Raw genomic sequence first — 57,671 nt, forward strand, 5'->3', positions numbered from 1 at the left:
CTCAAAAGGTACGGGCATATAAAGTAAGCTCAAAATTTGTAAAAAGTGTAGGTGCGGAGGTGCGGAGTTTGGGTTTTCCGGCAAGCGAAATAGAGAAAGAGAATTTAAAGCTACAAGCTATTTCAGAAGCTATACAAGCTACAAGCTATACTGAAAAAACTTATGGTATTGTTTTTTCATTGAAAGAAGACATTAAACAAAATTACAACTTTCATCATGGCAAAAATACACTGCCGGAGCTCATGCTAAAGAACAGAAAAACGAATAGTATGGGGAGTGCAGCAAATAATCCTAACATATCGTCCCGCCTTTTGCGAGATACAAGCGTAAGCAGTTTCAGAACGATGCATTGTTTTGAAATGTGTAGAAGATATGTTTTATTGCCCGTGGCAGGCAACCGCAACAACAGCAATGGTTCGCTCAACAATGTGGGTTCTAACGGCAACTATTGGTCAAGTACGGTTAGTGGTACAAACGCCAGAAACCTGAACTTCAACAGCAGCAATGCCAACATGAACAGCAACAACCGGGCGAACGGCTTTAGTGTACGTTGCCTTAAGGATTGTAATACTATGCATGGTTCAACCACAGCCCTTGTTTCTTTTAATGCCAATTTTAAAATTAATGTATTATGAAAAAACTCAAAGCCATAATTGTTTTATTATTCATTTGTGCTTTTACTTATGCCCAAAACAGCATTACAGGCACATTTACAGGACTTGCCAATCAACACATTAAACTTGTAGGATTTAACGGTTTTGATACTTACGCAATTGACAGTACACAAGCTGATGAAAAAGGCAGATTTAATTTAAAATTCAGTAAAAATGATTATGGCATGGGCTATCTTTTGTTGCAGGACAATAAAAGTTTTGTTATTATACTTTCGGAAAATGAAAACCTGCAATTAGTAGCCGAAAAATTTGCTACACATGAAACCATTGTAATTATAAGCGGTAAACAAAATAAACTTTTTGAGCAATATGCCACGGAGCATCCACGCCGTGAACAAACTTTGAGTGCATGGGACTACCTTACAAAAGTTTACAGGAAAGATTCGCTTTTTGCTGTTCATAAAATTCCCAAACAGGCAATAGAAACCGAAAAACAACGCATTATAGCCGAAGACAGTTTATTCTTGGCGAGTTTACCCAAAAATTCTTATGTAAGTTATTATTTGCCGCTTCGCAAATTGGGGAGTTCGGTCTCTACCATAGCCCAATACCGCACCGAAGAAATTCCTTCTACTATTCAAGCATTCAGAGAAATAGATTACACCGATAAACGCCTTTATAATAGCGGCTTGCTGAAAGAAGTTATTGAAAGTCATTTTTGGTTAATAGAAAACAGCGGTCGCTCTTTGGATTCTGTTTACATAGAAATGAATAAATCCATAGACATTTTGGTTGCAAACCTTTTACCGGACGAATATAAATTGAATGAGATAACAGAATACTTATTCAAATCTCTTGAAAAACGCAGTTTATTCAGAGCATCAGAATATTTGGCATTGAAATTACTCAACGAGCAGGGCTGCACCATTAACAACGATTTTGCGGTACAATTAGAAAGCTATCGTGCCATGAAAAAAGGAAATACAGCACCAGATATTAAATTTAAGAACGATATTATTGCACCCAGCTATAAAGCTACCGAAATACCCAAAATGCTTTCCGATATAAAAAGCAATTATACAGTAGTTGTATTTGGTGCAAGTTGGTGTCCACAATGCCCGCAAGAGTTGTCGCAAATGGCCAAACAATATGCTAAATGGAAAGAACAAGGCGTTGAAGTTGTATTTGTGTCATTAGACGAAGACAAGAACATATTTAAAAGTTTTGCAGAATTGTTTCCATTTATTAGCATCTGCGATTACCAAAAATGGGAAAGCCCTATTGTACAAAGTTATCATGTATTTGCCACCCCAACCATTTATTTGCTTAATAATAAACGAGAAATTTTACTGCGACCTAATTCAGTAAGTCAATTAGACTCGTGGGTAGATTGGTATTTGGTGCAAGGCAATAAGTAACTAGAAATGAAAAATAGCATGACAATAACCAACGAAACGCTAACACGCAATATAGCAAAAAGCGGTGAAGTGCTTAATTGGGGCGGTTTTCGCCCGTTTCAACTTCAACTCGGTTTGATAGTGAATTACTCGCAATCCGCTTCGTGGCAGGATTAAAACCCAAACCCTAGTTTAAAAGCTAAACGCAAACCATCATCACTATTAAATGCAGATACATTTAGCGTAACCATATCTGCTACATTGGCAAAAATGCCTCCGCCAATAGAGGTATTCCAATCATTTGAATGATCGTTTGGGTTTAATAAGAAATCGTCATCTACCCAAATACGCCCATAATCTACGCCTCCATAAAACCCAATATTTAAAGGCAGTAACCCGGTTCTTACTTTACGTAAATTTAATCGTATATCCGTACTTTGTACAAAAGCACTCTTACCTGTAAACCGTTCATTTCTATAACCTCTTAATCCGTTATTAGCACCTAAATTAGCACCTTGGTAGAACTCAAAATCATCTCCAAAATTAATATGCCCTTTTAGTTTTGTCGCTAGTACGAGTTGTCCACTGGGCACTAACTTATAATCGAAACCTAATTCTGGAATAATGTATGCAAACCCTCTTGACTCATTCGCGTTGTTTTTATATCCTGTTTGGAGCGCTACCATCATTCCTAAAGTTGGAAATGCTTTATTATCGGAATTCTCATAATGATATTTAGCATCAATACCATAAAAATCATTACTAACCTCTGTATTATCACCAATAAATTGGTCGTTAATAAACCTCCCTTCGGTTTCTTCAACTTCATAAGATTCATACGATAATCCAATTTTAAAACTAGCTCCTAAACGCCCTCGCCAAATTAATGATGGTGCAAATTTTAGTGTTTTTAACTTTACTCTATTATAATTTAAGCCTACATCTAAACCATCGGCCTCGTCTGCTTCAGGGTTAGGTGTATTATTACCAAATCCGAAGAAATTAACAGCATAATTGGGGCTTGTAAATTGGGCTTCTAAAGCTAAATTCATCATTCCAATAACTTTCGCAAATTCACCTTTATATCCTAAATCAAATCCTTGTGTTGCAAAATAATAGGCTCCGGAAACGATGTGTTTAGATGTAAAAGGGTTACGCTGAAAGCCATAATTAGTAAACGTATTAGAAAACCCTATTTTGAATCCATCGTCCGGATTAGACCCAATGGTAGGTATAAATTGATTCCCACTATTTTTTAGTTTTTTATGATCGTATACATTTGTTTCGTAATTATCCGTAAGTCTTTTTTGTCCATTATTAGTAACAAATGTGTTCTTTTTAGATTTGTGATCATAAATTTTAACTCTCTTACCATTTTTAATTGTATAGGTATCATTATTTTGCCCTCCTATTAATCGTATTTTTATAAGTTGATCGCCTGTTCCAGAAACTTCAAACTTATCATCATCATCTAAACCATAAATCCAGATTTCCTTAGTATTTATACAGGAATAGGTTCTTTCATGAAATACATCTGCCTTTTTTCCATTTTTAATTCTATAGGCGGTTACTTTAGTTTCTCCTTTAGGCATCCGCTCAATTTGAAACCAATCATCTTTATCTGTTCCTTTAATAACTCCAAATTTACTAATGTAGTCATAATACTTATCGGAAATCGCTTGTAAATTATGACGTCTTCCTATCAGTTTACGCTTTATGTCTTTTATGGCTTCTTTATTAACTTCTGGAGGGAAATTTAAAAAGGCTTCATCTATAACAGCATCTGTTAAATTTTCTATAATATGCTTTACTTGGGTATCCCAAACACTTTTACTTGACTGATTAATTAAAGTCATATCTAAAGGATAAGGCTCTAAATTGAACCATTTTGGACTTTTTAAATCTTCTTTATAACTCTGTAATAAGCGCATCGAAGGGATTATAGTCGTTGCAAAACCAAGTAATGTTCCATCTGCCATGATAGAAAATGCCTGATCGCGATCTCTTGGTATCGGACGGTAAATCTTTTTGCCTTTTTCTTTAAATTCTGCCCAACGCCATTGGTCTTCGTGCCTATCCCAATCACCAATTACCATATCAAACAGACGTGCTCTTATGTAAGCTGCTTCATCTAAAACATGATCTTCGTCTTCTTTTAATTCTTTTAACAGATCGTCTGTACTTATTACTTTATTTGAAAAACCAAAACTAGCCTTATCTCCATGACCGGAATCTGCCCGTTCTTCAATCATATATAGTTCATTTCCGAATTCATTATTAAATTGACCCAACGCAGATTGTTTCGGGACATAATAAAGTACCGGATTTGTATGATAAACACCAACAGCATCAGATAGTGTTCCTATTGTAAAAGGGGCATAAGGGTGTGAACCTGTAAAAACATCCAGTATTAAGTTTTCTGTAAAAGAGTCATCAAATTGACCTTCTATATACTGATCTTTGAATCCCACCGCTTGAATATATTGAATAGCATTTTTACGAAGTGCTCTCATAACATATTCCTTACCTTCACGGTCTCTTAATCTTAACGATTTTGATTGGTGCCCTCCTCCTTTTCTAACAGGGGTTAATCCACCTAAAAGTGTGTCTAGCCTTACTGTAGGCGCCTTAACTTTTGTACTAAATGCATCACGGTAACGTTCGCCCCATAGCATTTTATAAAACCCGCTTTTAGTGGTCTCTTCATCAGAATAAATGGAGGCTATAACTTCTTTGTCTGTAGTTTCTTTATAATTGTTAATTGTTTCAGTGTCTTCTGCTTCTAAAACCTGTGTTTGAAATACAATCGCATTGTCTTTTACCGAATAAAACCGAACATAAGATGAACCACCTTTAAATACATCTAGCCTTGCATATCCTTCTGATCCATAAGAAAACTGACCTTTTCCTGCATTACGTGTAGCGGTTTCTTTAGAACCGGATCCACTTACTATTTGAGGTAAATTGTCCTTGACGATGTATTGTAAGTTATGATCATGTCCGGACACAAAAATGACTTTGTCATTTTCCTGAGATAAGGTAACAATGCGTTTTTTAAATTCATTATATGCCTTATTTTGTATATCTACAATCGTTACACCTCCTGTTTTACGTATTACATTTTTTAGCGTTCCTAAAACCGGAATGGGTTTCATATGGCTCCCAAAAGAAAACTGTCCCCCATGAGGTCCATTAGTAAACATGGGATGATGCATAGCAACAATGGTTGTTTTTCCTCTTGCTTTTTTTATTTCTCCTTCAAATTCGTCAAAAAACTTAGTTCGTGTCTTTATTTCGCAATCATCGTTTATCGTTGGGTGTTTATTCCAGTTAGTTAAATACCATTCTGAATCAACAACAATCATAACAATATCGTCTGATATATTTACTTTTTCAATAGGGCAACCATTTTCGGGCAGAAACGTGTTTTTTCCTAATATATCTTCAATGTACTTTTCTTGTCTTTTAAGGCCTTTAAGCCCGTTGCTATACCAATCATGATTTCCTGGAACAAAAACTGCTTTTCCTTTAAAATCTTTTACTGCTTCTGTTTGAATATTTAATTGATGCTCTGCAAAAGTTCGTCCTTCATCTCCTTTTTTGGGCAACCCTTTTGGATATATATTATCTCCTAAAAAAAGAGCTGTACTATGTTTTGAAGCTTTATTTAATGTTTCCTTAAATGATTGCAAGGCTTTTGAAGATGTTCCCAAAGATGAATTACCGGCATCACCAATTAAATAAAAAGAATGTACGATCTCTTTATCTGGAAAAGAACTGTCTGTATTTGGATTTTTATATTGTGGTTTATATGTAGCGCAAGCGCTTAATATAAGCATGACAATTAAAGCTAAAATGGTTTTATATTGAGTATACATATGAGGGTTTTGTGATGTATTAAAGGTAATAATTTAATTTTCTATAATGGTTGTATCAAAAACGACTTCGCTTGCAATCGTCTTATGTACTGGACATTTTGATGCAATTTCTTTTAAGCGTTCTTTTTGTTTTTCATCCAAATTACCAACAAATTTCAACTTTTTACTTATATGATCCAAGTAAGTTGGTGTTTCTATTTCTAAGCCCAAGTCGTCACTATGTTTTCTGGAATGCGTTACATAAACAAACACCTCTTGTAAGTCCCATTGTTTACGTTGCGCATACATTTTTAAGGTCATTGCTGTACAAGCAACTAAACCTGCATTGAGGTACTCATAAGGTGAAGGCCCAAAATCATCACCTCCAATAGAAGTAGGTTCATCTGCAATCATTGTATGATTTTTAGTTTGAATGGACGTTGTAAAATTGTCTTCAATTAAATTTAAATGTCCAACTAATTGCTCGCCTTTAGTTTCCAACATTTTATTTTCTTTAAACTCAAAATATCGCTGTACCCATGTTCCAATCATATTTCCAGCATATTTACTATCATTTGGATTTAACAATAAATGGTCGGCATTATCAAGTGTTACAAAACTTTTAGGGTGATGTGCATGATGGTATAATTGCTCTGCATTTTTAATCCCTACAACGGTGTCTGAAGGTGCATGCAAAATTAATAACGGTTTGCGTAATGTCTTTACAATGGAAGGCAAATCGGTTTTATCAAAATCCTCAACAAAGTCCTTATTAATTTTAAAAGGACGTCCTCCAATATTAACTTCTACTTCTCCTTTCTCTTTAACTTCTTCAATACTATGAGAAAACAAATGTGTTACATGACTCACTGTGGCTGGTGCTCCAATAGTTGCAACCGCTTTAACATGTTCTAATTGAGAAGCTGCCGACAATACAGCGGCACCGCCTAACGAATGGCCAACCAATAATGAAGGTGCTTGGTAATTAGAACTCATATAATTACTTACAGCAATTAAATCATCAACATTGCCAGAAAAATGACTTTCTGCAAACTCTCCTTCGCTTCTACCTAAACCTGTAAAATCGAATCTTACTACTCCAAAACCATAATTCGTTAAGGCTCGACTAATATTTTTTACCGCACTTAATGAACTTGTACATGTAAAACAGTGTGCAAAAATGGCAAAGTAATTTGGTTTTTGATTTGCTGGCAATTCTAAATATGCCTGAAGTTTTAAGCCTTTACTATTCTGAATATTTAATTTTGATCTTCTCATTTTTAAATCTTTATGCTATAGTCGTATCTATACATGACACTTTACTTTTATTAACTTGATAAGAAAATTTTTGTAACAAATACTTTAATTTAGGATCAATAAATGTTTTACAAAAGGGTTTATTTGGATTTTTTTGATAATAATTTTGAATAGCTTCTCTTGATGCTTTAAAGGATTGAAAAGGATAGACTTTAGTAATTAACTTATGGCCAAAGTCTTTCTGAAAATATTTAATAATGTATTCCGACACTCTTTTTTGTTCTTCTGAAAACACATAAACAGCAGACCTATATTTGCTTCGCATAGAATGATTACTTGTACTTTTATGTGTATGTAAATGAATTTCGATAAGTGTTTTTAATGCAATATTTTCTGTATTGAAATGTACTATGACAGCTTCTGAAAAACTACTATTTTCTTCAACTGAAGCGACGTAACCTTGCTCAACTTTTATAACACCTTTTAACGATTGAAATACAGCTTCTGTACACCAATGACAACCGCCTCCTAAAGCTATTTTAGCTCGTTTACTGTCCATATAAATTTGCAATATATTTGTCCAGTTCTTTATCAGACGGATTTCTTAATTTCTTATCTCCTATTGTTATTGTTGGGAAATTGAGTTTTCTATTTTCGTATAAACTTCTTAATTCATCAGCAAAAGCACCATTAGTTTCGACATCAAGAAACATGTAATCTAAATTGCGTGTTTCCAAAAACGCCTTATAATATTGGGTTTTGTGACATCTTTCTGCACCATAAAGTTTAATGGTTCTTTTCATTTAACCAATTGTTTTTAAAAAATTGATCGCTGCATCTGGATTCAAATGAAAATCTGAGAATACGACATTATCATGCTTATCAATAAAAAGAAACCAAGGAGTTCCTCCTGTTTGATAATTAGTCATCATATTAGATCGTGATTTGCCATCATCCCCAGCATCATGCCCAAACGGTATTTTTAAGTCATACTTTTTTTGTGTTTCCACCATCTTTTGGTACGTATTAGCCTCATAACCTTCGAAAACTGTTTGTATAGCCAAAAATGTGATATTTGAATGCGCTTTTAAAGCTTCTACCATTTTTTTAAGATCTGGCAACCCCTTACTATGGCAACCAGGACACCAGCTTTGAAAACAGTATACTATTTTAAATTTACCTTTATAATCTGAAAGTTTTATTGCTTTTGTTTTATTTCCATTAGCGTCAATCCAATCATTGACGTGAAATTCTGGCGCATTAAACACTTGTTTTTGCTCTGGATGATTTGACATTTGAATGCTCCTTTCCTTTTTTAATTATTTCAATTTATCTGCATGAAGCTTACGCAGTTTTGCCAATTTAGGCGTAATTACAAAACTGCAATAGCCTTGTTGCTCATTATTTCTATAGTAGTTTTGATGATCGTCTTCTGCTTCATAAAACACATCTAAAGGGCTAATTTCTGTAACCACAGCATTTTCATAATACACCCCAACTTCTTTTAAAACAATCTCTGCAATGTCTTTTTGTTTATCATCGTGATAATAAATCACCGATCGGTATTGCGTACCTTTATCGGCTCCTTGCCGGTTCAAAGTTGTAGGATCATGGGTAGTCATAAAAATGACTAAAATATCTTCATAAGAAATTATATCGGCATTAAAAGTAACTTGCACGACCTCAGCATGTCCTGTTAAACCAGAACAAACTTCTCTATATGTGGGTTTTCCTGGAACATTTCCACCAGAATATCCAGAAACGACTTGCTCTACTCCTTTTATTTCTTGAAAAATGGCTTCGGTACACCAAAAACAACCACCTCCAAAAGTGGCTAATTGTAAATTTTTATTTCCCATTAACTTCCTTTTTTTCTAACTGCATTGATTCTGAATTTATACAATAACGCAATCCGCTTGGCTCTGGACCATCAGGAAATACATGCCCTAAATGTGCGTCGCATGTATTGCACATCACCTCTACGCGTACCATTCCAAATGCCATATCTCTTTCATATTTAATAGCATTTTGTTTAATGGGCTGTGTAAAACTAGGCCACCCTGTACCTGAGTTAAATTTTATAGTAGAATCGAACAGTGCCGTATCGCAACATATACAGTTATATTTACCCGCGTCATGCGTACTGCAAAGGGCTCCACTATGTGGGTGTTCGGTTCCTTTTTGCCGTGTAATTCTAAATTGTTCTGGGGTTAATTGAGCCTGCCATTCGTCATCTGTTTTTTCAACACGTCTGTCTGGTACAGGGTTTCCTTTTACAGAAAAATTGATTACTTCTTTCCAAGTTAACATAGTAATATTTCCTTTCTTTTTAAATATAAGAACTTATCTTAAAACTAGTCTAAATTAAGCTTTATTCCTTACAGTTTAGCTAACTAAGCAACCTATGAAAGTAATTCTAAAATATACGACAAATGAAAGCGTTAACTTGACATTAATTAAAGTTTAGTATTTTTACTAAAAATCATTTCTTTTCTATGGAAAATCTCATTATTGAAGCAGAAAAATATGTTATTCAATACTTAAATGAAAATCTTGATAACAAATTTGTCTATCATAATTTATCGCATACTCAAGATGTGGTTAAGAAAGCCAATGAACTAGCTAAACTTATTGACTTAAATGAAACAGACAAATCACACTTAATACTAAGCGCTTGGTTTCATGATACTGGTTACACTAAAGACATAGAAAACCATGAAGCAGAAAGTGTGAAAATTGCAAGTAATTTTTTAAAGGAGCATAACGTACCTGAAAATGATATAAAAAACGTATCTGATCTAATTTTAGCTACCAAAATGGACTATGAGCCAAAAAATTATCTTGAAAAAATAATTAAAGATGCTGATTGTGCTCATATTGGAAGTAAAAATTTCGACAGTGTTACCGAACTGCTTAGAAAAGAATGGGAAATTACATGCGATAAAACGTTAAGTGAAGAAGAGTGGTTAAGTATGAATATTGATTTTTTATCTAAAAACCATAGATTTTATACGAATGAAGCTTCTGCTAAATGGGATAAAACAAAGAGTAAAAACCTCTCACAATTATTAAAAACACATAATAAATTACATAAAGAAAGCACCAAACTTAAATATAAAAAGGAAGAATTAAGCTTAAAGAAAAATAAAGTAGAATTACCAGAACGTGGTATTGAGACGATGTTTAGGGTCACTCTTAAAAACCACATCACTTTAAGCAATATTGCAGACACTAAAGCTAATATTTTATTATCGGTTAATGCTATAATAGTATCCTTAGTCCTTTCTAATTTAGTTTCAAAACTAGATAATGCATCAAATCACTATTTAATTGTTCCTACAATTATTTTTGTATTATTTACGGTGATATCTATTGTATTATCAATATTAGCGACACGCCCAAATGTTACTAGCGGTAAGTTTACAAAAGAAGATGTTGCGAATAAAAAAGTAAACCTCTTATTTTTTGGTAATTTTCATAAAATGAGCCTTAACGATTTTGAATGGGCTATGGGTGAAATGATGCAGGATAAAGAATATCTTTATTCTTCTATGAAAAAAGATTTGTATTTTCTGGGGTTGGTTTTAGACAAAAAATATAAAATACTCCGACTTACTTATAGCGTCTTTATGTTAGGTATTATAGTGAGTGTTATTGCTTTTGCTATTGCATTTCAGTTTTTTTCCGGAGTCACTACTCTTGTATAATAAAATTTTGAAAAACCATTGATTGAAAATAAAGTTTTCGAAAATCTAAACTATTCAAAAAAGCATTTATAGCTAGATGAGTAGGAGATTGCAGATTTATTGAATATTTCTCTAAATCCAGAAAATAACAAAATGAAAAACGCTAAGTTTTCTAGGGAGCATATTGCAAGACTACTTGATAATTGTAAATTTAAAATCGAAAACTAAGCTTTAATTTCTTTCATTAAATCATCGTAAGTATAAAAAGCTTTGTCTTCCTCACTTTTATGATATAGTACACTTACTCTAATCGCTTTTAAGCCTGTAACTGCCTGTAAATCCTGAAGCTCTACTATTTCAATATCGGTATCTAAATAGTGTTTAGATTGTAAAAATTTAATATATCTTAAATATTCTTTTTCGTCTTGTTTTTGAGAATATACAATACTTATTTTTCCTTTTTGGGTAACACGCTCTGTTGTTCCTTTTATATAAGCTTTATCTACACGCTTTTTAACAATCTCATATCTGGCATTATAAGTCCCATCTACATCAAATTGTTTTTCATCCATTCTAAAACTTATAGATAAGGGTTGATTAAATACTAAAATCATTGAAGCTACATTTAAAGCCACCGGAAATTTAGATTGCATTTGATAATACGCGTTTTCCATTTCGCACATCACTTGCAACTGCCAGAGTCTTAAATTATAAAGATAAATAGGATTAAAACTATTTTCTTTAGTAATAGATTCTCCAACATACATGTTATGCTCTACACCATCGGTTTTAAAGCGTTCAAAATAATGTGGATACATGGCCTGTGCTTCTTCCTGTTTTTTATCTAATAGCGACGCCATTTCTTTATTAATGGTAGCTATGGTATCATCATATGCTTTTCTATGGTTATATAATACATTGATTTTATCATCTATACTATCAAAATAAGAACTAACATCTTTTTTAAATGCATCAATTGTATTAAGGTGTTTTAAAACGGGTTCTATATCTTGTTTTAAAAAGTCAGAAATTTGTTGTTCACTATCTACTTGAAAATACTTCTCTAAACCATTTAAATAATCATCAATTTGATAAATAAACTGTTCGTAAATTGGTAAAGCCTGACTCTCTAAGGTCTTTTTAAAAATATTTTTAACAGCCTTAAGTTGCAAACTTAAATCTTGTCTTGTTGCTTTATTTCTAGCTTCAGATGAGCCTTTAATATCTATTTGTCCATAAAGCGGATAAATATTTTCAAAAGCAATCTTTTTAAAAGTTGCTTCTTCTCCATTCATCTCTGCTTTAATAAAATTTTTCGCTTCTTTTGCAAATCGCCAATGTACACTTGGGTGTATTGATGTACATTCTTTTTGAATAATAGCTTCTATTAAATTTTCTTCTTCGCTCTTAGAGCGCTCTACAGCCGATACTATATATGGCATAATATCTACCAACTTGTTGGCATTAATACTATTAAGCACTTGTGGTTTAAGCGATACTATTTCTAGAATCCCCATAAGTCCATTATCATTAGCAATAGGCGCTAAAATAGCACTCTTTATACCTTGTTTATGTAGCGCTTTAATATGTGGTGAACATCCTTTTGAAATCTCTAATGCTTTATCGACATCCGATACCGAGAAGTATTTCTTTTCTTTTAGTAGCCTATCGTAAGACCATCCACATAATGCATCTGTGCAACTTTCACTTTCAACATTTCCGATAAGAAAACTATTCATTCCAACACCATAAACACGTTCGAACGTTTGTTCTTCATCATTGTAGATTGAAAATCCTACCTTAATATCTTTTATACCCAGAAGTGATCTGAAAATTTCATAAAACCCTTCCATGAAACCTTCATCTTTTCGTTTATCATCTCCTATTAGGCTAGATTTTATATTTGATATAGATTGATCATCAGTAACATCAAAAATGTTGGATATTACGAACCCCTTAAAATCATAACTGTTAGGCGGGAATTTCTCTTTCCAAAGATCAATATTTTCAAAATTGTCTAACAATTCATCGTAATCTTCCTGAGTAATTTTTTTAGCGGTCTTAGTTGGAACTATTTCACAAAAATCGGCATTATATAATATTTTATAATAATGAAGTATGCCATTAACATCCGGTATTTCGTAATAAAATGGTCGTTTAAAATTTAAATTATAACCATAACAAAAATTTAAAATAATAGTACATGCTATAATGTACGTATCATCTTCCGGCATATTTTTCATTTGAAGCTCAAAATCGTTACCGGCATTTTTAATAATACTCTTAAATCGTTCTGAAGAATTAAAAATTAAATTATGGAAAGGAACTGATGCTGTTTTAATCTCATTTTTTGTTAAAAGCGGACTAAACGAATCTTGAAGTATTGTTCGTATTTCTTTTTTCCTTTTTTCTATTATTGAAACATCACTAAAACCGGCTCGTAATTCTGGGAAATCGGACGCCGTTTTTAATATACGGTTTGCCTTAGCTGCAATAAATTCGTCGTCACTTTTAGCTAAAGTTTCGTATTGCTGTAACAGCATATTAAAACTCACTTTTAAATTTAAAGGAGACTCTATATTATCGTTAATGTTCATTTTTTGATGATTCTTGAAAAACAAAGTTACAAATTATTGATTTAGTCGCTATTAACTAGACTACTTAACAGTAAAATTGTTACAAAAAATTTACCATAAATTTAATTATTTTTTTTAATAAAATAACTCGATAAATTGGCTTAAATCTAAAAGTTAAAGCTCATGTCATTTCTTTCTATTCAAATTCGTTAGAATGACCCTTTTTCAAACATTCATAAACAGGTACTAACAACAATTTAAACGAAAGCCTTTGAACAACGTTTAGGGGTTTTCTTAAGTTAAGATATTTTTATTTTTTTAACTAAAAAATTATTGATTTAATAATTTTATATATATTTAAATACATATTAACCAATTAAAACTAGTATTATGTTTTCAAAAACAAATTTAATTTCAACGATTATCACAGGGCTTTGGGGGTTTCTTGGTGGTTGGCTACTTTGGGGAATTATAGGTGACCCTATGCTTGCAGACCATACTGTTACTAATGGTCTTATGAAAGAATCACCAAATATGGCTATTCTGGCGATTGGCTGCTTAATTGTAGGATTTGCATTTTCAACTATGTATTCAAAATGGGCTCGAGGTACACATGGTACTTCTCACGGGATTCAATTTGGTATATGGGTTGGTATTTTAATAGGTCTTGGAGGTGGGCTTATTGATCACTCAACATCAAACATTTTAGATTTATTCGGAACTATTATAAACGCCATTATTTATATTGTTCATTTTGGGATAATAGGTATTCTTGCAAGTTTAGTTTACGGAAAGTCTACTGCAAAAGGATAATTATAGATATACTTCAAATACAAAGCTGTCTAAAAAGTATTAATAATTTACTTTTTAGACAGCTTTTTTTATATTATATAACTTATTAAGGAACTTACTGATTTCCTTTTTTATAGTCTTCTAAAAATTTAGCTAAACCAATATCTGTTAAAGGGTGCTTTAGTAATCCTTTAATTGATGATAAAGGTCCAGTCATCACATCAGACCCTAACTTAGCACAGTCTATTACATGCATTGTATGACGTACTGAAGCTGCTAAAATTTGTGTTTCGAAACCATAGTTATCGTAAATCTGTCTTATTTCTGCAATTAAGTTTAAACCATCTGTAGAAATATCGTCTAATCTACCAATAAATGGAGACACATAAGTAGCTCCTGCTTTTGCTGCTAGTAATGCTTGTCCTGCAGAAAAAACTAAAGTAACATTTGTTCTTATACCTTTATCTGAAAAGTATTTACACGCTTTAATACCATCGGCAATTAATGGTAACTTTACTACTATTTGCGAGTGTAAAGCTGCTAACTTTTCTCCTTCGGCAACCATCCCTTCAAAATCAGTTGAAATAACTTCGGCACTTACATCTCCATCAACTATTTCACAAATTTTTTGGTAATGTGCTAAAATATTGGCTTCACCTGTAATGCCTTCTTTAGCCATTAATGATGGGTTAGTTGTAACACCATCTAAAACACCTAAAGCTTGTGCTTCTGCAATATCATCAAGGTTTGCTGTATCTATAAAAAATTTCATAATATATAGTTATTATACTGTTTTTAAATATTCCAATACTTGTTTACTTACTTTTTCTCCAGTGAACCCAAATTTATCATCTAGTACATTTGCTGGTGCTGAATAACCAAAATGCTCTAATCCAAAAACATGACCGTTTTCACCAACTAACCCTTCTAGGTTTACTGGTAATCCTGCTGTTAAACCAAATAACGGTTTATTTTTAGGAATCACACTATTTTGATAATCCTTAGATTGTAACCTGAATACACCTTCTGAAATAATTGAAGCTATGTTTACTTTTAATCCTTCTTGAGATTCTAAAATTTCGGCAGCAGCAACTAGCGTAGAAACTTCTGATCCGTTAGCAATTAAAACCACATCTGGATTTGCTACTTCTTTTACTAAATAGCCTCCTTTTTCTGCACCTAAGGCTTCACTATATCTGGAATCTCCTTGTGCAGCTAAATCTTTAATACCTTGTCTGGATAAAATTAATCCGGAAGGGGTATTTTTATTTTCTAAAGCCATTTTCCAAGCGACTGCAGTTTCGGTAGAATCTGCAGGACGTAATGCTAAGAAACTTGGTTTACCGCTATGGTTTTTAAGTTTTTCTAATAAACGTATTTGAGCTTCTTGCTCAACAGGTTGATGTGTTGGTCCATCTTCTCCTACTCTAAAGGCATCATGTGTCCATACATATTTTACACCTAATTCTTGAATCCCACTTAAACGAATGGCAGGCTTCATATAATCTGAAAATACAAAGAATGTTGCCACTACTGGAATAACACCTCCATGCAAAGCAATACCATTAGCAATACAAGCCATTGTTAATTCTGCAACACCTGCTTGTAAAAACGATCCGCTAAAATCTCCTTTTTGTAATGCTGATGATTTTTTTAAGAATCCATCTGTTTTATCACTATTAGATAAATCTGCAGAAGACACAATCATATTCTCAACATTTTCGGCTAAATAACCCAATACGTTTGAAGATGCTGCTCTGGTAGCTATACCTGGTTTGTGTTCGATAGATTCAAAATTTAATTCTGGTAATTCTCCAGACAAGAAGAAATCTAATTTTTCGCCTAAAGCTTCATTTGCTTGTTTCCAAGCCGCTATTTCAGCTTTTTTCTCTGCTGCTTTTGCTGTTTTATCTGCTATTAGGTTTTTGTAAAATTCGCTAACATCTCCATAAATATCAAATGGATTTTCAAGATCTGCTCCTAAGTTTAGTAACGTTTTTGCATAATCTGCTCCTGTGTTACCTATAGGTTGTCCGTGTAATTCACAATATCCTTCAAACATACTTCCGTCTGCTGCAACACAACCTTTACCCATAATAGTTTTTCCTATTATTAAAGTTGGTTTTTCAGTTTCGTTATTGGCATCGGTTAATGCTTGTCGAATTTCGTCATGGTTATGGCCGTCAATAGTAACGACATTCCATCCCCATGCTTTATATTTCATGGCAGTATCTTCGCTCGTTACCTCATCTGTTGATGTTGATAATTGTATATCGTTAGAGTCGAAAAACATAATAAAATTACTCAAGCCTAAATGCCCAGCAATTCTACCTGCTCCTTGCGAGATTTCTTCTTGAATACCTCCGTCTGAAATAAAACCATATACTTTATGATTCATCCAATCTCCAAATCTTGCTTGCAAAAACTTTGCAGCAATTGCAGCTCCTACTCCCATAGTGTGACCTTGCCCTAATGGACCAGATGTATTTTCTATACCTCTAGCTGGATCTACTTCTGGATGCCCAGGCGTTATAGAACCCCATTGTCTAAAATTTGCTACATCCTCTTTTGCATAGTTTCCTAAAAGATAATATTGTGCATACATTAAGGTAGATAAATGACCTGCATCCATAAAAAAACGATCTCTAAAAGGCCAAGTCATATCTGACGGGTCGTAATTAAAGAATTCTGAGTATAAGATGTGCATGAAATCTGCACCACCCATTGGTCCTCCCGGATGCCCTGAATTCGCCTTTTCTACCATTGCTACTGCCAATGCTCTTATATTATCTGCAGCTTGCTGATCAATTTTTTTATTCATCTTTAAATATTTAATTACCTCTTACTAATTTTTAGTGTTTTTGCACATAAATCTTTCTGGAATAAATCAAGTCTAATAGCGAGAATTTTACCCTAAAAAAATGCTTTCCAATTAAGTTGAAAATATTTTTTGCAAATATATAATCTTTAACTTGTTAGGAGTTATTAAAATTTAAATATTTTAATAACTCCTGTTAAACATTTACGTATTCACAAATGGCTTTGCTAATTATATGTATGAAAGCAACTTAATTAAGTTAACAATTAGATAATATTCTATATTGTGATGTTTTATCCTACTAAAAATTATAGTATCCTGCCTTATCTTTTTACAATTAACTTTTGCTTTTGGGATGTAACCTTCCAGTCTACATTTTTTCTAAAACGAAATGCGATAGATACATTTATCTCAAATAAATTGTAATACAATAATCAAATCGATCAAAAACAAAACACATTTTTTTATAACTTCGGGATTTGGTTACGTATCTTTAACGGTACACTAAATATTAGGCACTTGTTAAAACCCTAAATTATATTGAATAAATAGTAATGAATAGAAATTATGATTCACATTAAAACTTTTAAATCTTGTGCCATTGTCTTGACACTTTTTTTTAGCACGGCTCTTTTCTCTCAAAACCATTTTGTTTCAATTTTTGATGGTAAAACATTAGAGGGTTGGAAAGTCTATGGCTTACCATCTGATCTGGAAAAAAACTACTGGAGCGTCGAAAATGGCTCTATTACCTGTAATACAATGGGTGACAAAGATCATGCTGCTGTATGGTTATTTTATGAAGAAGAGCTAACCGATTTTGAATTAAAAATAAAATTCCAAGCCTATCGTAATAGTCCTGGAAATAGCGGATTACAAGTAAGAAGCAGGTATTACGAAGGTGGTGATATTGACGGTCCTCAATTTGACATACACCCTCCGGCTCCTTTTAGAACAGGATTGCTTTATGATGAATCTGACGGATATAACAGGTGGATATACCCAAGTATGCCAAGTCCTGCACTCAAACCCGAACAAGCCAATAATAAATCAACATTTTATTATTCAGATGATAATCCTTCATGGAACGAACTTCATATTATTTGCAAAGGCACACACATAAAATCGATACTTAACGGCACAGTCGTTACAGATTTTGATGGAAAAGGCATATTAGATGATGACATTCATATAAAACAACATGTTGGAATGTCTGGAAAAATAGCACTCCAAGTGCATGGAAAAAATGAATTATTAATTCGATTTAAAGATATTCAACTAAAAAAACTATAATGAAAAGCTTTAAAAAAAGTTTAATCCTTTTCGGCATACTATTTACAATAGTTATGTCACTGAAAGCCCAGAATCGCTATTATGACTATAGAGACAGGAACCCAGAAGGGAAAACTCATATTTTATATGTGGCAGGTGGAAGCTGGCATGACCACTTAGGGGTTGCAGCCGTTTTACGTAGATTTTTAGAAGTTAGACATGATTACCACATAACGTATTCTGAAGACTTTAATGTATTTACAAGATCACTAGACAGCTATGATGTTATTATAATGAATGGTATGCCCGCAAGCATGACTAATGATCAATTTACTGGTTTTTCTAAAGCCGTCGAAGAAGGAAAACCTATTTTGGGTTTACATTCAGCGACTGCTGCATTAAAAAAAGACGAAAAACACAAAGTCTTATATAACGCCTTAATTGGTGCCGATTTTTCGAAACACCCTCCTATACATACATTTCCTGTTAAAATCATAAAACCCAGTCATCCAATAGTAGAAAATATCGGGGACTTTACAATTTATGACGAAATGTATTTTTATCATGGACAAGTTGAAGGTAATACGGTATTAATTGAAGCTGAGCATGAAGGTGTAAAAACGCCTATTGCCTGGACTAGAACTTATGGAAAGGGTAAAGTGTTTTATACCTCATTGGGGCATAGTGTAGGTGCAGCAACCAATAAGTACTTTCAACAATTAGTGCTTAACGCCTTAATCTGGTTGACTGAATAATACGTATTTATGTTTTTTAAATTCCTAGTTGTAATCCTAAACTAATTCTATTTAGAGATTTAAACTGTCCAAAAGGCCCACTTTTATCGCCATAAAATAAATCGGCACCCAAAAAAGCTGTTAGATTATTTAAAACCAAATAATCTAACTTGGGTCTTACAAATCCATCTCCTCTATTTAGGTTCTGAACACAAATTATGGAAGCTGTCAAGGTTTCATTTGCAAACCGTCTATCAATTAAAAATGACATGTTGGTTTCTGAACTTTCTCTCCCGACAGTATTTTGGTTATCGTATATATAATCTTCAAAAAGTTGAATGCTCAATGTAGAATTACTAATTCCTGAGTAGTCAACACCAAGAACACCAATTATCTGGTCGCTTTTAAAGATGCCTTCTGAAACATTACTATTACTTGATGAAAAATATTTACCCTTAGAATAGCCTAATTCGCCACGTAGCGTATAACTACCAAATGCATTACTAAATGTGCCACCAAATAAATGATATCGTTTAAATATGGGACTTATCGTTATGTTATTGTTTACATTATCTGTAATTGTTTTAACAACAGGAAAATTATCATATTGATATAAATAATTTATAGTAACATCCCAGCCTTTTAAAAAAGCTGATAAACGTATCCCATAATCGGCATCTTTTATTATTTTTTTAGGTTTTTTTAATCGGTTATTTATAACTGAGACTCCTTGTGGTGCATTAGAAAATAATGCTACTGGAAAAAATGTACCATTTTGAGCTGGAAAATCGTGATAGGTTAAATCTGGTATCCAAATTAATTGTGCTTTTATTTTTGATAACTTTAAATCGGCTTTTAAGGACCATAACGGAATCCGAGAATTGTCAAAATCATCTAATAAAAATTCTCTAAAATTTGTGGGGTTTACGATATCCAAAATTTTTAATCCGTCCGATTTTCCCCAAACAATTTGTTGTTTTCCAACGGTTAAATAATGTTTTCTTATTTTCCAATCGAAATAAAACTCACGTAATTCTGCTTCTAATCGGTCACCAATTATTGCTCTTTTTGAAAACTCAGATACCGCATCTTGTGCAGGTTTGTTGGGTTCAAGATTATCAAGTATCTCTGCATATAAACGACCTATTACTTTTAATCTAAAATTTTTTGTTAAAGGCATATCCAATTCTGGCCGTATAAAAAACTCTGCTTTTTGAATATCGGATGGCTTAAATTCAATAGATGTTCTGGCATCTATTAACATAGTAAATTGAGTATTCGAAATATATGACTTTTTAGGAACTACTGAATCGTTTTGAGCATTTACAATAAGGCCGAGCATTAAAAAAAACAGAACGGTAGTTAAATATGAAACCTTCATATATTTGATTAATTAACACCTCTTACTAAAGATTCTTCAGAAAACAGTTCATCGTCTATAGCTGTATTATAATCACTATTACCGAAAATCATATTTGTTTTATGGTTGTTTTTATGGTTTGTTGCTTCCAACGCTTGAAATGTCCAAATCCCTTGTACTTTTTTAATGTCCTTTACATACGTTGTTTTTAAGTCGTTTCCTGCTATGTCCCAATATTTGGTTTGTCTTACCATCCAAACCCCTCTATCTACCCATTGATGTACTTTACTATATCCAAGTTCTCTTGCAATTTTATTTGTTTTAGGTATCGCTTCAACCAAAATACAAGGATGCCCATCAATGGTTTCTTCCTTGATCGTTTTATAATTATAATCTGAAGCGCTCATTTTAGTACCAAGCTTTATATCCTCATAAGTGAAATCTGTTCCTAAGAAATAATCGCCACGATTGGCTGCAGATATTCTTCTTGTTTTTCTAAGAGCAGGCAAATACAACCATTGGTCATCATCTTTAGTTTCATCATTATAATCATAAGACATGAATGCTGTGTTTCTTACGTTTGATGGGGTTGTAAATATCAAAATGGATTTTCTTTGGTTGTCATAATCTTTACGATAACTCTTAATATCTCTTATCTGTGTTTTACCTTTTTTGTTAATCAAGGTCATTTTAAGATCCTGTATTTGATGTTCGCCTTCATTACGCTCGTTTACATTTCTCAAAATATCTTCTCCACTAGGAAGCGATTGCCCGATGGCAATACTCGCAATAAATAATGCGATAAAAAGGGTTATATATTGTACTTTTTTCATGTTTATTATTTTAAAATCTGTTATTATAGAAGGGCTCCTTCTTTTAAAAATTTAGGTCTGAATACTTTTATTAACGCTGGTATAATGGAAAGACTGGCTAAAAAACTAGTCGCAACACAGGTTGTTATTAATGCTCCAAAAGTTACAAATGGCGGTAAACTACTGGTCATGTTAATTCCGAAACCTAAACACACAGCAAACACGTTAAATAGAAGGGCTCTTCCTGTAGAAGGATACATGTCTAAAACAGCATTATCGATAGATAAATGTCTATGATTGACGGCATATTTAATATGCTGAATAATGTGAATAGCAAAATCGACAGAAACTCCTATGGCTATGGCTCCAAAGATAGAAGTAGCTGTGTTTAAAGTTATTCCTGCAAAGCCCATTACGGCATAGAATATTAAGATGGCCATAAACACTGGAGTAACTGCATATAACCCGGCAACAATAGACTTAAAGCTAATCGAGGTTAATAACCAGACGGCTATTAGTGCAATGAATAACCCCAGATAATTACTAAATGCTATGCCATCTAACCAGTAGTAAAATATATTCATCCAACCAGCTATTTTTACTTTTACATCACTCGTTTTAAATTTTGATGCAATGTGAGCTTTAAGTGGTTCTATTATTTGTTTAACGCTGCTATATTTACCATCTTTTAGTGTCACACTAATATTGGCATGTTGATAATCGTAGTCTATAAATTTTTCAAGATCTGCAGGATCGCCACTTGCGCTATACAAAAGAAACAGCTGTGGAATAATATCATTATTTTCAGGAATTTTATATGCTCCTTGTTTGTTTTCGTTAAGAGACTTATTCATTTGTTTGATAATATCGACAATAGACGTTGTACTACCTACAAAGGGTAGGCTCTCAATATACTCTTGTAAAGCTTCAATCTTTTTAAGCTTTTTAGCATCAAACAATCCTTCTGTTTCATTGGCAGAAACCATGACATCAAATGTATTGGCGCCATTCATTTTAGTATTTATCAATTTATCTGCTTTATAGATATCGGTCTTTTCACTAAAATTATCGATACTGGCTTCATCTACATAAACTTTGGTAGCTCCAAAAACACCAATTAACAATATAGCTAGAGTAGTATATAAAATTTTCTTAGGGTTAGAGGTTATAATTGTCCCCATTTTAAAGACTAACTTTCCAAAGAAATCAGTTTTAACTTCCTTGCTATCCTTACTTTTTTGATAAGCTTTACTCAATTTTGGTTTTAACAAAATCAAGATTGCGGGTACTAATAAAAGGGATAATAACATCGCCATCAATACACCTATAGATGAAAAGATACCCACCATTTTTAATGGTGGAATGGTGGTCGTTATGCTTAAAGCCATAAATCCAGCAACATTAGTTAAACTAGTAAAAGTAACCGGACGCCACATATCTTTCATGGTCATTAATACAATCTCTCGAGATGTTTTCTCGGGATGTTCTGCTAAAAATTCATAGTAAGCACCAAGTATATGAATGGCATCTGCAACACTTATGGCTATTAATATTACAGGAATAACATTTGAGGTTAGGTACATTGGTACTCCGAGTCCAGCCATAATACCCATTGTAGAAACTACAGCTCCTAGAATTACAAAAACCGTAAGATATAACCCTCTAAATGTTCTGTAAGCAATTACCAATACTATTAGAATTACTAAAAATGCTAGTGGTGTCATTTTTTTAGCATCGCCATCAATATATTCTGCCTGGTGCGATACCACCCCGCCTTCTCCTGCAACATGTACATTAGCTGTAGATACTGTGACCTCTTTGGCTAACAATGTTTCTGCTAGCTTTTTAATATCCTTATATGCTTGTTTACCATATTTGATTTTATCTAAAAGTTCGACCACTATTAACGAAGTTGTACCATCTTCACTGGCTAAATTACCTGCATAAAGTGGATACCCCAATACACCATTACGAATAGTATTTGCTTCTGCATTCGTTTTTATTATTTCTTCGATAAAAGGATCTACGACCATTCCTTCTTCTGTTCCGTAAATATTATTCTCGGTAGATAAACTTGTAATTTTATCGGGGTCTACTCCCTCAATTAATTGTACTTCATCACTAAGTTTTTTAATATAGTTTAACATTTCAGGAGTATATACCCCCTCTTTACTTTCATTTACAACAGCAATGACAATAGGATCTGATAGACCAAATAGTTCTCGAACTTCTTCTCTATTTTTTAGCGAATGATGACTAGGTGGAATAAAAGCTTCAATAGTAGTATCTATCTCCATTTTAGGCAATTGGCTACCTAAACCAACAATAATTAGTAGGGACAGTAAAATAATAAACCATGGGTATTTTAAAGCCTTGTTAAAAAAAGTTTCAGATTTACTCATTTTTTTTGTTTCCATTTTTTTGATGATTCGTTAATTTTTTATTCGCTAATGTGTTTTAGACAATTCCAGTGCGCATTTCGGACGAAAAATTGGCGTTTTTTTGTTTTAATTGTATTTCATTGCTTCATAGCTCAAGGCTTTTCTTATAAAAGCTAGCTGACCAATTACATAAGATTCTCTGTCTATTAAGAAAAGAATATAGCGTAATAGCGTCTGGTTAAACATTGGAGGCGTCTTAAAATCTGGCTCCTTAAAAAGTGCTGCATCAGATAGAGATTCTAATTTTTCTTTTAAAACAGGAGAAATGGTGTTCCAATTTTTTAGTAATTTTTCCAAGTTAGGATATGCCATGCCTTCTTGATAACTTTTATGGTTTTCATAAAATTCGGCATATGTATTCTCAACAGTAACACCTAAGTTTTTAGCTAAATCATACCGGGTTGAAGCTAAATTACCTGCCAACCATAGCATGTGATTGGTTTTTTCATTTATTCTAACTTTCGCATCTTCATCTTTTATGCCTTCAATGGCATTTTTAAACAACATATTATGAAGCTCGTACTGTTCTATTAATCTATCTATTGGTTTATGATTTTTCATATTCATTATTTTATAAGAGGCATTAATCATTTATTAAAAAGATGCTACTTTGCCAGTCTCAACAAAACTTTTTAAGCTTATCATAATAAACTTATCCCAAGTGGGTGCACATATATCATAGCAATTCATGTTAGGTGTAAGCCCAACTTGCAAAAAATTAACCTTTGTGGTATTCTTAAACGTTTCAATATTCCAATACAAAATATCTCCAATCCATTCTGCGTTAAACTCTGGCTTACCTCCAATACATTCCCAAGTGATTTTTGAATTAGGAACATACTCTATGATTCTAAAAGTCCAACTGGCCTCTCCAAAACTTATAGTAAAAATGTCTCCTATTTTAGATACAGGTTTATCAACTTCTCCCCACCATAAATTTATTTCTTTAGACAAAGCAGAAAACACATCTACAGCACTTGCACTAGTTATGATTTCTTTAGTATAATTTTTTTCTTCTTTTTGATTATTCATTTTTATTTGATTTCATATAAAGTTTATAGGTTCTATCTATACAATTTCATAGTTTAACTACATACTCTTTATCATTAAACAATGTTTTATTAGTATCTTTGACCAGTTGTAAAAAACAACTACACAAATATATAAAACCAATTTTAAAATACAACTAGTTTTAAAACAAAACTATAAAAATGAAAGAATCTAAATCTCAATGTCCTTTAAATCAAGCCTTAGAAGTCTTTGGAGATAAATGGACTTTATTAATTATTAGAGATATTATGTTTGCTGGCAAGCGTTATTTCAATGAAATGCGTGAATCGGATGAGAAAATTGCAAGTAACATCTTAACAGACCGATTAAATAAATTGGAAGAATTAGATATTATTATTAAAAGTAAAGATCCATATCACAAACAAAAAAACGTGTACACTCTTACTAAAATGGGTATTGATTTAATGCCTGTTATGATTGAAATTGCCCATTGGAGTGTTAAACATAGACAAGTAAACGATAAAGATAAAATGCATGTCAAAGAACTAGTTGACGGAGGAAAACCTTTGCAAGAAAAAATGAGTTCTATACTTTTAAAAGAATTCAAAAAGATCTCTAAAAAGTAGTTTTTTATTCTTATAAATTGTTAACTCTGAGGAAACAATGCAGTATCAAAATAAAATGACTGCGCTACAATTTTTCCTTCTTTAATTTTAAAAACCTCACAAGTGGGTATAGATACTTGGGCGCCTAAAACTTTTAATGTTGCCAAGTGAGTTACTGCGTCTTCGGCTACTATCATATCTTGAGTTTCTACAGCAAATTCCATATCAAAAGCCATTAACTTTTCAAAATATGCATCGGGATTGTTTGTTGAAAACATAGGCCCGTTGTACTCATGTGTATCTGCCATATAACTTTTTGCTAAATTAAAATCTCCTGTATTTATCGCTTTAAAAAAGCCTTCTACAACTTCTATTGAGTTTCTCATAATTCTTTTAGTTATATTTGTTACTTGTAAAAAGCAAGTGATGCAAATATAAGCATTCACTTGCAAAAAACAAGTGTTTTATGAAAAAAAATGAAAAAAGGTCTGAATGTCCCATAAGTAGGGCGTTGGATATTCTAGGGGATAAATGGACATTGCTAATAATAAGAGATATTGTGTTTAGAGGATTTCGTTTTTATAATGAATTTCTAGAGGGAGGTGAAGGTATAGCAACTAATATTTTATCGGACAGATTAAAAATATTAGAGTCTAACGGTTTTTTAGTGAGCAAAAAATATGAACTTCAAAAAACCAGAAAAATATATACTCTTACCGAAAACGGGATTGGACTCATTCCTATTTTATTAGAAATGCTCGTTTGGGGTTTTAATTTTGATGACTCTCTAATTATTCCAAATCAAAAAGCCGATATGATGAATGAAATAATTAAAAGAGTTAAAACAGACAGGGATGGGTTTCTTAAAGAAATTATTGCTTCTGTAAGAAGCTTCGATGCTAAAAATTACTGCTAAACATAATAGCAATTAAAACTTCGATTAAATCAATACTGCATGACAAAACAACAATATGAATCTGAATTTATAGGGTTTAAAAACGAATTATCTTCCTTCGTTTTTAGGTTGCTTACTAATCGCCAGGACACAGAAGATATAGTACACGATACCTATATTAAGGGTTTAGATAATATTAAGAAATTTCAAGGCAAATCCTCACTTAAAACTTGGGTTTTTAGTATTGCTTTAAATTCTGCTAAAAATCAATTGAAAGGCAAAAAACGCTGGTTAGAAAATTCTCAAGATTACGGGGCAAGCTTACATTCTAAATCTCCTGAATTAATGGATAAAATGCGAGTGGTTTTTGAAACAACACCCGAACGGGAATATGAAATAAAAGAACATATTGCATATTGTTTTAATTGCATTAATAAGACCCTACTTTTAAAGCAACAAGTATGTATATTATTAAAAGAGGTATATCACTTTAAAATATCTGAAATTATTGAAATTACTAGCTTTACAGAAGGTATTGTAAAGCATTCATTAGCTGATGCTCGAAAAAATATGATTCGTATTTTTGATAACCGATGTGCTTTCGTTAATAAAAAAGGAATCTGTCATCAATGCACTACTTTAAAAGGGGTTTTAAACCCTAAACAAGATGCTCATGTTAAAGCCCAAGAGTTAAAATTAGTAAAAGAAAGAGATCAGCAAAATTCTGATTATTTGTTTGATTTAAGATTAGAATTAGTGCAAGGGATACCCCCCCTAAATGCGAAGAACTCTATATTGAATACCTACATGCTTGAAAATAATGAAAACTGGGTTGAGGAAGGTAAAGAGAAAAATGTATTAGGGGAAAATACTGATGCCATTGTCTCAGGTTGTAAATTATAAAAAAGTCAAATTTCCGTCCGAAATGCTTCGCTAAATTGTCTAACTAGAAGTTAACAATTTAAAAGCAATAAAATTATGACAAAAAAACCAATGGAAGTATTTCAAGCCTTTGGACAAGGACTAATGTCTGGCACCAATTCATGGAAATCTGTAGTCGCAGACAATATAGTATTTACAGGCCCTGTCGATCAAGTAACAGGATTAGAAGCCTTTGCTAAATTAAACGAAGATTTTATGCCTTTAGTTAGAGGTAATGATATGAAACAAGTCGTTGAGGTCGGCAATTTTGTAATTACTCAAACTGTAATGGATGTAGCTACACCAAAAGGCAATATTATAAAATTAGATATGTCTGAGTGGTATGAAATTATAGATGGGAAAATTCAAAACATTAAAGTTTATTATAATGCCGAAGACTATGTAAAAGAGTTTGGACTGGCTTAGTAATTTGATAAAAAGTGGGTTGCAATTTTTTGTAACTCGCTTCTTCTAACGATAAAAGAAGGGTATAAAAAAACGTTTCTCTATACAAGAGAAACGTTTTTATGTATCGTGCGGGCGGGGAGACTCGAACTCCCACACCTCGCGGCACTAGATCCTAAGTCTAGCGTGTCTACCAATTCCACCACGCCCGCTAGTTCCGATTATTATCGGGATGCAAATATAAACAAGATTTTTAAATTGCAAACTCGATATTCCAAATTAATTATAAAATAAGTAATAACCATTAAAAACATTCTTTTTTTATATTTTTGAATGAACTATACAATCACTTTATGAATAACATTCAATCCTATATAAAAGAGAACAAAAATCGATTTCTAAATGAGTTAATCGAGCTCCTTAAATTACCCTCTATTAGTGCAGATTCTGCTTATAGAAATGAGGTTTTAAAAACTGCCGAAGCTATTAAGATTAGTTTAGAAAATGCTGGATGTGATAGTGTTGAAATTTGTAAAACAGATGGCTACCCTATTGTTTATGGCGAAAAGATTATTGATGAAAATCTGCCAACTGTATTGGTTTACGGTCATTACGATGTGCAGCCACCAGACCCTTTAGATCTTTGGGATTCTCCTCCTTTTGAACCCGTCATTAAAAACACCGAATTGCATCCCAACGGTGCTATTTTTGCACGTGGTGCATGTGATGACAAAGGACAAATGTATATGCATGTAAAGGCTATGGAGTTTATGACCTCTACAAACCAACTTCCGTGTAATGTAAAGTTTATGATTGAAGGGGAAGAAGAAATTGGAAGTGCTAATTTGGCAACTTTTGTAAAAAACAATCAGGAAAAACTTAAAAACGACGTTATTCTTATTTCTGATACTGGTATGATAGCGAATGACGTGCCTTCAATTACAACCGGATTGCGTGGATTAAGCTATGTAGAAGTAGAAATTACTGGACCTAACCGCGATTTACATTCCGGGTTGTATGGTGGTGCTGTAGCTAACCCTATAAACGTTTTAACCAAAATGATTGCATCGCTTCACGACAAAAATAACCACATTACCATTCCCGGTTTTTATGATAAAGTAGAAGAATTATCTAAAGAAGAACGTGCTGAAATGGCAAAAGCTCCTTTTAGTTTAGACCATTATAAAAAAGCCTTAGATATAAATGATGTTTATGGTGAAACCGGATTTACCACCAACGAACGTAACTCCATCCGCCCTACCTTAGATGTTAATGGTATTTGGGGAGGTTACACCGGAGAAGGTGCTAAAACAGTTATTGCAAGCAAAGCATATGCAAAAATCTCTATGCGCTTGGTGCCAAATCAAGACTGGGAAAACATTACTCAATTATTTACAAAGCATTTTGAAAGTATTGCACCTAAAAGTGTTACTGTAAAGGTAACACCTCATCATGGAGGTCAAGGTTATGTAACTCCTGTAAATAGCATTGGTTATCAAGCAGCAAGTAAAGCATACCTAGATACTTTTGGAAAAACTCCTATCCCACAACGCAGTGGTGGTAGTATTCCTATTGTATCTCTTTTTGAGCAAGAACTAAAAAGTAAAACCATACTTATGGGCTTTGGTTTAGATAGTGATGCCATTCATTCACCTAACGAGCATTTCGGAGTTTTTAATTATTTAAAAGGCATTGAAACCATTCCTTTATTCTATAAATATTTTACTGAGTTATCTAAATAATCATAGTTACCTTCGCAAAAAATAAAAGAATACATTTATTCTAAGTGTACAACCTTAAGACAACAATCTCTAACACATAATATAGTATGTCTAACAACCACACTAATAACCTTGTATTTCTATTATTAGCAACCTTGTTTATTAGTACTTCCGGCGCCTTAGGCAAATTTATAGACATGCCTACACCTGTTATCATTTGGTGGCGTTCTGTTTTAGCAATGATTGTATTGTATGCGCTTTGTAGATATAAAAAAATAGGCCTAAAAATTAAATCAAAAAAAGATGCTATTCCAGTAATAACAAGTGCTGTATTTATGGCTGCTCATTGGGTTACCTACTTTTATGCTTTAAAACTCTCAAACGTAGCTATTGGTATGCTCTCTCTTTTTACATTCCCTATAATTACAGCCTTCTTAGAACCTCTATTTATAAAAATAAAATTCGACCCCATATATATATTACTTGGTGTTATGGTACTCTTTGGAATGTATATTTTGGTTCCGGAATTTAACATGGAAAACACACATCTAAAAGGTATCCTGTTTGGGTTATTTTCTGCCTTATGTTATGCTTTGCGTAATATTATATCGAAAAAACTGGTATTGCACTATAATGCCTCCTCGGTAATGTTTTACCAACTGTTTATTATTACTATTATATTAGCTCCTGTTTTATTTTTTATGGAAACATCGGGAATTAAAACACAATATCCATATATTATTATTTTAGCTATTCTTACTACAGCCATTGGGCATACCATGCTTGTTAATAGTTTAAAACATTTTACGGTAAGTACTGCCAGTATTATAGGTAGTGTGCAACCTATTTTAGGGATTATTATTGCTTTTATATTTTTAAAAGAGATCCCTACTTGGAATACCTTTTTTGGAGGACTTATCATCCTTTCTACAGTGATAATTGAAAGTATTCGTTCTAGAAAAGCATAATTCAATTAACTCTACGTTTGTAGAATTGAAATATTTATTCTACATTTGTAGAGTTAATTCTAAACTTGTAGAGTATGCAACTATCAAAAACCGAAGAAGATTTAATGAATTATTTATGGAAGCTGGAAAAAGCTTTTATGAAAGATTTACTGGATGCATATCCGGAGCCAAAACCAGCGACAACAACAGTAGCAACCCTTTTAAAGCGTATGACTGGAAAAGGTTTTATTGCTTATAATTTATACGGAAAATCCAGAGAATACTACCCGTTGGTTAAAAAGAAGGATTACTTTTCTAAACATGTAAATGGCCTTATTAAAAACTTTTTTAACAACAGTGCCTCTCAATTTGCATCGTTTTTCACCACTGAAACGAATCTTTCAAAAGAAGAATTAGAACATTTAAAGGCGTTAATTGATAACGAGATAAAAAATAAATAACCATGCTTTTACTTATTTTAAAATCTAGTACTTGCTTAGCTGTTTTCATGTTGTTTTATAAACTTTGTTTAGAAAAAACGAGTGCGCATACTTTTAAACGTTTCTATTTAATTGCTTCTACTTTAATTTCAATAGCTATTCCATTTATAACATTTACCGAGTATATTGAAGCTGAGCCCGTAAATTTTGCTTTAGGTATAGAATCTCAAAATTACTCAAATCTGGAGATCACAGATATTACCGAACCTAAAAATTATTTACCAGCTATTTTATGGAGTATTTATGCTTTAGGTGCCATATTGTTTTCAATTAGATTTTTCAAAAATTTGCATCAATTGTTTAAAAAGATAAAAGACAATCCTAAATATAAAAATCAGTATTTTATTAACGTTTTAATAACCGATTTAATAACACCACATACCTTTTTTAATTACATTTTCCTGAATAAAACAAAATTTGAAAACAACCTTATTCCTAATGAGGTTTTATTCCACGAACAAACACATGCCAAACAAATGCATGCTCTGGATCTTTTGTTTATAGAAGTCCTTCAAATACTTTTCTGGTTTAATCCGCTACTCTATTTTATTAAAAAGGACATCAAATTAAACCATGAGTTTTTAGCAGACCAAGCCGTAATAAAACATGGTATCGATTCATCTATTTACCAAAAAACGTTATTAGCTTTCTCATCTCCAGATAGCTATCGGGAAGCTTCAGATTCATCATTAGTAAATGCCATCAATTATTCATCAATCAAAAAACGATTTACAGTTATGAAAACAAAAACATCAAAAACTGCCTTATGGCTTCGAAGTCTCATTATTTTACCATTACTAGCTATTCTAATTTATGGATTTAGCGATAAAGTTGTTATTGAAAAAGAAAACATTGAAACCAATGTAACAAATAATAAAATCAGAATCTTTATTAATAAAGACAGAGAAGTTTTTATTGAAAATGACTTGGTCATTTTCAATAATATGTCTGAAGCAATAACAAAAATAAAAAACAGATTAATTAAAAAACATTCAATCACTCCTGAATTATTCATTGAAGTTGAAGGACATGTAACAGATGAATATTTTAAAGCTATTGTAAATGAAATTAAAAAGACCAACCTTAAAGTTACTGAATTTAAATCCGACTCTTTATTATTAAATAAAGAAGGATCAATTCCTTATTTTAAAGGAACACATTTAACTGCTAATTATATAGTTTTTAAAACTGAAACAGGAGAAATATTGGAAGGTGTTTCTATTCCTAAAAACACAACTTATAGTGAAAACGAAAACTTAAAAAGTCTACTAAATTATTTAAGAGAAAAAGAGAAAAATCTAGTACAATCTTTAAGTAAAGAAAAGAATGAAAAAGAAAAAATTGAAATAGAAGAACAAATTGATTTTCTTAAGTCTAGAACAAAAATAGTTAGCAATCGATTAAACTTTCAATCTAAGAAATCATCTCAAAACCAGGATAAAATAAAACATAAAGAAAGTATCAAAAATACTTATAGATTTATCTTTTATTTAGATAATGATGATCAAATTGCTGCATACGGTAAATGGGTTAAATCATATGACTTAAAAAAAATCATTAAAGAATATACACAAGCAACAAACAAAAATTCAACTGAAATTGAACTAGTTATACGTCATGGAACATCTAAAAAAACTATTTCAGAAGTTAAAAGTATTTTAAATGAATATGGCAAATTAAAAGTCAAATTTACAGATAAGGAAGGTTGGTTAAGTACTGAAAAAAAGCAAAAAACAATTTCTGATAAAAACATAGAAAAATCAACGAAAAGCGAGTTAATCATTAAAATAATCGACAACAAAACTGTTTTAATAAACGACAAAATGTGTCTTTTAGATAATGCTGAGACATGCATCGTTAAATTCCTAAATACGCTATCACGAAAAGAAAAAAAAGGATTGGTTCCGATAATCATTTATAATTCACCAGATGGAGATAGTGCCTTAGAAAACTTAAACAATATTCTAAGAGATTATAATCTTTTACGAATAAATAAAAAGATAAAAATAAATGGAGAGCCTTTTCCTCCTGCACCTGAAGCACCAAAAGTTAAAGAAGGCTTTGAAATACCACCTCCGCCTCCTCCAACCACCGAACCATTAACAAAGTTTAAAAGCTCTTCAGAAAAGTTATTAAAAGCGTGGAAAGAATACTCGACAGAGGGTGATGCTTATGGAACAGCTATGCAAGCATATTTTAAGAACAAAACAGGAAATCTTAGCGACTTAAAAATACAATACGAAAAAGTCATGGAACTTTATAAAGCTTACAAGGAACTTTCTGAACAAGAAAAAGAGTCCCCTGTATTGCCTCCTCCACCTCCACCTCAAGAATCAGTATTAGGTCATATTATTAGTATGTCTAAAAAAGGAGCTATTTTTTATTATAACGACAAAGAAATAACTTCAGAAAAAGCTATAGAAATAGCCAAAAAGGATAAAAATTTAGATATATCTGTCAAATACAAAAGTGATATTAATACTAATGTAGTAACAATTAAAACTAAACCGAGTAAACCTTAATTTAAGGTATGAAATTAAGTTCTCATTAGATTTTTGAAAGCTATGAGAACTTTTTTTGTGAAATTCATGTAACAAATCACCCGCTTTAGCGTTCTAATAGTCAACATATATCAGGTTCCTGTCGAACACACAGACTGGTAAGTTGAAAGATCAATCAAAAAACAATCATATTATGCTAAAGCAATTCTTTATTATTTGCTCGGGTGCAGATACCGATATTTTAGAGCATTGCTCTAAAGGCGAACAAAATAAATATGCAGGTATTGGTGCTACTGTATTTTTTACTGCGGTTATGGCTTTTATAGCTGCTTCTTATGCCCTTTATACTGTTTTCGATAATATCTTTATGGCCATTGCATTTGGGTTTATTTGGGGCTTGCTCATCTTTAATTTAGACAGATATATTGTTTCTACCATTAAAAAAACAGGACAACTAACAGACGAACTTATACAAGCATCCCCCAGAATAATATTGGCTGTTATTATTGCTATTGTTATTTCTAAACCGTTAGAATTAAAGATTTTTGAAAAAGAAATTAATCAGGTACTATTAGAACAAAAAAATGAACTAACACTTGCTAATAAAGAACAAGTCGCTCAACAATTTACACCAGATATTACTACACTTCAAAATGACATAACTGGCTTACAAAACGACATAAATACTAAAGAAGCTGAAGTAAATGCACTATACGACACCTACATTGCCGAAGCCGAAGGGACTGCTGGCACAAAATTATTAGGCAAAGGCCCTGTATATAAAGAAAAACGTGATAAACATGACGCTCTATTAGCCGAATTGCAAGTACTGAAAGCAGAAAATAAAACTAAAATTGCCGCTATTGAAACTCAAATAGCGACAATTAAAGATGATTATGAAACTCAAATTTTAAAAACGCAACCCATCATTAATAATTTTGATGGTTTAATGGCTCGTGTAAATGCTTTAAGCAAATTACCTTGGTTACCTTCCTTTTTTATATTTTTATTGTTTTTAGCAATTGAAACATCTCCCATTTTTGCAAAACTGTTATCTCCTAAGGGCACCTACGACTTTAAGTTAGAAGACCAGGAAACAGCAGTAAAAACGAACCTGCTTCAAAATAAAAACCAGAGAGAAGCTCTATTGAGAACAGACTATGCTATTAATGATCGTATTTATGGTGACATAGAAAATGAAGACGAATTATATACTTATAAGCGCAAAAAAGTGAGAGAACTCATGCAACTTCAAGCTGATGCCTTTTTAAAACATCAAAAAAACGCCTTCTAATTCTCTATGCTATGCAGCGTTTTCCGCTTTAAAATGGTTGTATAAGTCTTTGCACCCTATACCTATAATTGATAAGTTTTTATTTTTTTGAATGGCTTCATTATGAAGTGCCACGAAAGCATTAACACCATAACGATCCATACTTTCTATATCTTCAATACTAATGGTTAGATTATTAACTTTTTCGAAAATGTTTTGGAATTCATTTTGAAATGCCTCTAAACTATTTCTGTTTAGAATACCTTTAATTTTAAAAAAATTATTACAGTTTGAAATTTTTAAATCCATAATCATATTATTTTAATTGTTAAATGACAGATCTGAGGGAAGATTAATCAATTAATTATGTAATAAAAGTATAGAAACAACAAGTTATAATACTATTTTTTCGATCAATCGATTTCAACTCTGGATAAAAAAAAATTCAATGTCAATTTCATCGACAAGTAACCTAATTAATATCAAGATTTCGTTATTTTTACTTCTAATTAAATGTTATTAATTAATCGACAATGAAAAAGTTAATATTATTATTTTGCTTAGTATCTGTTTTTAATAGTTATTCTCAAACTTCTGAAGAACAAGATAAAAAAGCGATTCTTAAAGTATTAAAAAAACAACGCCTCGCATGGTCTGATAACAATATTGAAAAATTCATGGAAGGTTATTGGAAAAGCGATTCACTTAAATTTTACGGTAGCAATGGAGTTACTCATGGTTGGGAAAACACTTTGGAAAGATACCAAAAGGCTTATCCTACTGCAGATCATACTGGAAAATTAAATTTTAGAATAAATGCTATTACTAAAATAACTGAAGGTGCTTATTATGTTTTGGGTGAATACCATTTAAAACGTGAGGTTGGAAATGCTGATGGTATTTTTATGATTATTTTCAAAAAAATTGATGGTCATTGGAAAATTATTGCCGATACCTCGAGCTAAATTATGTCTGCAATAGTTAGAAAAGCAACGATTGATGATTTACCTGTTTTATTAGAATTTGAACAGGGTGTTATTGTTGCTGAACGCCCTTTTGATCCTACAATAAAAGAAGGGAGTATTCATTACTATGATATCAATGCGTTAATAACAGACCAAGATTCTGAGGTATTTGTTGCAGAAATTAATGGTAATATAGTGGCTTCTGGATATGCTAAAATTAAACCGGACAGACATTATTTAAAGCATACGAATCATGGTTACTTAGGTTTTATGTTTGTGTCTAAAACCCATAGGGGAAAACATTTAAATAAAATGATTGTTGATGCTCTATTAAAGTGGTGTAAAGCGAGGCATGTTTTTGAGATTAGGTTGGATGTTTATAATGATAATATCCCTGCAATTAATGCCTATGAAAAAGCAGGATTTAAAAAACACATGATTAATATGCGTTTGGATATTGAAAATTTAGACTTAACGTAATCCGATTATTATAATTTCTTTACGTATTTAGTAATAATCACGATTTGTTGTGCGCCTACTTTGCCTTCTATATATTCTGCATTTTCACGGTCTAAGCGAATATTTCTAACAGCAGTACCTTGTTTGGCTACCATACTGGAGCCTTTTACTTTTAAATCTTTTACTAAAACTACAGAATCTCCAGATGATAAAATCACCCCATTGACATCTCTGTGAATTATTTTGTTAGCTGCATCTTCATGTTCGCCCGTAGCACGTGCCAAAGCTAAAGCTTCATCGCTTAAATACATCATGTCTAACAAATCTTTTGGCCATCCTTCATTTCGTAATCTTTGCAACATTCTCCAAGCCATAATCTGTACTGCAACATGTTCACTCCACATACTATCGTTTAAACACCTCCAGTGATTTACGTCCATATCTACATCTCCTTCTATTTGGTCTAAACAAGTTTTACAAACTAATACATCGTTAGCCACATTTTCGTTTAATGACGGAGGAATGGTATATTGTTTTAAGTCATTGCTAGCCGTACATAATTCGCAGATATTACCGCTTCTTTCCTGTAATGTTTGTAATACGCTCATGCTTTACTTTATTTTTTTGCAATGATACGTTTTAATAAAAGGTTTTACAAGTTTAGGTTTATTGATAAACAAAAAGAAACTGTCCGAACAGCATAGCAATTTACTATATCAGGTTGAAATTATCGAAATTAGTATTAATGAAGAATTATATAATTTCGGCAGCACTCAAAATGACATCTATTTTTACTTTTCAGACAGTCTCATAAACTTTACTCAAATACTATTTAGAAAGCTCATGTACCCATGTGTATAAATAATCTCCATGTACACCAGTAAAATAGTTATTCCATGCTTTACCTTTAGCCTTTCTGACTTCTTCATCGGGAAAAGCTTCTTTTATAAGTTCAGAGTTTCTATCATACATTTTATCTAAATCTCCCATAGAGTCTAAGAAAAACGCTTCTACATATTCTGTTCTATCAGATCCCCAGGCATGAGCATTCGGATAGTATGCTTTTATAAATTCATTTTTACTAATAATAGCATCAAACCCTTCTTTTTTTAATGCCATAAATTCTTCTTCTGTCCCATCTTCTGGAAATGAAAAATGATTTTTTCTAACGTAAGTTACCATATCTTTCGTTGGTTTTTCAGCCATTAACTTAGCGCCAGGCATTGCAGCATAAATTTCGTCGGAATGTTCATTAGAATAGTATGCCATACGTTTTTTCATAAAGGCTTCTCTGTCTGCTTCTTCCGGCCATGCTTCTTTAATTAATTCTGCATTTCTATCGGCAAATTTCCCCATGTCTTCCCACGAAGCAAATGTTTGTACATACATCAATTCTGTATTATCTGCTGTAAATAAGTGCATATAAACAGATGTACCCATGATAAATTCATTTTTCATAGTTACTTTGTCTAAAAATTCTTTTTCAATGGCCTTCCATGTATCCATATCAAAATCTTCCATATCCATATTCCAATGCATGGTGGTTACGGCGACAAACTCAGGTCGTTTTGGTGTTTCTTCTTGTGCAAAAAGTGTAATAGGGCTTAATAACAGTAGCATTACTAATACTGTTGCAAAAATTCGGTTGGTTGTTTTCATAATCTGTTACAATTTAAAGTTAATATATTTGAATTAGTCAATACAACTTTAAGATTATGGGACTATAAAAGGTTTTGGGCAACCTATTTATGTACTATTGAAAAAAATATTATGGAGATTGAGAGTATCTAAATATACAACAAAAAACACACACATCTAATATTTAGCGTGTTTAATGCTTACCTAATAAGCTATCCCTCATCTTTTTAGTCATCCCTTTTACAACCATATCGTAAGAATGATCTATAAGATGAAACACTAATTTGGGTTGTAATTCGCCTTCATGAATATACAACGTGTTCCAATGTTTTTTACTCATATGATAACCTGGACGAATGCTGTTATACGTTGCTCGAAGTTCTTCTGAATAATCGGAATCTGCTTTTAAATTAACAGCTGCTTCACCGCTTTCCCATCGTTTTAATGAGACCAGAGCAAACATCTTACCTAATACTTTAAAAACCAGAGTTTCTTCATCAAAAGGAAAATCTTCTGTTGCGCCTTTTTTGTTTAAACAGTATTCGCGAAGTTGATCTATGTGCATTTTTATATTATTTCATTCCTGCAAAAGCAGGAATGACAAGCTATTCAAGTTTTTTTATTGGTTTTTCTTCTATTTTTAATGCTGAATAATCTAATTTCCAACCTATTGTTTCTACTATAGTTTCGATGAGTGAAATAGTTTCTAAAGCTTCTTTTTGAGCTATTTGAATAAGGCCACTTTCTGGAATTTTATCTTGAATGTGTTGTTTGGCCTCGTTATGTAAATCGGTTAAATCGGTTGCTTCAAACTTATTAAATAAACCATCGGACTTATCGTAATAATTCAAATTTGTTTCGATTGATAATACTTCCGGTTGCGGAAACTGTTGTAATAAAATCTTCTTTTTGTCGGTATCTGCTGCCAATTCAATTTTAGATAAATCGTAGCCGACATACGCTTTTGCATTTACTACAACCAAAGCTTTCTTTTTACTAGTAATCAATTTTAAAAAACGCTCTTTAACATCTTCGTAATGATAGATTTCGGCAAAATCACCTTCGACTGTTATAAATTTACAAACCGTTTTTATTTTTTCTAAAAGCAATACTGATTGAGATTTTACTAATTGCTTTTTCTTAAATGACTTAAAGTAAGTAACCAGACCCAAAGTCACTAAAACACCTATTATTATTCCTAAAAATGCTTCCATGCTAATCTATTATTTTATATAAAATGGGTTTGCTAGGCGAGGCATCATTTTCGAACGGTGCTATTTGAAGGTTTAAAAAATATTTGCCGTCTTTAACAAGGTTAGGTACAAAAATAAACTCCGTTATCGTTGCATCAAATCGTATTTCTCCTTTAGTATCCCAAAAAGCATTGTGAGCCAATAGTTTACATTCATCTTTTTCTTTGTCTACACTGGGCAAATCTATTAGTAAATGTTTCACGCCTTTTTCGCGTAAATAAACAGCTGCATCTTCTAATAAATAAGTTGGATTTGTATTCGAATATTGTGCCGATAACTTTTCTGAAGTATTAGGAATCGTTCTTATTACTATGGCATCTCTTTTTTTATTTCCAATAGCAAATTGCAATTGTTTTTTAGAAATCACAAAATCACCGTTTAATTTCTCGGGAGCTACGGTTATAACTTCTGCAAGAAAGAAAAATTGCTTTAAATTCTGATTTATAGAATGTACTTTTTCAGTAATATGTCCCACACATTCAGTATGCGTTCCATGGGCATGGGGGTTGAAAGAAATATTATTAAAATTCACACATGATCCTTCTAAAACGCTTATTATTTGACCTTTATCTTTAGCCGGTTCAATTAAAGGCGAATCTAAATACCACGCATTTACGTTGTTTTCAGCTCCTTTTAAAGGTATTGAAATATCTATTGGTTGTGATAAATCTATTTGAAGTTTTGCCGAATTATATTGTATGGTTGCTAGCATATATGTGTGTTTATTTCTGTAATATCAAATATAAGTTTTTAATTCAGGAAAAAGAGTTCTGAAGCCATCCCGTCTACCAAAAATTTTCCTTTTTGGGTCGTTTTTATTATATCAATAGGGTTTTTGTTCTCATCTAAATGGCTGGATGTGATTAGCAAGCCTCTTTCTATAAATTTTTCTGCCGAAGTTTTTATATGCTTAAGATAGGTATCACCAAAATCTTGTTCTATTTTATTTAAAGACACGCCCCAAATGGTTCGTAAGCCCGTCATAATATATTCATTATAGCGATCTTTTAATGACAGTTTTTCTATAGTGTTTGGTAATATATTATTCTGGATCGATGCCATGTATTTTGAATTGTTGGATATATTCCAGCTACGTTGGTTCCCTCGAAATGAATGTGCAGATGGCCCTATTCCTATATAAGGTTTCCCTTGCCAATAGCTGGTATTGTGCTTAGAGAAATAATCAGGTTTTCCGAAATTTGAGATTTCATAATGTATAAAACCCTTTTCTTTGGTTTTATCAATTAAATGATTAAAATGTTCCAACGCCAACGATTCATCAATTGGTGGATAATCTCCCTTTTTTATAAAAGCATCTAGGGCTGTTTTAGGCTCAACGGTGAGTGCATAACTGGAAATATGGTTAACGCCATAACTAAAAGCCGTTTCTAGGTTCTCGTTCCACTTTTCCACACTCATATTGGGAATGCCATAAATAAGATCGATAGTAATGTTATCAAAATATTGCGTTGCAATCTGTAAACACGTTTTTGCTTCTTCTGCATTATGTGCACGATTCATATGTTTTAAATCGTCTTCAAAAAAAGACTGAACACCAATGCTAAGTCGGTTTATTCCAATAGTTCTGTATGCTTCAAAAATGGTTTCTTTTGTGAGACCTCTCGACTGCCTGACCGTCCGGCAGGCGGGCGCTCGAGGAGACATTAAATCATCCGGGTTTGCTTCTAAAGTGATTTCGGGCTCGTCTACAACTGAATAATTTTTGTAGACCTCATCAATCAAAAATCGCAATTCATCAATCGTTAATAAAGAAGGAGTTCCCCCTCCAAAATATATAGTCTCAATAGCTTGATTCTTTAGTTCATCTTTTCTAAGCTCCAATTCTTTTACAAGGGCTTGTATAAGTGCTTCCTTCTTTTTTAAGGATGTTGAAAAATGAAAGTCGCAATAAAAACATGCTTGTTTACAGAATGGTATGTGGATGTAGAGAGCCCCTCCCGACCTCCCCAAAGGGGAGGAGTTCTCTCCCATTCTTTTAAATTCTACAGGTTGTTTTTTCAAAAAACGAACTAATTTTTCTTTTTACGTAAATTTATAACAGTTGGCATTTTTGCTCCCCCTTTGGGGGCTTGGGGGCTATTCTGCTTTACAAAAGCATCCCAGCCTGTATAACTTTTGCCGACATTTACTTTTCCTGAATTATAAAAATGACACACGGCTGCTGCCAATCCATCGGTGGCATCTAAATTCTTGGGTAGCGTTTTTAAACCTAGTATACTTTGTAGCATTTTAGCAACTTGCTCTTTACTGGCACTTCCGTTACCAGTTATAGCCATTTTAATTTTTTTAGGCAGATATTCTGTAATGGGTATTTCTCTACTCAAACCTGCTGCCATCGCAACTCCTTGGGCTCTGCCAAGCTTTAGCATACTCTGTACATTTTTCCCAAAAAAGGGTGCTTCAATGGCAATTTCATCTGGATTATGTGTGTCTATAAGCTCAATAGTACGTTCAAAAATAAGTTTCAGCTTTAAATAATGATCATCGTATTTTTTTAAGTCGAGTTCATTAAGTTGTAAAAATTGCATGGTTTTCCCAACCACTTTTATAAGTCCGAAACCCATAATAGTTGTACCGGGGTCAATGCCTAAAATAATTCGTTCTTTAGTCATATTGTTCGCAAAAATAACAACCACTAAGCGATATAGAAGCTCCTATAGTTAGTGTTAAAAGGTTTCCGTTAAATGCGCCAAATCCATCTGATATAGGTGCAAAATCTTTTGCAAATCCGTATATATATGAAACATCTGCATAGACAGAAAGTTTATCTGAAATGCCATAATGAACCTCTACACCTGCCATAGCATTAAGAAATGATGTTTTATTTTGGGTATAATTACCTAAAGGTTTTACCATTGAAAAACCGGGCCCTGCATGCACAAAGACCCCTACGCGTTGGGGTAAGTTAAATATTCTATTGGCATTGTAAACTGCTTGTAAATTGATACGAGAATAATTAAGCTTAAATTCCAACGTGTTTTTTTGGTTAGATATTCTACTAAAACTATAATCTAATTTTGCTCCCAAAATCGGTTTAAACATATATTGAATTCCTAAGTTGACTGTTGGAAGGTTGAGCGTTTTCCCTTCAAAACTAGCTACAAATCCATTTTTAGACGGACTATTAAGCCCTAGTCCAAATTGTGCCTTTATTGTACTTGTATCTCCTTGAGAAAAAGACACAAAACCGCTCATTATAAAAACGATGGCACAAAAGGCTTTTTTATATATTTTAAAATCTGAGGTCATAACGTAATAATGATTTAATTTGCACCTATAAATAGGTATATGACTTATACATTTCCATACAAAACTAAACAATTCTTTTTTGGGCTTATTAAATTAAGCATTGTTATTGGAGCTTTTTACTTTATATATCAAAAACTAATGAATAATCCAGAATTAGATTTTCATGATTTCATTGATTTTTCACTGAAAAAAGACGTTTTTTCATCAAAAAGCATCATTTTTTTGCTTTTTTTGACGTTTTTTAACTGGTTCTTCGAAATCACAAAATGGAAAATATTGGTCTCTTCGGTAAAAAAAATAAGTTTTAAAAATGCTCTTGAGCAAAGTTTAGGATCGTTAACAGCCTCATTATTTACACCCAACAGAATTGGCGAATATGGGGCTAAAGCTATTTACTACGCTTCTAATTACAGAAAACGTATTCTTCTAATTAACTTATTAGGGAATGTATTGCAAATGGCTGTTACTACTGTTTTTGGGGTTATTGGTTTTTGTTTTTTTGTAGCAAAATATCAAGTAAATATTGATTATTATAAATTCATTCAATATATTTTAATTGGGGGACTTATAATCGTTTCATTAGCTTTTGGAATGCAAAAAACAACATTTACCATTAAAGGGTTTTCTTTAGAGAAAATGAAACATGCCATTTTAGGGTTTCCTAAAAAAACGATGGTAAAGGCTTTATCTTTATCTATACTACGCTATATAGTATTTTCGTTTCAATTTTACTTTTTGTTACAACTTTTCGGAATTGAAATAACATATTTTAACGCAATGATTGTTATTACATCCATGTACTTATTAGCGTCAATAATTCCGTCTATTTTTATATTTGATGTTGTAATAAAAGGAAGCGTTGCTATTTATTTGTTTAGCATCATAGGCATTAGCGAAATTATCATTTTAAGTACTATTACCTTGATGTGGTTGTTAAATTTTGTCTTACCGAGTGTTTTTGGAAGTTACTATGTTATTCACTTTAATACACCTAAAAACGATAACTAATTATGGTTTTAATAAGCATCTTTATTACTATAGGTTATCTGATTTTAATTGGATTTTTCGTTTTTGGTTTTGATAAAGTTACCTCCTTTAAATTAGAAGATATTCCTCCAAAAACTACTTTTTCGGTTATTATTCCTTTTAGAAATGAAGCAGAGCGTTTACCTAAACTACTACAGTCTATAGCTTTGTTGAAATACCCATCTCATTTATTCGAAATTATTTTTGTTGATGATGATTCCGATGATGGTTCAGACAACGTTATTATGAGATTTCTCGCTAACACTCAAAATGACATAAGGGTTGTTAAAAATGAAAGAAAAACGAATGCTCCCAAAAAAGATGCTATAACTACAGCTATTAATCACTGCAAAAATAAATGGGTTATAACGACCGATGCAGATTGCGTGTTGCCAATATATTGGTTGGATAGTTTTGATGCTTTTATTCAAAAAACAGACACAAAATGTATTGCTGCACCAATTACATATCATAATTCCGAGAGCTTTTTAGATCAATTTCAATTGCTGGATATTTTAAGTTTACAGGGAGCGACCATTGGTGGTTTTGGCATTAATAAACCATTTCTTTGTAATGGTGCTAATTTTGGATATGAAAAGGCTTTATTTCAAAAATTAAACGGTTTTGAAGGCAATACCAATATTGCCAGTGGTGATGATATTTTTCTACTCGAAAAAGTGGCTAAAACCTATCCCGAACACCTTCATTATTTAAAATGTGAAAAGGCTATAGTAAAAACACAATCGCAACCTTCTTGGACAGATTTAATAGCGCAACGCATCCGTTGGGCCGCAAAAACAAGTGCTTATAATAATTGGTTTGGAAAACTCACCGGGCTTATCGTTTTACTTATGAATGCATTAGTCATTTCAACTTTATTGCTTACTGTTCTTGGTATTTTTAATTTTAAAATCTGGGGTTATATTGTAATAATAAAACTTAACATCGATTTCTTTTTAATTTATAAATCTGCTCATTTTTTAGATCAGAAACATGTTTTAAGGCATTTTATTTTCGGATTTATAATTTATCCTTTTTTTAGTGTCTATGTCGCTTTTGTTTCTCTTTTTAAAACCTATAAATGGAAAGGAAGAGCGTTTAAAAAGTAATATCAGTCTACTTGGATAATAATTGGTAACTTAAATTCTGTAGTAACTTGTTGCCCTCTCTTTATTGCCGGGAAAATTTTAGGCAAGGTGTCTAAGCTTTTAGATAGCAACTTGTTTATATTTGGTATTTCCTTTATGGTAAGGCTATCTACTTTTGTCTCTAAGATAGTTACTATTCCAGTTTCGGATACCCGAAGTTTTAAATCTATAGTATCGTTAATATCTTTGGTTACAACTATAATTTGGTCTTGTAAATATTTAAATATATGGTCTGTTAAAACATTTGTAAAACACTGTTGTTTTTCTTGTTTATTGGATAAAGAGTCACACAAAGCAAATGTTGGGTATTCGTCAACCTCGTTCCAGTTAAACGTTTGTAATTCTTCATTTAAAATAACTTCAGAAGATGTTTTTTTTACATTAAAATACTCGCAAGAAGTAAGTAATATTATTAATAAAAATACACAAATCTGTCTCATGGATTACAACTGAAACCGAAATGTACAATTTTTTTACATTTTAATCAGCTTTTACTCCCGCCTTCACGAATTTTTCTTTTTTTAATTCACTAATACGTTTATCAATATATTCTCCATGAAACCCGGATGGAAATTTCTTTTTAAAGTTAGTGAATAATTCAAGTTTCGTATCTAAATCTGCATAGTAGGCATCTTTCGTTATTAGTAAACGGAAATGTGTACTTATATTATCTGGATTTTCTTTTATGGCCTTTTTTAGTGTTTCTATAGATTCATCATACTTTTTTTGTCTATTTAATATGGTAGCCAATTTTGAGTATTCTGCGTCTAAGGGCAAATCTTTTGCAGCTAAAAATTGTTTTACATATTTTTCTGCATTAACAAAATCGTTAAGCTCATAATAGTACGTTCCTATTGCATATAAAGATGCAGCATCATTCTTATTATATTTTAATACAAGTTTTCGTTGTTCAATAGCTTTTTCAAATTCAAACTTGTAATAGTAACAATAACTGAGCTTTTCATGAATAAACTCAGAAGACTCACCTAGTTCTATTAATTTTTCAAACCATGTAGCTGCTTTTCTATAATAATGCTGCCAATAATAATTTTGGGCTTTTAAACTTATTAGTTTTACATTATTTTCATAGACCTTTAGTCCCTCATCGGCATATTTCTCTACTAATTGATGTTTCCTCTTTTGAAGATAATATTTTGCAATTTTATATATAGCTTTTTGGTGGGTTTGGTCTATTTCATATACAGAACGAAAGCAGTTTATGGCTGTGGAATCTTTTACTTTTTCCAAGACCAAACCTAGTTCGTAATGGTAATTGGGGTTTTTATGATCTATAAGGATCAGGTCATTAAAAATTTTAGAAGCTTCCTCATTTTTTTTAGTTTGGGCCAATAATTTAGCGTAGTGATATTTTATTAAAGCATCGTTAGGCTTTTCCTGTATACCAGCCTTGTAATTCTTTAAAGCCTCATCATAATTACCAATGGCAATATATGCTTTAGCAATTTTATCGTAAACTTCAGATTGATTTTTATATGTTTTGTAATTTTCTATGGCTTTAGTGTAATTGCCATTGGCATATAAACTATCTGCCATGTTTAAAACCGAAGTTTGAGCTTCGGTTTTAAATACTATTAACAACAGTAATAATAAAGTATATCTAGTCATCTCTATTATTGCCGTATTTGTAAAGTTATTGGTAATGAGCATACTACAGTTACAGCTTTACCTTTGTGTTTACCGGGTATAAATTGAGGCAATGTTTTTATTACATTATTTGTTTCTTCCTCTAAACCTGGGTGCGAAGCTTTCGAACTTATATCTACCACATGTCCTTCTGTATTTATTTTAAAAATAGCATCAATACGTTGCCTGCCTTTTACCCCTAAAGATTTTGCTTTCGAAACATTAAAATTTCTATTAATATGTTTTTGAATCATATTAGAAACACACTTGCGTTTCTCCAAATTATCAGCTAAATCTTTACAGTCGGTATGTGATGGTGTTTCTTCAACATCTGTAAAAGGAATTTCATCTTTCGAATAACCTCTGTACCCCACTATTGCAATTTCATCCAGCATATTTGTCTTATCCTGAACTTGAAATATAATTGGCAGAGAATAAGGAACATTCACTACTTTCCCTTCATGCTTTCCCGGAATCATTTTAGGGAGTGTGTTTATTACGCGAATAGCTTCTTTTTCAAGTTCAGGATGAGGCGCTTTACAACGTACTCCTTCTATATCACCTTCTGTATTTATTTTAAAGATAATATTAATACGTTGCCTACCTACTAAACCTAAATCTTCAGCAAGTTTTGTGTTAAAGTTTTTATTTACATGAGATGCCATATTTTTAGACATGCATGCTTTTTGTTCTTCGTTACTAAGCGATTCGCAACCAGGAAATATTGGAGCTTGATCGACAACAGTAAAAGGCACATTTTTTTTAGAAACATTGGGTTCATTTTTACTACTATTCTCTTCATAAGCAACAACTACCATCTCATCAACCGTAGATTTATCTTGTATTTGTAAAATTATTGGTAAAGAATAAGTTACTGTAACGTTTTCTCCGTTTTGCTTACCGGGAATCATTTTAGGGAGCGTCCTTATTAAATCTATTGCCTCTTTTTCAAGTTCAGAATGGGCGGCTCTGGAGCGTACACCTGTTACATTTCCATCTTTGTTTATTTTAAAAATAACATGGATACGTTGTCTCCCAATAAAACCTAACTGAATAGCCTTGTGTGTATTAAAGTTTTTTACTATATGTTTAGTGACTTTATTAGTAAAACATGTTTTCTGTTCATTTTTATCTAAGTCTTCACAACCAGGGAATATTGGAGTTTCATCTACCTCAGAAAAAGGTACTTCCATATTTATTTCTCTTAAAGGAATTAATTCAGTTTCGCTAGCACTTAAAACATTATTATTTGCGTTTTGCGCTTCTGTAGACGTGTAAACCAACATTACCAAAACCATAGGAATTAACAAGGTGTACTTTAATAAATTAATTTGCTTTGATTTTGATTTTTGCAACATAACGATTCGTTTTTTGATTAATGATTGTTTAAAAAATGGATTGATGAATGATATATTTTCGGTTTGAAAAACTTGGGCTAATAAGTTTTCATAATAATCTATTTTACTTTGGTATTCTAAAGCTTTCTTGTCTGCTAAAAACTCATGAAGTTGCATGATTCTATTTTGATACATATATACCAAAGGATTAAACCAAAATAGAATTCTCAGCACTTCAAAAAATAATAAGTCCAAAGTATGTTTTTCTTTAACATGTGCCATTTCATGTTTTATAATAGACGCTTTAGCTATTTCGTTTATTCGCTCTCCTAAAAAGATACAATTGAAACATGAAAAAGCAGCATTACTATTCAGCAAGCTAACTATATGTAAATCACCTATTCTGCTTTTGGGGTTTTTAAAAAATAACAACGTTAATTTAATTATCTTAAACAGAAATAAAAGAGTTGCCAATAACATGCCTGCATATAAAATCAACTCCCAGGACCATATTGATTTTGAAGTTACAATAACCGGATCTAATTGCAAGGTATTAATATCTGTTTGCGATTTTGTTGTACTACCAATAATAACTTCTGGCAAGCTTATTATGAAGTCTTGGGGAAGTATTTCTTTAAAACGATTTATCTTAATAAAAGGAATTATTAATGATAATACCGAAGTAACAAGAAGGTAAACTCGATTCCAATTAAAAAACGTTTCTTTTTTTAAAAATAGATCGTAAATGATTAGAAAGAATAGCTGAAATGCTATGGTATTCATAATATAATGTATCATAATACTATAAGTTTTTTTTGTTGATTTCCTTTAAAACAGATTCTAAATCTTCTATATTCATATCATTTTTCTTTACAAAAAAGGACACCATACTTTTAAAAGACCCCTGAAAATAATTATCTACTAATTTATTTATGGACTGATTACTATAATCCTGCTTAGCAACTAAAGGGAAATAAATATGTCCTTTCCCTTCTTTTTCGTAACCTACAAACCCTTTGTTTTCTAAAATCCTAACTATGGTAGATACCGTATTGTAAGCTGGTTTAGGTTCTGAGAATTGTTCTATAATAGCTTTTACATTGGCTTTTTTTAATTCCCAAAGTATTTGCATGATATCTTCTTCGGCTTTAGTTAGTTGTTTCATTTTATAACATTTTAATAGTAATATTTACAACTAGAACTTCTTTCAACTAAAAGTTTAGTTATACAAATATAACTAAAAAAATAGTTAAAACTAATTTTTTAGTTTAAAAATGTAACATTAATTCTATAAAAGCGTCTAATAAGCTGAATACAAATACTTTTATGGATACCATTTTAACTATTATTGCTGTTTTATTTATGATTCTAGGTATTATAGGCAGTTTTTTACCCGTATTACCCGGGCCATTAACAAGCTGGATTGGATTATTAATTCTTTACTTTACCCATACCACACCAATAAGCAAATCTTTTATAATTATAACATTAATAATTGCCATACTTATTTGGATATTAGATTATATTATTCCGGCCATTGGCACAAAACGATTTGGAGGTACTAAGTACGGCATGATTGGTACTACAATAGGCCTCATAGTAGGGCTTTTAAGTCCTATTCCCGGAGGTATTATTATTGGTCCTTTTGTTGGAGCTTTAATAGGAGAACTTTTAAATAAAAACGATTCTAAAACTGCAACTAGAGCTGCTTTTGGATCTTTTATTGGTTTTATTGCATCTACATTTATAAAGTTTATTACAGCTATTATTTACTTGGGCTTTTTTATAGGGTTCTTATTAGAAATATAAATAGGGAATATCTAAAACAGAGTTATTACAAATAAAAATAACCCTTAATCATATCGGATGAGATACGATGGAGGTATCGCATGACATGGCTTGACTTTATTTGTGTTCCTTAATTGTATAATCCTTGTTTAAATTATGAGATTCCTGCCTTCGCAGGAATATAAAAAGAAGAAACCCTATGGGTCTCTCACCTCCATAGGGTCTGTAAATTGCTATTATCAACAAAAAAAATTGAGGGATTAATTAATTTTTGAAGTGTTGATGATATAAATATACTTATAAGTCCTGTCTTTGAACTACGGGAAAACCGCAACACCTTTACGGGTAATTGATACTATTGAGGTATAGCAAGGGTTTTAAGAGTAAAAAAAATAGTATTTTTTTCTAAAAAAACGAACTATCATAAATAAAGCTACTAAACAAAGCCTTTTTTTCTCGCTTCTTTTAATAACGTTTCATCCTGACCGTCATTTACTTCAAAAATATCTCTAAGGTGTTTTTTTCTTTTTTCAACGGCACTTAAAGAAATATCTAAATGCGTTGCTAAATTTTTTGTTTTCACCCCTTGCGATAATAAATGAAGTATTTTTCTATTTCTATCATCAATAACTATATCGCTTGTAATGGTTTTTCTAATATGACTATTTACAGTACCACTATAAAATGGCGGATTATTAAGGACTGCCTGAAATGCACTGGCAAGTTCACTGGAAGTTAAATCACTTTTAATTAAAAATCCTTCAGGATCTATCGTTTTAATAATATTATGAATCCTAAAAGATTCATTAAACATGGTTAATATAACAATTTTAGCCTTTGGTAAAATTCGCCGTGCATATTCTGCCAAATCTTCACCAGAGCTCATTAAACCATCTGTAGATGGTGGTAAGCTAATATCAACAAATAGCACATCATAAGGGGTTTCATTTTGAATTGATTTATCCATATAAACAATGGCCTCGTCACAATTATTAGCAATATCAATTTCGAGTTCCTGACTTTCCTTTTTAGTAAAAAGCAGTGTGTTTTGATACCCTTCAATAATCATTGGGTGATCATCAATCATTAGTATTTTTATCTTTCCTGTCATAAATTTTGTGTTAGGTAATTGGGGCTTCTATAATTACTGTAGTTCCTACATCTATTTCTGAGTCTATATTTATACTTCCGTTTATGTCATTTATTCTGGATCTCATGTTCTTTAATCCTATACCTGTCTTCGCTTTATTAACATCATATCCAGAGCCATTATCTCTCATTGTTAAGCAAATTACATTATTTTTTAATTTAAAACTAATATTTACCTGCGTTGCATTGGCATGTTTATATATATTATGAAGCGATTCTTGAATAATTCTGTATATATGAATTTTGTTCTTGTTAGAGGCTTCATCCCAATTAATTGCATCGTCAAGCTCTAATATATATTTCAGCTTATAAGCCAACGTTTGTGTTTCCAGAAAGGTTTTTATAATATCTATAAATCCGGAACCGGATACAAAATCGGTATTTAACTCATGCGATACTTTTCGTATATCCTGCTCGATGGTTTTAAGTTCATTTATATATTGTTCTCTAGTTTTTATAGCCTCCGCGCTATTGCTCATATTTAAACTGTCTAAACTTAAACGGGTTCCAAACAAACGTCCCAGCACACCATCATGTAACTCCTCAGAAATTCGTTTTTTCTCCTGTGTTCTTGCTTCTTCTATACTTTCGTTTTGAGACAGCATCAAGTTGTATATCTCTTCATTTGTTTCTTGTTGCTTCTGGATAAATTGTAATTCTTTATTTCTGTTTCTTTGGGTAATTACCAGATATAACAGAAACGATGAAATAACCAATACTGCAGAAATTATTAAAAGCCACATACGTTCTTTAGCAATTCGAACGTTTTCTTGTTCTATCTGTTGTGTTTCAAAACGAATTCTGGCAAATTTATTTCTTATTCTTCGTTCGTTTTTTTGTAAACTGTCACTTAACTTCACATAGTCTTTTAGATGTTTAGCCGCAATATCCCCTTCTTCTATTTCTGAAAGTAATAAAAGAGACTTTAATAAATCATCATTATGATATTTTTTAGAAATATTCTTAGCTCTATAAGCATAAAACTTAGCAGAGTCTTTATAATTAATATCATTGTAATACTCTGCCAAATGTTGGCTAATAATTATTGAATTATATCCTTTATAATCTATACTATCGCTAATTTTTAATGCCTTTAAATACAAGTTAGGAATTTCTTTTAGATGTTTTGATAAATATAATGTGTGTCCATAATTGCCTAAGACCAAAGCATAAAAACCTGGCTGTTCTTTTATTAATTGTTTGTTTTCTAATATTAATTTATAATTTTCTATGGCTAACTCATATTGGCCCGAACGGGTATAACTATCAGCCAAATTATTTAATGTATAATTTATACTGGCACTAAAATTGCCTCTTAATTCTTTTTTAAATTTTAGAGCGAGGTTATAATATTTAGTTGACTCACCATATTGTTCTAATTCATCAAATACTATTCCCAGAGTATTGTATATATAGGCTTTATATTTTTTAACCCCATTAGTTTCATCTAGAGATTCTAACAAGGTAATTGCTTCTATTGCTGTTACTTCACTCCCAATAAAATCTTTTTCGTTACATTGAATAACAGCAATTCCATATAATGCTTTGGCTATATTAAATTCTTCACTTAATTTTCTATAAATCTTTTCAGCCTTATGGTAATGAAAATATGCACTATCTGCAAGTGGTATTCTTTTTCTATATATTTCACCTAAAGAGAAATGAGCTCTTGCAATAGAAGATGAATCTTTTACTTTTAGGTTTACTACCTCATGACTCAAAGAATCAATCATAAATAAAACATTATCCTGACTATAAGAGCATCTTATAAATATTATTAATGTGACATAAAATAATTTACACTTAAGCAAAAAAGAAAAATTAAAGGTTTCTTCAAATTTATTTATAATTTTTTAATTTAAATAAAAAAGCTCTTTACATCTAGTATAAAGAGCTATATATGTTAATAACTAAATAAATATTAGTCATGCACCTTACCTCCAGTTGATGGGGCAGGCATACTAGTATTATTACCTGCTTGTAATACATCATCTTCATTTAAATCTTGTTTAGTGCATGATGCTAATGTTGCGAAAAGTACTGCTACGAATAAAGTAATTTTTAGGGCTTTCATAATGTTTCAATTTTAAAGTTAATATTAATTATTTTTCTTACTATTTTTTAAACAAAAACTATAGATAAGACATTGAAAACAAATATCTTAACTGAGGGAAAAATGGATAATTAACTTTAAATCGAATACATAAAATAGTACAGCGATTCTTTAAATTTTTTTGAGGGAAAATAATACAGATTAATTCTTCTTAGAAGAACTTAGGGAATTTTTATGGGGCGCTCTTTAAGATGCAGTAAAGTTGGTTAAACTGCACGTGTCGAAGAAATATAATCGATGAAATACATATATTATCGATTAAATACAAATAATGCAATAAAAACTGTTGATAACCTGTTAAAAACTATTTAAGCATCGACTTCGTTTTTACAAGGCTGGTTTTTACAATTTTCGTCTTTACATCTTCATTTAAATGCATTTTCTGTAGTCTGTCAATAAGCATTTGAGCCGCATTAGCACCTATAACTTTAGCATGTTGCCTTATTGTTGTTAACCTTGGCAAAGAATGGTTAGAATCTGCTTTACTGGCAAAACCTAATACTGATATATCTTTTGGTACTTTTAAACCTAAATTAACCGCAGTGTTAATAGAAATGATGCCTGAAGAACTATCAGCTGCTATAACCGCATCTAGTTTTTTATTTTTCTTAAAGAACGCTTTTATCTTTTTTTGATGATCGTCTTTCTTTTTAATTTTTAAAACCAAGGGCTCTTGGTTATTATGTTCTAATATCGCTTTATTATAGCCTCTTTCTCTTAATTTGCCAACACTTAATTCGCCAATATTACTTATAAAAGCAATATTTTTGCGACCTTCTTCATCAAGTAACTTTTTAGTAGTATTGTAAGTCGCATCAAAATCATCTACAATAACTTTATCACATAGTACATCATGTGCTACCCGATCAAACATAACTATAGGTAAGCCTTGACTAATGGTTTTCTTAAAATGATCTATTTCATTCTTAATCTGTGTCTCTTCTGCAACCGACAATATAAACCCATCGACACTTCCATTAGCAAGCAATAACAAACTTTCTTTTTCCTTTTCTAAAGACTCATTGGAAATACACGTTATAATATTATATCCTAAATTGGTTGCTTCTCTTTCTATACCGAAAAGTACTTTAGCTAAAAAATGATTTAATATATTAGGAATTATAACGCCTATCGTCTTCGTTTTACTTTGCTTTAAACTTAAGGCTACTTTATTAGGCGTGTAGTTATATAATTCGGCAAGCTCTTTAACGCGCTTAACTGTCTCTTCGCCAATCTCTTCACTATTGTTTAATGCTTTCGAAACCGTAGAAATAGAAACATTTAATTCTTTTGCTAATTGTTTTAAAGTAACCATACTGTTATATAAATTTAGAAGTATTGCAATTTACAAAATTACTCTTAGCTAATAGTGTTATATAAGACGATTGAATGTTTTTGGTACTTATATAGCAGAATTATAAAATAATTATAAATAGAGGTAGGAATGTTTTTTCATAGTGAGTTTTCTATATTAACTAAGCCATCTCAACTATAAAGAGACTCCCAGAATCCAAAATCTGTTTTATAAGAAACTCTTAATGATGAATGCCCCAACCCACGCCAATCTGCTGTAATAACATTGAATCTTTTTTCACTAAGATTATTTGCAAACAATTCATAATGTTTTACTCTCACTCCCATCTCGAGAATAAAAATAAATGTTGCAGAACTATTTTTCTTTGAGAAAAAGACTGAAACCTTATTTTTCGTATTGTCAGAATATGTTCATTCCTTTATTTTTATCTCATTTTGGATCTATTCTGGGCTTGTAAATAACGTATGTAATTACTTTTGTTATATGTAGCATGTAATTCTTATACATACTGATTATAATATGCATGAACTAAAGGCATTCCACTTGTATGGACAAAACTATTGTTTCGTCTTTTTTTATCTTGTTATCTTTTATATATTCAATTAATCCAGCCGTTGCCTTACTTGTATATACAGGACAAAGAAAAAGTCCTTCTAGTTTTGCTAACAGATTAATTGCTTTTATTCCATTTTCTGTTGGGATTCCATATCCTTCCCCCACGAATTTTATATTTAACTCAAAGTTAGTAGTTATATCAAATTTTGGTTTAAGATTTTCAATTATTTCGTTTGTTAGTTTAGCAAGTAAGATAGCAAAAGGGGACTAATCTGAGGGGAATTCGGAGAATTTTCCGGTTAGAACACACCATACTCCAGCAATTAACTATAGCATCGATGTTAGCCACTGGCATTATCTTAAGTCTAATTCCAAAGGTTTACCAAACAAAACATATTAGCCATACCTAAAACTAGTTCAAATATGATTCCTTGGGTGATTTGTTTACTCGGTTTACCATCAACTTTTAAACTGATTAATCTACCTATTACGAAACCTATAAAAATTAAAGTTGCAACAAAGTGTGAAGTAAGGGATAGTTTTCCAATAAATATTCCAAATGCTATAATAATTCCAGCAAAAAACATAACTGAACTAACACCTCTAACTTCATTCAATAAACTAGGATCATTTTCTAATTTGATTCCTGAGTTTTTTAAATAGGTTTTAATTGGGTTACTCAATCTACTAATACCTACAAAGATTAGTAAAAGAGCTGATAATGATAAAACTACGATTCTAATAATTTCCATTTTTAGTTGTTTTTAATTAATACTTCTGCAAATGTAAATTGAGGTTGTGACAAAGGTGTGTCAAGGGTGTTTTTGGTTCTTTACATATTTTTCAAAATATTCTTTTATCGACATATTATGTGGACTAAATGTTTCGTTATCTGTAATAAGATTTTGGATAAAATCTATTCTAAAGTGTCTAAAATTATTTCGTAATCTACAAAAAGCAATTAACAAGAAATCTCCATGAATGCTGTAAATAGCAAAAGGTTCAATGTTTCGAGTGGTTCGTTTTTTTTCGGAAGAAAGATAATCCATCTTTAAGACTTTATATTGGGTAATAGCAGACTGTATTTGCATTAGATTATTACTTGTTTTCTCTTCATTGTTGTTCCCACTAAAGTAAATTCTATCAGACAATAAATCTGCATTTCCTTTTTGAGAGTATCGTAAAATGGCTTTTATTTTTTCTATAGCGCTAGTTGTGTTTTTAACAAGTGATAAGTCTTTGTTTTTGATTGCTAATTGCTCCATCGTGATTAAAGCATTTGCTTCCTCCTCTGTAAAAAGAACAGGCGGAAGGTGATAGCCTTCCATAATAGAATACCCTTTCCCTTCTTCGGTTACAATGGGTATTCCTGATTTTTCAAGTGTGCGAATATCTCGATAAATAGTTCTTACGCTAACATCGTGTTTTTCAGCAAGCTGTTTTGCCTTAATAATTCTTTTAGATTGTAGTTGAGTAAGAATAGCAGTTAATCTTGAAAGTCTTGGTTTTTCTTTTTCTTCCATTTTCGTATTTTCTGCTGTGTGGTAACGTCTGGTATAAGGCCAGTATGGCAGTAAAAAGAACTGACATTTCGAGTTTGCACTAAGCCAAAACAAACGTTTTTACTTTTATATTTTGTTAAACGTCAAAACGTTTGTTTTGGTGTGATTGCTTAAAATTACAAAACTTTCGTTAACCACCAATGCCTATTTGTTTTTTACCTCAGTTCTTTGTCATCGGCTTTTTTTCTCTCATTTCATTTTTAGTTCTATATTTGAAGTGTGAAACACATTACACTTCATTATGACGCCAAAAATCAAAATTCGGCTTAAATAGAAAATATTGGATAGGCATACGGCTGTAAGTCCCGCAGACCGTTCGGGGCGTTGCTTTGATGTGTTTCGCAGTGACCTATCCTCTTTTTATTTACTTAATCCATTGTATTATACGAAACACAAATGGTCAATTGGTATGCACTGAAGATAATTTGGTGCAAACACCTTATGGTTTACTTTTTACCGAAGTAAAAAAAGGAGAACCACTTTCTTCAAATCAAATTAGGTTCCTAGAGAATATTAGCTACGAATTTGATAGATCTGAACGTCTTAATTTCTCAAGGCATTCTCATAAGGCATACTTTTAGTCGGTTAATTAGTTTTTCTGATTTTAAGCATTCCAATGGTGTCAAATTATCTAAAGCAGGAATATTTTTATCTAACCAATTTAAACTTGTTTCTCCAAATTTGTAATAAATGACTTTCGCTAAATCAATTCTATTATCTACTTTTGAGAGTAGTGTCTTTTGAAATTCAGGATCTTTCCAATTACTTTCAAAAACCTCAATGAATTTCTCCCAACTATTTTGTCCTTTAAAATACTGTTCAAGTTTAATCAATTATTTTCTTTTTTTGCAAGGTTTAATATTTCACTTATTTGGTCGAATGTCTTTATTTCACTTTTTGTAATCGCATCAATAGATTGGTTAATTGAAATGTATGCTAAATTTTCATTCAAAGAATTACGGGTTTTACCAATTACATATTCAATTAGATTTGAGGTTGAGTATAAAATTAATTCAACTTCTATTGGGATTTCAAAATCATCATCTTCTCTAGCTACAACTGGTTCTCTAATTTCATCGTGGAGTGATTTATTTTTAAGAGCATTTATTTTGTCAGTCAGAAAGTTATTCTGTCCGTTTATTTTTTTTAAGAGCTTAATTGATTTTTCAATCAGATTCTTCTTTATTTTATGATACATTCCGACAACAGAGTCCGTGTATTCAATTCGATTTTCAGAGTTGTAATTCTCCCAAATTGGCAATCCGATTTCAATCAATTCGATAGCTAATTCGATTTGAGTTTTCTTTTCTAAACTATTTACTAATTCGGTTAACGGTATTCTCAAATGTGTGGCAAAATGTTTATATGGTTTGTTGCGTGTTTTCAGCACCTAATTTAGCAAATACAAACCAAATAGAAAATCCGCGAGGATTTTCGTAAGTAGGTTAGAACTTAATGTCATTAAGCTTGCACTAGCAATTAATTTTATACGGTTTGGTTGGGCATCGTTTTTTTTATTCGTAATCCATAATTCAAACAAACAACAGGTACAGTCATCACAATCAGAATAAACAAAAGCAATGGAAAATCAGAGTCAATCACGTTCAATTTCACAAGTAAGTTCATTCCAACTAAAGAAATTACTGCTCCGATAATCAGAAGTAAAATTCCTTTTCCGATATTCAGTTTAGCTCCCGTAATGAATTCATCAATTTTGATAAATCCGAAAATTGTAATTCCATAAATAACCCCAACAGTTATGAGCAGAAGAAAAACGCCAGCCATCATATCATCTGTAAAAGGGAATTCCGTACTTTTTAAAGTCCATTGAATTAAATAATAAATGGATACCGAAATGATAATCTCAATTATAATCCATAAAATATTTTTCCAATTCAAACTTTTCATTTTCAAGTTTTCTCAAATTATACCCAACAAAAATATATAGTTAATATTTTTTATATAAACTACTAATGTAATAAATGTTTTATTTGTTTTTATACATAATTGTGTTATATTATGTAGCCTTTATTCAGGACGGGCCATTCTTACTC

At 31.7% G+C, this 57,671-nt stretch carries 58 protein-coding genes, 1 tRNA gene and 1 pseudogene; 20 read left to right on the forward strand and 40 right to left on the reverse strand.

Going from position 1 to position 57,671, the window contains the following annotated elements:
• Together Q4Q35_RS01820 and Q4Q35_RS01825 are read left to right on the forward strand one after the other, a co-directional pair.
• A pseudogene (locus Q4Q35_RS01820) lies at positions 1-635 on the forward strand (hypothetical protein); the annotation flags it as partial.
• The gene (locus Q4Q35_RS01825) at positions 632-2,032 is read left to right on the forward strand and encodes a TlpA disulfide reductase family protein (protein WP_303276211.1); all 1,401 of its coding nucleotides are present in this window, start codon (positions 632-634) and stop codon (positions 2,030-2,032) included. The pseudogene Q4Q35_RS01820 and the gene Q4Q35_RS01825, both read left to right, overlap by 4 nt.
• Before the next feature lie 152 nt (positions 2,033-2,184).
• On the opposite strand, the gene Q4Q35_RS01830 is transcribed toward Q4Q35_RS01825, so the two are convergent.
• From Q4Q35_RS01830 to msrB, 7 genes are read right to left on the reverse strand one after another with little or no spacing between them, the layout of a single operon-like run.
• The gene (locus tag Q4Q35_RS01830) at positions 2,185-5,889 is read right to left on the reverse strand and encodes a metallophosphoesterase (protein WP_303276212.1); all 3,705 of its coding nucleotides are present in this window, start codon (positions 5,887-5,889) and stop codon (positions 2,185-2,187) included.
• A gap of 33 nt (positions 5,890-5,922) precedes the next feature.
• Positions 5,923-7,146, reverse strand: coding sequence for a bifunctional alpha/beta hydrolase/OsmC family protein (locus Q4Q35_RS01835; protein ID WP_303276213.1), 1,224 nt, complete (start codon positions 7,144-7,146; stop codon positions 5,923-5,925).
• Positions 7,147-7,156: 10 nt separating this feature from the next.
• A complete protein-coding gene (locus Q4Q35_RS01840) occupies positions 7,157-7,684 on the reverse strand; it encodes a peptide-methionine (S)-S-oxide reductase (protein ID WP_303276214.1) in 528 nt (175 codons plus the stop codon).
• Complete coding sequence (locus tag Q4Q35_RS01845) at positions 7,674-7,928, reverse strand: glutaredoxin family protein (RefSeq protein WP_303276216.1); 255 nt, start codon at positions 7,926-7,928, stop codon at positions 7,674-7,676. The genes Q4Q35_RS01840 and Q4Q35_RS01845 overlap by 11 nt, the downstream gene beginning before the upstream one ends.
• On the reverse strand, positions 7,929-8,420 hold the full coding sequence (locus Q4Q35_RS01850; RefSeq protein ID WP_303276217.1) for a peroxiredoxin family protein: 492 nt from the start codon (positions 8,418-8,420) through the stop codon (positions 7,929-7,931). It lies immediately after the preceding gene.
• 24 nt (positions 8,421-8,444) lie between these two features.
• The gene (gene msrA, locus Q4Q35_RS01855) at positions 8,445-8,984 is read right to left on the reverse strand and encodes a peptide-methionine (S)-S-oxide reductase MsrA (protein ID WP_303276218.1); all 540 of its coding nucleotides are present in this window, start codon (positions 8,982-8,984) and stop codon (positions 8,445-8,447) included.
• Positions 8,974-9,435: a peptide-methionine (R)-S-oxide reductase MsrB gene (msrB, locus tag Q4Q35_RS01860; RefSeq protein WP_303276219.1), complete on the reverse strand. Its 462-nt coding sequence runs from the start codon at positions 9,433-9,435 to the stop codon at positions 8,974-8,976. The genes msrA and msrB overlap by 11 nt, the downstream gene beginning before the upstream one ends.
• Before the next feature lie 185 nt (positions 9,436-9,620).
• Here msrB and Q4Q35_RS01865 point away from each other — a divergent pair, with 185 nt between their 5' ends.
• Complete coding sequence (locus Q4Q35_RS01865) at positions 9,621-10,832, forward strand: Pycsar system effector family protein (RefSeq protein WP_303276220.1); 1,212 nt, start codon at positions 9,621-9,623, stop codon at positions 10,830-10,832.
• A gap of 203 nt (positions 10,833-11,035) precedes the next feature.
• On the opposite strand, the gene Q4Q35_RS01870 is transcribed toward Q4Q35_RS01865, so the two are convergent.
• The gene (locus Q4Q35_RS01870) at positions 11,036-13,408 is read right to left on the reverse strand and encodes a GAF domain-containing protein (RefSeq protein ID WP_303276221.1); all 2,373 of its coding nucleotides are present in this window, start codon (positions 13,406-13,408) and stop codon (positions 11,036-11,038) included.
• Positions 13,409-13,777: 369 nt separating this feature from the next.
• Between Q4Q35_RS01870 and Q4Q35_RS01875 the strand changes: the two genes are divergently transcribed.
• On the forward strand, positions 13,778-14,200 hold the full coding sequence (locus Q4Q35_RS01875; RefSeq protein WP_303276222.1) for a hypothetical protein: 423 nt from the start codon (positions 13,778-13,780) through the stop codon (positions 14,198-14,200).
• Between the two features lie 94 nt (positions 14,201-14,294).
• Here Q4Q35_RS01875 and fsa read toward each other — a convergent pair whose 3' ends face one another.
• Positions 14,295-14,951: a fructose-6-phosphate aldolase gene (gene fsa, locus Q4Q35_RS01880; protein ID WP_303276223.1), complete on the reverse strand. Its 657-nt coding sequence runs from the start codon at positions 14,949-14,951 to the stop codon at positions 14,295-14,297.
• A gap of 12 nt (positions 14,952-14,963) precedes the next feature.
• A complete protein-coding gene (locus Q4Q35_RS01885) occupies positions 14,964-17,000 on the reverse strand; it encodes a transketolase family protein (RefSeq protein ID WP_303276224.1) in 2,037 nt (678 codons plus the stop codon).
• Positions 17,001-17,564: 564 nt separating this feature from the next.
• On the opposite strand from Q4Q35_RS01885, the gene Q4Q35_RS01890 reads away from it, so the two are divergent.
• Both Q4Q35_RS01890 and Q4Q35_RS01895 read left to right on the forward strand, forming a co-directional pair.
• Positions 17,565-18,290, forward strand: a complete 726-nt coding sequence (locus Q4Q35_RS01890; protein ID WP_303276225.1) for a 3-keto-disaccharide hydrolase — start codon at positions 17,565-17,567, stop codon at positions 18,288-18,290.
• Entirely contained in the window at positions 18,290-19,024 is a 735-nt protein-coding gene (locus tag Q4Q35_RS01895; protein ID WP_303276226.1) for a ThuA domain-containing protein, read from the forward strand. Before Q4Q35_RS01890 ends, Q4Q35_RS01895 begins: the two co-directional genes overlap by 1 nt.
• A 16-nt stretch (positions 19,025-19,040) precedes the next feature.
• Here Q4Q35_RS01895 and Q4Q35_RS01900 read toward each other — a convergent pair whose 3' ends face one another.
• The 5 genes from Q4Q35_RS01900 to Q4Q35_RS01920 form a co-directional block, all read right to left on the reverse strand.
• Complete coding sequence (locus Q4Q35_RS01900; protein ID WP_303276227.1) at positions 19,041-20,384, reverse strand: DUF1302 family protein; 1,344 nt, start codon at positions 20,382-20,384, stop codon at positions 19,041-19,043.
• A gap of 8 nt (positions 20,385-20,392) precedes the next feature.
• Positions 20,393-21,196: an outer membrane lipoprotein-sorting protein gene (locus Q4Q35_RS01905; protein ID WP_303276228.1), complete on the reverse strand. Its 804-nt coding sequence runs from the start codon at positions 21,194-21,196 to the stop codon at positions 20,393-20,395.
• A 23-nt stretch (positions 21,197-21,219) separates the two neighbouring features.
• On the reverse strand, positions 21,220-23,592 hold the full coding sequence (locus Q4Q35_RS01910) for an efflux RND transporter permease subunit (RefSeq protein ID WP_303276229.1): 2,373 nt from the start codon (positions 23,590-23,592) through the stop codon (positions 21,220-21,222).
• A 90-nt stretch (positions 23,593-23,682) separates the two neighbouring features.
• Positions 23,683-24,177, reverse strand: coding sequence for a hypothetical protein (locus Q4Q35_RS01915; RefSeq protein ID WP_303276230.1), 495 nt, complete (start codon positions 24,175-24,177; stop codon positions 23,683-23,685).
• A gap of 33 nt (positions 24,178-24,210) precedes the next feature.
• On the reverse strand, positions 24,211-24,648 hold the full coding sequence (locus Q4Q35_RS01920) for a hypothetical protein (RefSeq protein ID WP_303276231.1): 438 nt from the start codon (positions 24,646-24,648) through the stop codon (positions 24,211-24,213).
• A 179-nt stretch (positions 24,649-24,827) separates the two neighbouring features.
• Here Q4Q35_RS01920 and Q4Q35_RS01925 point away from each other — a divergent pair, with 179 nt between their 5' ends.
• Positions 24,828-25,253, forward strand: a complete 426-nt coding sequence (locus Q4Q35_RS01925) for a winged helix-turn-helix transcriptional regulator (protein WP_303276232.1) — start codon at positions 24,828-24,830, stop codon at positions 25,251-25,253.
• A gap of 20 nt (positions 25,254-25,273) precedes the next feature.
• Here the strand turns inward: Q4Q35_RS01925 and Q4Q35_RS01930 are convergent, their stop codons facing one another.
• Positions 25,274-25,618 carry a nuclear transport factor 2 family protein gene (locus Q4Q35_RS01930; protein WP_303276233.1) on the reverse strand — a complete coding sequence of 115 codons (345 nt, stop codon included), beginning with the start codon at positions 25,616-25,618 and terminating at the stop codon, positions 25,274-25,276.
• 80 nt (positions 25,619-25,698) lie between these two features.
• Between Q4Q35_RS01930 and Q4Q35_RS01935 the strand changes: the two genes are divergently transcribed.
• From Q4Q35_RS01935 to Q4Q35_RS01945, 3 genes are all read left to right on the forward strand, one after another.
• The gene (locus tag Q4Q35_RS01935; RefSeq protein WP_303276234.1) at positions 25,699-26,148 is read left to right on the forward strand and encodes a winged helix-turn-helix transcriptional regulator; all 450 of its coding nucleotides are present in this window, start codon (positions 25,699-25,701) and stop codon (positions 26,146-26,148) included.
• A 39-nt stretch (positions 26,149-26,187) separates the two neighbouring features.
• A complete protein-coding gene (locus tag Q4Q35_RS01940) occupies positions 26,188-27,030 on the forward strand; it encodes an RNA polymerase sigma factor (protein WP_303276235.1) in 843 nt (280 codons plus the stop codon).
• 75 nt (positions 27,031-27,105) lie between these two features.
• Complete coding sequence (locus tag Q4Q35_RS01945; protein WP_303276236.1) at positions 27,106-27,474, forward strand: nuclear transport factor 2 family protein; 369 nt, start codon at positions 27,106-27,108, stop codon at positions 27,472-27,474.
• A gap of 109 nt (positions 27,475-27,583) precedes the next feature.
• Here the strand turns inward: Q4Q35_RS01945 and Q4Q35_RS01950 are convergent.
• Positions 27,584-27,665, reverse strand: a tRNA-Leu gene (locus Q4Q35_RS01950).
• A gap of 141 nt (positions 27,666-27,806) precedes the next feature.
• On the opposite strand from Q4Q35_RS01950, the gene Q4Q35_RS01955 reads away from it, so the two are divergent.
• From Q4Q35_RS01955 to Q4Q35_RS01975, 5 genes are all read left to right on the forward strand, one after another.
• Positions 27,807-29,195 (forward strand): dipeptidase, encoded by a 1,389-nt coding sequence (locus Q4Q35_RS01955; protein ID WP_303276237.1) that lies wholly within the window; start codon positions 27,807-27,809, stop codon positions 29,193-29,195.
• Between the two features lie 86 nt (positions 29,196-29,281).
• Entirely contained in the window at positions 29,282-30,142 is an 861-nt protein-coding gene (locus Q4Q35_RS01960; protein ID WP_303276238.1) for a DMT family transporter, read from the forward strand.
• A 74-nt stretch (positions 30,143-30,216) separates the two neighbouring features.
• Complete coding sequence (locus Q4Q35_RS01965; protein ID WP_303276239.1) at positions 30,217-30,582, forward strand: BlaI/MecI/CopY family transcriptional regulator; 366 nt, start codon at positions 30,217-30,219, stop codon at positions 30,580-30,582.
• Between the two features lie 2 nt (positions 30,583-30,584).
• Positions 30,585-33,143 carry a M56 family metallopeptidase gene (locus tag Q4Q35_RS01970; RefSeq protein WP_303276240.1) on the forward strand — a complete coding sequence of 853 codons (2,559 nt, stop codon included), beginning with the start codon at positions 30,585-30,587 and terminating at the stop codon, positions 33,141-33,143.
• A gap of 172 nt (positions 33,144-33,315) precedes the next feature.
• The gene (locus tag Q4Q35_RS01975) at positions 33,316-34,416 is read left to right on the forward strand and encodes a DUF4407 domain-containing protein (protein WP_303276241.1); all 1,101 of its coding nucleotides are present in this window, start codon (positions 33,316-33,318) and stop codon (positions 34,414-34,416) included.
• Positions 34,417-34,425: 9 nt separating this feature from the next.
• Here Q4Q35_RS01975 and Q4Q35_RS01980 read toward each other — a convergent pair whose 3' ends face one another.
• Positions 34,426-34,704, reverse strand: coding sequence for a hypothetical protein (locus tag Q4Q35_RS01980; RefSeq protein ID WP_303276242.1), 279 nt, complete (start codon positions 34,702-34,704; stop codon positions 34,426-34,428).
• A gap of 224 nt (positions 34,705-34,928) precedes the next feature.
• On the opposite strand from Q4Q35_RS01980, the gene Q4Q35_RS01985 reads away from it, so the two are divergent.
• Together Q4Q35_RS01985 and Q4Q35_RS01990 are read left to right on the forward strand one after the other, a co-directional pair.
• Entirely contained in the window at positions 34,929-35,360 is a 432-nt protein-coding gene (locus tag Q4Q35_RS01985) for a YybH family protein (protein WP_303276243.1), read from the forward strand.
• A 3-nt stretch (positions 35,361-35,363) separates the two neighbouring features.
• On the forward strand, positions 35,364-35,840 hold the full coding sequence (locus Q4Q35_RS01990; RefSeq protein ID WP_303276244.1) for a GNAT family N-acetyltransferase: 477 nt from the start codon (positions 35,364-35,366) through the stop codon (positions 35,838-35,840).
• An 8-nt stretch (positions 35,841-35,848) separates the two neighbouring features.
• On the opposite strand, the gene Q4Q35_RS01995 is transcribed toward Q4Q35_RS01990, so the two are convergent.
• The 8 genes from Q4Q35_RS01995 to Q4Q35_RS02030 form a co-directional block, all read right to left on the reverse strand.
• Complete coding sequence (locus tag Q4Q35_RS01995; protein ID WP_303276245.1) at positions 35,849-36,427, reverse strand: PhnA domain-containing protein; 579 nt, start codon at positions 36,425-36,427, stop codon at positions 35,849-35,851.
• 220 nt (positions 36,428-36,647) lie between these two features.
• A complete protein-coding gene (locus tag Q4Q35_RS02000) occupies positions 36,648-37,478 on the reverse strand; it encodes a hypothetical protein (protein ID WP_303276246.1) in 831 nt (276 codons plus the stop codon).
• A gap of 172 nt (positions 37,479-37,650) precedes the next feature.
• A complete protein-coding gene (locus tag Q4Q35_RS02005; protein WP_303276247.1) occupies positions 37,651-38,022 on the reverse strand; it encodes an MmcQ/YjbR family DNA-binding protein in 372 nt (123 codons plus the stop codon).
• 40 nt (positions 38,023-38,062) lie between these two features.
• Positions 38,063-38,671, reverse strand: a complete 609-nt coding sequence (locus Q4Q35_RS02010; RefSeq protein WP_303276248.1) for a DUF4230 domain-containing protein — start codon at positions 38,669-38,671, stop codon at positions 38,063-38,065.
• Between the two features lies 1 nt (position 38,672).
• Positions 38,673-39,422: a cyclase family protein gene (locus tag Q4Q35_RS02015; RefSeq protein WP_303276249.1), complete on the reverse strand. Its 750-nt coding sequence runs from the start codon at positions 39,420-39,422 to the stop codon at positions 38,673-38,675.
• A 38-nt stretch (positions 39,423-39,460) separates the two neighbouring features.
• Entirely contained in the window at positions 39,461-40,702 is a 1,242-nt protein-coding gene (gene hemW, locus Q4Q35_RS02020; RefSeq protein ID WP_303276281.1) for a radical SAM family heme chaperone HemW, read from the reverse strand.
• 38 nt (positions 40,703-40,740) lie between these two features.
• On the reverse strand, positions 40,741-41,343 hold the full coding sequence (gene ruvC / locus Q4Q35_RS02025; protein ID WP_303276250.1) for a crossover junction endodeoxyribonuclease RuvC: 603 nt from the start codon (positions 41,341-41,343) through the stop codon (positions 40,741-40,743).
• The gene (locus Q4Q35_RS02030) at positions 41,336-41,980 is read right to left on the reverse strand and encodes an outer membrane beta-barrel protein (RefSeq protein ID WP_303276251.1); all 645 of its coding nucleotides are present in this window, start codon (positions 41,978-41,980) and stop codon (positions 41,336-41,338) included. Before Q4Q35_RS02030 ends, ruvC begins: the two co-directional genes overlap by 8 nt.
• 39 nt (positions 41,981-42,019) lie before the next feature.
• Between Q4Q35_RS02030 and Q4Q35_RS02035 the strand changes: the two genes are divergently transcribed.
• Positions 42,020-42,988, forward strand: coding sequence for a lysylphosphatidylglycerol synthase domain-containing protein (locus tag Q4Q35_RS02035; RefSeq protein WP_303276252.1), 969 nt, complete (start codon positions 42,020-42,022; stop codon positions 42,986-42,988).
• A gap of 2 nt (positions 42,989-42,990) precedes the next feature.
• Complete coding sequence (locus tag Q4Q35_RS02040) at positions 42,991-44,115, forward strand: glycosyltransferase (protein WP_303276253.1); 1,125 nt, start codon at positions 42,991-42,993, stop codon at positions 44,113-44,115.
• Between the two features lie 2 nt (positions 44,116-44,117).
• Here Q4Q35_RS02040 and Q4Q35_RS02045 read toward each other — a convergent pair whose 3' ends face one another.
• From Q4Q35_RS02045 to Q4Q35_RS02060, 4 genes are read right to left on the reverse strand one after another with little or no spacing between them, the layout of a single operon-like run.
• Positions 44,118-44,594: a hypothetical protein gene (locus Q4Q35_RS02045; RefSeq protein WP_303276254.1), complete on the reverse strand. Its 477-nt coding sequence runs from the start codon at positions 44,592-44,594 to the stop codon at positions 44,118-44,120.
• Between the two features lie 40 nt (positions 44,595-44,634).
• Entirely contained in the window at positions 44,635-45,822 is a 1,188-nt protein-coding gene (locus Q4Q35_RS02050) for a tetratricopeptide repeat protein (protein WP_303276255.1), read from the reverse strand.
• Positions 45,786-47,933: an energy transducer TonB gene (locus Q4Q35_RS02055; protein ID WP_303276256.1), complete on the reverse strand. Its 2,148-nt coding sequence runs from the start codon at positions 47,931-47,933 to the stop codon at positions 45,786-45,788. Before Q4Q35_RS02055 ends, Q4Q35_RS02050 begins: the two co-directional genes overlap by 37 nt.
• A 4-nt stretch (positions 47,934-47,937) precedes the next feature.
• Entirely contained in the window at positions 47,938-48,300 is a 363-nt protein-coding gene (locus Q4Q35_RS02060) for a BlaI/MecI/CopY family transcriptional regulator (RefSeq protein WP_303276257.1), read from the reverse strand.
• Positions 48,301-48,461: 161 nt separating this feature from the next.
• Here Q4Q35_RS02060 and Q4Q35_RS02065 point away from each other — a divergent pair, with 161 nt between their 5' ends.
• Positions 48,462-48,944: a DUF456 domain-containing protein gene (locus Q4Q35_RS02065; RefSeq protein WP_303276258.1), complete on the forward strand. Its 483-nt coding sequence runs from the start codon at positions 48,462-48,464 to the stop codon at positions 48,942-48,944.
• Between the two features lie 415 nt (positions 48,945-49,359).
• On the opposite strand, the gene Q4Q35_RS02070 is transcribed toward Q4Q35_RS02065, so the two are convergent.
• The 10 genes from Q4Q35_RS02070 to Q4Q35_RS02115 form a co-directional block, all read right to left on the reverse strand.
• On the reverse strand, positions 49,360-50,034 hold the full coding sequence (locus tag Q4Q35_RS02070; protein ID WP_303276259.1) for a response regulator: 675 nt from the start codon (positions 50,032-50,034) through the stop codon (positions 49,360-49,362).
• 10 nt (positions 50,035-50,044) lie between these two features.
• Positions 50,045-51,805 carry a tetratricopeptide repeat-containing sensor histidine kinase gene (locus Q4Q35_RS02075; RefSeq protein ID WP_303276260.1) on the reverse strand — a complete coding sequence of 587 codons (1,761 nt, stop codon included), beginning with the start codon at positions 51,803-51,805 and terminating at the stop codon, positions 50,045-50,047.
• A 188-nt stretch (positions 51,806-51,993) separates the two neighbouring features.
• Complete coding sequence (locus Q4Q35_RS02080) at positions 51,994-52,146, reverse strand: hypothetical protein (RefSeq protein WP_303276261.1); 153 nt, start codon at positions 52,144-52,146, stop codon at positions 51,994-51,996.
• 343 nt (positions 52,147-52,489) lie between these two features.
• Positions 52,490-53,500, reverse strand: coding sequence for a LacI family DNA-binding transcriptional regulator (locus Q4Q35_RS02085; protein ID WP_303276262.1), 1,011 nt, complete (start codon positions 53,498-53,500; stop codon positions 52,490-52,492).
• A gap of 528 nt (positions 53,501-54,028) precedes the next feature.
• Entirely contained in the window at positions 54,029-54,310 is a 282-nt protein-coding gene (locus Q4Q35_RS02090) for a pyridoxal-phosphate dependent enzyme (RefSeq protein WP_437439735.1), read from the reverse strand.
• Between the two features lie 110 nt (positions 54,311-54,420).
• Positions 54,421-54,807, reverse strand: a complete 387-nt coding sequence (locus tag Q4Q35_RS02095) for a DUF4345 family protein (protein WP_303276264.1) — start codon at positions 54,805-54,807, stop codon at positions 54,421-54,423.
• Between the two features lie 60 nt (positions 54,808-54,867).
• Positions 54,868-55,578 (reverse strand): helix-turn-helix transcriptional regulator, encoded by a 711-nt coding sequence (locus Q4Q35_RS02100; protein WP_303276265.1) that lies wholly within the window; start codon positions 55,576-55,578, stop codon positions 54,868-54,870.
• 590 nt (positions 55,579-56,168) lie between these two features.
• Positions 56,169-56,450, reverse strand: coding sequence for a hypothetical protein (locus Q4Q35_RS02105; RefSeq protein ID WP_303276266.1), 282 nt, complete (start codon positions 56,448-56,450; stop codon positions 56,169-56,171).
• Positions 56,447-57,007, reverse strand: a complete 561-nt coding sequence (locus tag Q4Q35_RS02110) for a hypothetical protein (protein WP_303276267.1) — start codon at positions 57,005-57,007, stop codon at positions 56,447-56,449. Before Q4Q35_RS02110 ends, Q4Q35_RS02105 begins: the two co-directional genes overlap by 4 nt.
• A 95-nt stretch (positions 57,008-57,102) precedes the next feature.
• Positions 57,103-57,525: a hypothetical protein gene (locus tag Q4Q35_RS02115; RefSeq protein ID WP_303276268.1), complete on the reverse strand. Its 423-nt coding sequence runs from the start codon at positions 57,523-57,525 to the stop codon at positions 57,103-57,105.
• Positions 57,526-57,671: the final 146 nt, after the last annotated feature.

The organism is Flavivirga aquimarina, from assembly GCF_030540835.1.
GTDB classification, from domain to species: Bacteria; Bacteroidota; Bacteroidia; order Flavobacteriales; family Flavobacteriaceae; genus Flavivirga; species Flavivirga aquimarina.

Excerpts from the sequence above, each read along its gene's own strand:
- Q4Q35_RS01825 (WP_303276211.1), top strand. The coding sequence starts at position 632 with ATGAAAAAACTCAAAGCCATAATTGTTTTATTATTCATTTGTGCTTTT.
- Q4Q35_RS01830 (WP_303276212.1), bottom strand. The coding sequence starts at position 5,889 with ATGTATACTCAATATAAAACCATTTTAGCTTTAATTGTCATGCTTATA.
- Q4Q35_RS01835 (WP_303276213.1), bottom strand. The coding sequence starts at position 7,146 with ATGAGAAGATCAAAATTAAATATTCAGAATAGTAAAGGCTTAAAACTT.
- Q4Q35_RS01840 (WP_303276214.1), bottom strand. The coding sequence starts at position 7,684 with ATGGACAGTAAACGAGCTAAAATAGCTTTAGGAGGCGGTTGTCATTGG.
- Q4Q35_RS01845 (WP_303276216.1), bottom strand. The coding sequence starts at position 7,928 with ATGAAAAGAACCATTAAACTTTATGGTGCAGAAAGATGTCACAAAACC.
- Q4Q35_RS01850 (WP_303276217.1), bottom strand. The coding sequence starts at position 8,420 with ATGTCAAATCATCCAGAGCAAAAACAAGTGTTTAATGCGCCAGAATTT.
- msrA (WP_303276218.1), bottom strand. The coding sequence starts at position 8,984 with ATGGGAAATAAAAATTTACAATTAGCCACTTTTGGAGGTGGTTGTTTT.
- msrB (WP_303276219.1), bottom strand. The coding sequence starts at position 9,435 with ATGTTAACTTGGAAAGAAGTAATCAATTTTTCTGTAAAAGGAAACCCT.
- Q4Q35_RS01865 (WP_303276220.1), top strand. The coding sequence starts at position 9,621 with ATGGAAAATCTCATTATTGAAGCAGAAAAATATGTTATTCAATACTTA.
- Q4Q35_RS01870 (WP_303276221.1), bottom strand. The coding sequence starts at position 13,408 with ATGAACATTAACGATAATATAGAGTCTCCTTTAAATTTAAAAGTGAGT.
- Q4Q35_RS01875 (WP_303276222.1), top strand. The coding sequence starts at position 13,778 with ATGTTTTCAAAAACAAATTTAATTTCAACGATTATCACAGGGCTTTGG.
- fsa (WP_303276223.1), bottom strand. The coding sequence starts at position 14,951 with ATGAAATTTTTTATAGATACAGCAAACCTTGATGATATTGCAGAAGCA.
- Q4Q35_RS01885 (WP_303276224.1), bottom strand. The coding sequence starts at position 17,000 with ATGAATAAAAAAATTGATCAGCAAGCTGCAGATAATATAAGAGCATTG.
- Q4Q35_RS01890 (WP_303276225.1), top strand. The coding sequence starts at position 17,565 with ATGATTCACATTAAAACTTTTAAATCTTGTGCCATTGTCTTGACACTT.
- Q4Q35_RS01895 (WP_303276226.1), top strand. The coding sequence starts at position 18,290 with ATGAAAAGCTTTAAAAAAAGTTTAATCCTTTTCGGCATACTATTTACA.
- Q4Q35_RS01900 (WP_303276227.1), bottom strand. The coding sequence starts at position 20,384 with ATGAAGGTTTCATATTTAACTACCGTTCTGTTTTTTTTAATGCTCGGC.
- Q4Q35_RS01905 (WP_303276228.1), bottom strand. The coding sequence starts at position 21,196 with ATGAAAAAAGTACAATATATAACCCTTTTTATCGCATTATTTATTGCG.
- Q4Q35_RS01910 (WP_303276229.1), bottom strand. The coding sequence starts at position 23,592 with ATGGAAACAAAAAAAATGAGTAAATCTGAAACTTTTTTTAACAAGGCT.
- Q4Q35_RS01915 (WP_303276230.1), bottom strand. The coding sequence starts at position 24,177 with ATGAAAAATCATAAACCAATAGATAGATTAATAGAACAGTACGAGCTT.
- Q4Q35_RS01920 (WP_303276231.1), bottom strand. The coding sequence starts at position 24,648 with ATGAATAATCAAAAAGAAGAAAAAAATTATACTAAAGAAATCATAACT.
- Q4Q35_RS01925 (WP_303276232.1), top strand. The coding sequence starts at position 24,828 with ATGAAAGAATCTAAATCTCAATGTCCTTTAAATCAAGCCTTAGAAGTC.
- Q4Q35_RS01930 (WP_303276233.1), bottom strand. The coding sequence starts at position 25,618 with ATGAGAAACTCAATAGAAGTTGTAGAAGGCTTTTTTAAAGCGATAAAT.
- Q4Q35_RS01935 (WP_303276234.1), top strand. The coding sequence starts at position 25,699 with ATGAAAAAAAATGAAAAAAGGTCTGAATGTCCCATAAGTAGGGCGTTG.
- Q4Q35_RS01940 (WP_303276235.1), top strand. The coding sequence starts at position 26,188 with ATGACAAAACAACAATATGAATCTGAATTTATAGGGTTTAAAAACGAA.
- Q4Q35_RS01945 (WP_303276236.1), top strand. The coding sequence starts at position 27,106 with ATGACAAAAAAACCAATGGAAGTATTTCAAGCCTTTGGACAAGGACTA.
- Q4Q35_RS01955 (WP_303276237.1), top strand. The coding sequence starts at position 27,807 with ATGAATAACATTCAATCCTATATAAAAGAGAACAAAAATCGATTTCTA.
- Q4Q35_RS01960 (WP_303276238.1), top strand. The coding sequence starts at position 29,282 with ATGTCTAACAACCACACTAATAACCTTGTATTTCTATTATTAGCAACC.
- Q4Q35_RS01965 (WP_303276239.1), top strand. The coding sequence starts at position 30,217 with ATGCAACTATCAAAAACCGAAGAAGATTTAATGAATTATTTATGGAAG.
- Q4Q35_RS01970 (WP_303276240.1), top strand. The coding sequence starts at position 30,585 with ATGCTTTTACTTATTTTAAAATCTAGTACTTGCTTAGCTGTTTTCATG.
- Q4Q35_RS01975 (WP_303276241.1), top strand. The coding sequence starts at position 33,316 with ATGCTAAAGCAATTCTTTATTATTTGCTCGGGTGCAGATACCGATATT.
- Q4Q35_RS01980 (WP_303276242.1), bottom strand. The coding sequence starts at position 34,704 with ATGGATTTAAAAATTTCAAACTGTAATAATTTTTTTAAAATTAAAGGT.
- Q4Q35_RS01985 (WP_303276243.1), top strand. The coding sequence starts at position 34,929 with ATGAAAAAGTTAATATTATTATTTTGCTTAGTATCTGTTTTTAATAGT.
- Q4Q35_RS01990 (WP_303276244.1), top strand. The coding sequence starts at position 35,364 with ATGTCTGCAATAGTTAGAAAAGCAACGATTGATGATTTACCTGTTTTA.
- Q4Q35_RS01995 (WP_303276245.1), bottom strand. The coding sequence starts at position 36,427 with ATGAGCGTATTACAAACATTACAGGAAAGAAGCGGTAATATCTGCGAA.
- Q4Q35_RS02000 (WP_303276246.1), bottom strand. The coding sequence starts at position 37,478 with ATGAAAACAACCAACCGAATTTTTGCAACAGTATTAGTAATGCTACTG.
- Q4Q35_RS02005 (WP_303276247.1), bottom strand. The coding sequence starts at position 38,022 with ATGCACATAGATCAACTTCGCGAATACTGTTTAAACAAAAAAGGCGCA.
- Q4Q35_RS02010 (WP_303276248.1), bottom strand. The coding sequence starts at position 38,671 with ATGGAAGCATTTTTAGGAATAATAATAGGTGTTTTAGTGACTTTGGGT.
- Q4Q35_RS02015 (WP_303276249.1), bottom strand. The coding sequence starts at position 39,422 with ATGCTAGCAACCATACAATATAATTCGGCAAAACTTCAAATAGATTTA.
- hemW (WP_303276281.1), bottom strand. The coding sequence starts at position 40,702 with ATGGGAGAGAACTCCTCCCCTTTGGGGAGGTCGGGAGGGGCTCTCTAC.
- ruvC (WP_303276250.1), bottom strand. The coding sequence starts at position 41,343 with ATGACTAAAGAACGAATTATTTTAGGCATTGACCCCGGTACAACTATT.
- Q4Q35_RS02030 (WP_303276251.1), bottom strand. The coding sequence starts at position 41,980 with ATGACCTCAGATTTTAAAATATATAAAAAAGCCTTTTGTGCCATCGTT.
- Q4Q35_RS02035 (WP_303276252.1), top strand. The coding sequence starts at position 42,020 with ATGACTTATACATTTCCATACAAAACTAAACAATTCTTTTTTGGGCTT.
- Q4Q35_RS02040 (WP_303276253.1), top strand. The coding sequence starts at position 42,991 with ATGGTTTTAATAAGCATCTTTATTACTATAGGTTATCTGATTTTAATT.
- Q4Q35_RS02045 (WP_303276254.1), bottom strand. The coding sequence starts at position 44,594 with ATGAGACAGATTTGTGTATTTTTATTAATAATATTACTTACTTCTTGC.
- Q4Q35_RS02050 (WP_303276255.1), bottom strand. The coding sequence starts at position 45,822 with ATGCTCATTACCAATAACTTTACAAATACGGCAATAATAGAGATGACT.
- Q4Q35_RS02055 (WP_303276256.1), bottom strand. The coding sequence starts at position 47,933 with ATGATACATTATATTATGAATACCATAGCATTTCAGCTATTCTTTCTA.
- Q4Q35_RS02060 (WP_303276257.1), bottom strand. The coding sequence starts at position 48,300 with ATGAAACAACTAACTAAAGCCGAAGAAGATATCATGCAAATACTTTGG.
- Q4Q35_RS02065 (WP_303276258.1), top strand. The coding sequence starts at position 48,462 with ATGGATACCATTTTAACTATTATTGCTGTTTTATTTATGATTCTAGGT.
- Q4Q35_RS02070 (WP_303276259.1), bottom strand. The coding sequence starts at position 50,034 with ATGACAGGAAAGATAAAAATACTAATGATTGATGATCACCCAATGATT.
- Q4Q35_RS02075 (WP_303276260.1), bottom strand. The coding sequence starts at position 51,805 with ATGATTGATTCTTTGAGTCATGAGGTAGTAAACCTAAAAGTAAAAGAT.
- Q4Q35_RS02080 (WP_303276261.1), bottom strand. The coding sequence starts at position 52,146 with ATGAAAGCCCTAAAAATTACTTTATTCGTAGCAGTACTTTTCGCAACA.
- Q4Q35_RS02085 (WP_303276262.1), bottom strand. The coding sequence starts at position 53,500 with ATGGTTACTTTAAAACAATTAGCAAAAGAATTAAATGTTTCTATTTCT.
- Q4Q35_RS02095 (WP_303276264.1), bottom strand. The coding sequence starts at position 54,807 with ATGGAAATTATTAGAATCGTAGTTTTATCATTATCAGCTCTTTTACTA.
- Q4Q35_RS02100 (WP_303276265.1), bottom strand. The coding sequence starts at position 55,578 with ATGGAAGAAAAAGAAAAACCAAGACTTTCAAGATTAACTGCTATTCTT.
- Q4Q35_RS02115 (WP_303276268.1), bottom strand. The coding sequence starts at position 57,525 with ATGAAAAGTTTGAATTGGAAAAATATTTTATGGATTATAATTGAGATT.